47 protein-coding genes (2 of these 47 running past the window's edge) are annotated in these 57,671 nt (G+C 70.8%); 13 read left to right on the forward strand and 34 right to left on the reverse strand.

Annotated features, from left to right (window positions below):
- From ABZ906_RS17315 to leuA, 4 genes are all read right to left on the reverse strand, one after another.
- Positions 1–649, reverse strand: the 5' portion of a protein-coding gene (locus ABZ906_RS17315; RefSeq protein ID WP_361383266.1) for a histidine kinase. The gene continues 551 nt to the left of window position 1, outside the view; only the first 649 of its 1,200 coding nucleotides appear in the window; its start codon is at positions 647–649; its stop codon lies beyond the left edge, outside the window.
- Positions 650–788: 139 nt separating this feature from the next.
- Positions 789–2,876: an MMPL family transporter gene (locus ABZ906_RS17320; RefSeq protein WP_361382856.1), complete on the reverse strand. Its 2,088-nt coding sequence runs from the start codon at positions 2,874–2,876 to the stop codon at positions 789–791.
- A gap of 202 nt (positions 2,877–3,078) precedes the next feature.
- Positions 3,079–3,774: a TerB family tellurite resistance protein gene (locus tag ABZ906_RS17325; RefSeq protein ID WP_361383269.1), complete on the reverse strand. Its 696-nt coding sequence runs from the start codon at positions 3,772–3,774 to the stop codon at positions 3,079–3,081.
- A gap of 235 nt (positions 3,775–4,009) precedes the next feature.
- On the reverse strand, positions 4,010–5,737 hold the full coding sequence (leuA, locus tag ABZ906_RS17330; protein ID WP_361382859.1) for a 2-isopropylmalate synthase: 1,728 nt from the start codon (positions 5,735–5,737) through the stop codon (positions 4,010–4,012).
- A gap of 298 nt (positions 5,738–6,035) precedes the next feature.
- On the opposite strand from leuA, the gene ABZ906_RS17335 reads away from it, so the two are divergent.
- From ABZ906_RS17335 to ABZ906_RS17350, 4 genes are all read left to right on the forward strand, one after another.
- A complete protein-coding gene (locus ABZ906_RS17335; protein ID WP_361382862.1) occupies positions 6,036–7,106 on the forward strand; it encodes a M4 family metallopeptidase in 1,071 nt (356 codons plus the stop codon).
- Between the two features lie 37 nt (positions 7,107–7,143).
- Positions 7,144–7,410, forward strand: coding sequence for a protealysin inhibitor emfourin (locus ABZ906_RS17340; RefSeq protein ID WP_361382865.1), 267 nt, complete (start codon positions 7,144–7,146; stop codon positions 7,408–7,410).
- Positions 7,411–7,520: 110 nt separating this feature from the next.
- Positions 7,521–8,903: a GH1 family beta-glucosidase gene (locus ABZ906_RS17345; RefSeq protein ID WP_361382868.1), complete on the forward strand. Its 1,383-nt coding sequence runs from the start codon at positions 7,521–7,523 to the stop codon at positions 8,901–8,903.
- Positions 8,900–10,147: an MFS transporter gene (locus ABZ906_RS17350; RefSeq protein ID WP_361382870.1), complete on the forward strand. Its 1,248-nt coding sequence runs from the start codon at positions 8,900–8,902 to the stop codon at positions 10,145–10,147. The genes ABZ906_RS17345 and ABZ906_RS17350 overlap by 4 nt, the downstream gene beginning before the upstream one ends.
- A gap of 16 nt (positions 10,148–10,163) precedes the next feature.
- Here ABZ906_RS17350 and era read toward each other — a convergent pair whose 3' ends face one another.
- Complete coding sequence (gene era, locus ABZ906_RS17355) at positions 10,164–11,132, reverse strand: GTPase Era (RefSeq protein WP_361189170.1); 969 nt, start codon at positions 11,130–11,132, stop codon at positions 10,164–10,166.
- Between the two features lie 169 nt (positions 11,133–11,301).
- Here era and ABZ906_RS17360 point away from each other — a divergent pair, with 169 nt between their 5' ends.
- Positions 11,302–12,615 (forward strand): ammonium transporter, encoded by a 1,314-nt coding sequence (locus tag ABZ906_RS17360; protein WP_361382874.1) that lies wholly within the window; start codon positions 11,302–11,304, stop codon positions 12,613–12,615.
- Complete coding sequence (locus ABZ906_RS17365) at positions 12,612–12,950, forward strand: P-II family nitrogen regulator (RefSeq protein ID WP_361189166.1); 339 nt, start codon at positions 12,612–12,614, stop codon at positions 12,948–12,950. Before ABZ906_RS17360 ends, ABZ906_RS17365 begins: the two co-directional genes overlap by 4 nt.
- 136 nt (positions 12,951–13,086) lie before the next feature.
- Here ABZ906_RS17365 and ABZ906_RS17370 read toward each other — a convergent pair whose 3' ends face one another.
- Together ABZ906_RS17370 and ABZ906_RS17375 are read right to left on the reverse strand one after the other, a co-directional pair.
- Complete coding sequence (locus ABZ906_RS17370) at positions 13,087–13,440, reverse strand: cytidine deaminase (RefSeq protein WP_361382877.1); 354 nt, start codon at positions 13,438–13,440, stop codon at positions 13,087–13,089.
- Between the two features lie 26 nt (positions 13,441–13,466).
- The gene (locus ABZ906_RS17375) at positions 13,467–14,375 is read right to left on the reverse strand and encodes a helix-turn-helix transcriptional regulator (protein ID WP_361383272.1); all 909 of its coding nucleotides are present in this window, start codon (positions 14,373–14,375) and stop codon (positions 13,467–13,469) included.
- Positions 14,376–14,470: 95 nt separating this feature from the next.
- On the opposite strand from ABZ906_RS17375, the gene ABZ906_RS17380 reads away from it, so the two are divergent.
- Positions 14,471–15,928, forward strand: coding sequence for an MFS transporter (locus ABZ906_RS17380; protein ID WP_361382880.1), 1,458 nt, complete (start codon positions 14,471–14,473; stop codon positions 15,926–15,928).
- Between the two features lie 16 nt (positions 15,929–15,944).
- Here ABZ906_RS17380 and ABZ906_RS17385 read toward each other — a convergent pair whose 3' ends face one another.
- From ABZ906_RS17385 to hrcA, 16 genes are all read right to left on the reverse strand, one after another.
- Positions 15,945–16,301: an MmcQ/YjbR family DNA-binding protein gene (locus ABZ906_RS17385; RefSeq protein WP_361382883.1), complete on the reverse strand. Its 357-nt coding sequence runs from the start codon at positions 16,299–16,301 to the stop codon at positions 15,945–15,947.
- Positions 16,298–17,599, reverse strand: coding sequence for a hemolysin family protein (locus tag ABZ906_RS17390; RefSeq protein ID WP_361189156.1), 1,302 nt, complete (start codon positions 17,597–17,599; stop codon positions 16,298–16,300). Before ABZ906_RS17390 ends, ABZ906_RS17385 begins: the two co-directional genes overlap by 4 nt.
- A gap of 4 nt (positions 17,600–17,603) precedes the next feature.
- Positions 17,604–18,101 (reverse strand): rRNA maturation RNase YbeY, encoded by a 498-nt coding sequence (gene ybeY, locus ABZ906_RS17395; RefSeq protein ID WP_361189153.1) that lies wholly within the window; start codon positions 18,099–18,101, stop codon positions 17,604–17,606.
- A gap of 13 nt (positions 18,102–18,114) precedes the next feature.
- Positions 18,115–19,149: a PhoH family protein gene (locus ABZ906_RS17400; RefSeq protein ID WP_361189150.1), complete on the reverse strand. Its 1,035-nt coding sequence runs from the start codon at positions 19,147–19,149 to the stop codon at positions 18,115–18,117.
- A 215-nt stretch (positions 19,150–19,364) separates the two neighbouring features.
- Positions 19,365–20,468, reverse strand: coding sequence for a PfkB family carbohydrate kinase (locus ABZ906_RS17405; protein ID WP_361382886.1), 1,104 nt, complete (start codon positions 20,466–20,468; stop codon positions 19,365–19,367).
- Between the two features lie 248 nt (positions 20,469–20,716).
- Positions 20,717–21,916, reverse strand: a complete 1,200-nt coding sequence (locus ABZ906_RS17410) for a macrolide family glycosyltransferase (protein ID WP_361382889.1) — start codon at positions 21,914–21,916, stop codon at positions 20,717–20,719.
- 161 nt (positions 21,917–22,077) lie between these two features.
- Positions 22,078–23,079 carry an adenosine deaminase gene (locus tag ABZ906_RS17415; protein ID WP_361189143.1) on the reverse strand — a complete coding sequence of 334 codons (1,002 nt, stop codon included), beginning with the start codon at positions 23,077–23,079 and terminating at the stop codon, positions 22,078–22,080.
- Positions 23,080–23,091: 12 nt separating this feature from the next.
- Entirely contained in the window at positions 23,092–24,000 is a 909-nt protein-coding gene (locus tag ABZ906_RS17420; protein ID WP_361382892.1) for a ribonuclease Z, read from the reverse strand.
- A 6-nt stretch (positions 24,001–24,006) separates the two neighbouring features.
- Positions 24,007–24,360, reverse strand: coding sequence for a histidine triad nucleotide-binding protein (locus ABZ906_RS17425; protein WP_361189138.1), 354 nt, complete (start codon positions 24,358–24,360; stop codon positions 24,007–24,009).
- A 381-nt stretch (positions 24,361–24,741) separates the two neighbouring features.
- A complete protein-coding gene (locus tag ABZ906_RS17430) occupies positions 24,742–27,993 on the reverse strand; it encodes a S41 family peptidase (protein WP_361382895.1) in 3,252 nt (1,083 codons plus the stop codon).
- Between the two features lie 45 nt (positions 27,994–28,038).
- On the reverse strand, positions 28,039–28,647 hold the full coding sequence (locus ABZ906_RS17435; RefSeq protein ID WP_361382898.1) for a hypothetical protein: 609 nt from the start codon (positions 28,645–28,647) through the stop codon (positions 28,039–28,041).
- A gap of 121 nt (positions 28,648–28,768) precedes the next feature.
- Positions 28,769–29,161, reverse strand: a complete 393-nt coding sequence (locus tag ABZ906_RS17440) for a VOC family protein (protein WP_361382901.1) — start codon at positions 29,159–29,161, stop codon at positions 28,769–28,771.
- A gap of 27 nt (positions 29,162–29,188) precedes the next feature.
- Positions 29,189–29,938: a 16S rRNA (uracil(1498)-N(3))-methyltransferase gene (locus ABZ906_RS17445; RefSeq protein WP_361382904.1), complete on the reverse strand. Its 750-nt coding sequence runs from the start codon at positions 29,936–29,938 to the stop codon at positions 29,189–29,191.
- On the reverse strand, positions 29,935–31,032 hold the full coding sequence (locus ABZ906_RS17450) for a nitronate monooxygenase (RefSeq protein WP_361189125.1): 1,098 nt from the start codon (positions 31,030–31,032) through the stop codon (positions 29,935–29,937). Before ABZ906_RS17450 ends, ABZ906_RS17445 begins: the two co-directional genes overlap by 4 nt.
- A gap of 205 nt (positions 31,033–31,237) precedes the next feature.
- A complete protein-coding gene (dnaJ, locus tag ABZ906_RS17455) occupies positions 31,238–32,377 on the reverse strand; it encodes a molecular chaperone DnaJ (RefSeq protein WP_361189123.1) in 1,140 nt (379 codons plus the stop codon).
- A complete protein-coding gene (hrcA, locus tag ABZ906_RS17460) occupies positions 32,378–33,394 on the reverse strand; it encodes a heat-inducible transcriptional repressor HrcA (RefSeq protein ID WP_351160429.1) in 1,017 nt (338 codons plus the stop codon).
- Between the two features lie 169 nt (positions 33,395–33,563).
- Between hrcA and ABZ906_RS17465 the strand changes: the two genes are divergently transcribed.
- Together ABZ906_RS17465 and ABZ906_RS17470 are read left to right on the forward strand one after the other, a co-directional pair.
- Positions 33,564–34,307 (forward strand): MBL fold metallo-hydrolase, encoded by a 744-nt coding sequence (locus ABZ906_RS17465; RefSeq protein ID WP_361189119.1) that lies wholly within the window; start codon positions 33,564–33,566, stop codon positions 34,305–34,307.
- Between the two features lie 34 nt (positions 34,308–34,341).
- Entirely contained in the window at positions 34,342–35,160 is an 819-nt protein-coding gene (locus ABZ906_RS17470; protein ID WP_361382906.1) for a DUF3097 domain-containing protein, read from the forward strand.
- Positions 35,161–35,396: 236 nt separating this feature from the next.
- Here ABZ906_RS17470 and hemW read toward each other — a convergent pair whose 3' ends face one another.
- Together hemW and ABZ906_RS17480 are read right to left on the reverse strand one after the other, a co-directional pair.
- On the reverse strand, positions 35,397–36,629 hold the full coding sequence (gene hemW, locus ABZ906_RS17475; RefSeq protein WP_361382909.1) for a radical SAM family heme chaperone HemW: 1,233 nt from the start codon (positions 36,627–36,629) through the stop codon (positions 35,397–35,399).
- 75 nt (positions 36,630–36,704) lie between these two features.
- A complete protein-coding gene (locus ABZ906_RS17480; RefSeq protein WP_361383275.1) occupies positions 36,705–38,636 on the reverse strand; it encodes an ATP-binding SpoIIE family protein phosphatase in 1,932 nt (643 codons plus the stop codon).
- A 285-nt stretch (positions 38,637–38,921) separates the two neighbouring features.
- Between ABZ906_RS17480 and ABZ906_RS17485 the strand changes: the two genes are divergently transcribed.
- Together ABZ906_RS17485 and ABZ906_RS17490 are read left to right on the forward strand one after the other, a co-directional pair.
- A complete protein-coding gene (locus tag ABZ906_RS17485; protein WP_361383278.1) occupies positions 38,922–43,019 on the forward strand; it encodes a HAMP domain-containing protein in 4,098 nt (1,365 codons plus the stop codon).
- 12 nt (positions 43,020–43,031) lie between these two features.
- Positions 43,032–43,616 carry a response regulator gene (locus ABZ906_RS17490; RefSeq protein WP_361189112.1) on the forward strand — a complete coding sequence of 195 codons (585 nt, stop codon included), beginning with the start codon at positions 43,032–43,034 and terminating at the stop codon, positions 43,614–43,616.
- 65 nt (positions 43,617–43,681) lie between these two features.
- On the opposite strand, the gene ABZ906_RS17495 is transcribed toward ABZ906_RS17490, so the two are convergent.
- Both ABZ906_RS17495 and lepA read right to left on the reverse strand, forming a co-directional pair.
- Positions 43,682–45,571 carry an AMP-dependent synthetase/ligase gene (locus ABZ906_RS17495; RefSeq protein WP_361382912.1) on the reverse strand — a complete coding sequence of 630 codons (1,890 nt, stop codon included), beginning with the start codon at positions 45,569–45,571 and terminating at the stop codon, positions 43,682–43,684.
- Between the two features lie 230 nt (positions 45,572–45,801).
- A complete protein-coding gene (gene lepA / locus ABZ906_RS17500; protein WP_361189108.1) occupies positions 45,802–47,673 on the reverse strand; it encodes a translation elongation factor 4 in 1,872 nt (623 codons plus the stop codon).
- A 250-nt stretch (positions 47,674–47,923) separates the two neighbouring features.
- Between lepA and rpsT the strand changes: the two genes are divergently transcribed.
- Complete coding sequence (gene rpsT, locus ABZ906_RS17505) at positions 47,924–48,190, forward strand: 30S ribosomal protein S20 (RefSeq protein WP_361189105.1); 267 nt, start codon at positions 47,924–47,926, stop codon at positions 48,188–48,190.
- A gap of 331 nt (positions 48,191–48,521) precedes the next feature.
- Here rpsT and holA read toward each other — a convergent pair whose 3' ends face one another.
- A complete protein-coding gene (gene holA / locus ABZ906_RS17510) occupies positions 48,522–49,505 on the reverse strand; it encodes a DNA polymerase III subunit delta (protein WP_361382914.1) in 984 nt (327 codons plus the stop codon).
- 57 nt (positions 49,506–49,562) lie between these two features.
- Between holA and ABZ906_RS17515 the strand changes: the two genes are divergently transcribed.
- Entirely contained in the window at positions 49,563–49,808 is a 246-nt protein-coding gene (locus ABZ906_RS17515) for a hypothetical protein (RefSeq protein WP_190080480.1), read from the forward strand.
- Positions 49,809–49,847: 39 nt separating this feature from the next.
- On the opposite strand, the gene ABZ906_RS17520 is transcribed toward ABZ906_RS17515, so the two are convergent.
- From ABZ906_RS17520 to leuS, 6 genes are all read right to left on the reverse strand, one after another.
- Positions 49,848–50,786: a YceI family protein gene (locus ABZ906_RS17520; RefSeq protein WP_361383281.1), complete on the reverse strand. Its 939-nt coding sequence runs from the start codon at positions 50,784–50,786 to the stop codon at positions 49,848–49,850.
- Between the two features lie 199 nt (positions 50,787–50,985).
- Positions 50,986–53,343 carry a ComEC/Rec2 family competence protein gene (locus ABZ906_RS17525; protein WP_361382916.1) on the reverse strand — a complete coding sequence of 786 codons (2,358 nt, stop codon included), beginning with the start codon at positions 53,341–53,343 and terminating at the stop codon, positions 50,986–50,988.
- Positions 53,344–53,888: 545 nt separating this feature from the next.
- Positions 53,889–54,614, reverse strand: a complete 726-nt coding sequence (locus tag ABZ906_RS17530) for a ComEA family DNA-binding protein (RefSeq protein WP_361382918.1) — start codon at positions 54,612–54,614, stop codon at positions 53,889–53,891.
- Positions 54,615–55,164: 550 nt separating this feature from the next.
- On the reverse strand, positions 55,165–56,010 hold the full coding sequence (locus ABZ906_RS17535) for a DegV family protein (RefSeq protein ID WP_361382921.1): 846 nt from the start codon (positions 56,008–56,010) through the stop codon (positions 55,165–55,167).
- A 111-nt stretch (positions 56,011–56,121) separates the two neighbouring features.
- Positions 56,122–56,886, reverse strand: coding sequence for a hypothetical protein (locus tag ABZ906_RS17540; RefSeq protein WP_361382924.1), 765 nt, complete (start codon positions 56,884–56,886; stop codon positions 56,122–56,124).
- Between the two features lie 131 nt (positions 56,887–57,017).
- Positions 57,018–57,671, reverse strand: the end of a protein-coding gene (gene leuS / locus ABZ906_RS17545; protein WP_361382927.1) for a leucine--tRNA ligase. The gene runs 2,247 nt beyond the window's last position; only the last 654 of its 2,901 coding nucleotides appear in the window; its start codon lies beyond the right edge, outside the window — the gene reads right to left on this strand; the stop codon is at positions 57,018–57,020.

The following is a 57,671-nucleotide window of genomic DNA, read 5'->3' on the forward strand; positions in this document are numbered from 1 at the left end:
GATCGGCGGCCAGGACGTGCGCCGCGACGGAGGTCTGGACGCCGACCAGGGTGATGCTGTGCGCGAGGAGATCGTGCAGGTCACGGGCGACCCGCAGCCGTTCCTCGGCGACCCGCCGCCGGGCCTCCTCCTCGCGCGTGCGCTCCGCCCGCTCGGCACGCTCCAGTACGGAGGCGACGTACTGCCGGTGGATGCGCACGTACACGCCGAGCAGCAGCACGGAGACGATCCACCCGGAGATCCTGAGCACCTCGGCCACCTGGTGCGGCTCCATGCTCGCGTTGACGCTCAGCGTGACGCCGACGACGAGGAGCCCGGTGATCAGGGCGCGGCGCGGGCGTCCCGTGACGGCCACGGTGTAGAGCGCGACCATGCCCACCGGGACGGCGGCCGTGTGGGTGTAGTCGATGGCGTGGTACGGCGCGATGAAGGCGATCACGGCGAGCAGCACGGTCAGCGGACGGCTGCGCCGCCACACCAGCGGCACGTGCGCGCAGAGCAGCAGGCCCCATCCGAGGAGGTCGGGCCGCCGCCCGTCCTCGAAGAACGTGGCGAGCACGGCGGCGAGCACCGCGAGCCCGGCCGCGAACAGCGCGTCGTCGCGCAGGGCGCGCCTGCTGCCGGGCACGACCCTGGTGAAGGCCGGCAGGCCACGCGGCGCGGACGACCTCTCGTGAACCTGCGGTATGTCCCCCACGACTGCATCCTCCCGTACGCGGGTGTACGAAGGTGCCCCTCCTGCGGAGAAGGGGCACCCCGTGGCGTTTCTCGGGTCGACAGGTCAACGGTCAGGTGGCGGAGACCCGTTGGGGCTCGGTCTCCGGGGTTTCGCGGACCACCGGCGCGGGGCGCGAGAGGGCTCCCGGCCACCACACCTTCCGTCCCAGCGCGACACTCGCGCTCGTCACGAGGTACGTCCGTACCAGGAACGTGTCGAGCAGCACCCCGACCGCGATCACGAAGCCGAGTTCGACCAGTTGCACCAGCGGCATGTTGGTGAGCACCGCGAACGTCGCCGCGAGGACGAGGCCTGCCGATGCGATGACCCCGCCGGTCGTCCGCAGCGCGGTCAGCGCGGCGGCCCCGGGCTCTGCCCCGGCGAGGGATTCCTCCCGCATGCGGTGCATCAGGAAGATGCCGTAGTCGACGCCTAGGGCGACGAGGAAGACGAAGGAGAGGAGGCCGAGTCCGGGGTCCGTGCCCTCGAAGCCGAAGAGCGGTTCGAAGACGAGGCCCGCGATGCCGAGGGAGGCGCCCCACACCGCGACGACCGCCACCAGGAGCAGCACGGGCGCGACGAGGGACCGCAGCAGCGCCACCAGGATCAGCAGGACGGCCGCGAGCACGAGCGGCACGATGACGAGGGTGTCGCGGGAGTTGGTGTCCTTCAGGTCCAGCTGCTGGGCGCTGGCCCCGCCGACGTAGGAGCCGTCGAGGTCGGCCCGCAGCGCCTTGATGGTCACGGTCTCGCCCGCCGACTCGGGTGCGGACGTGGCGATCACTGAGATCTCCGTCCAGCCTTCCGCCGTGCGTCCCTTCTCGGCGCTGTCCACGCCCTTGGTGTCCTTGATGTCGGCGAGGGCGGCGGTGGCGCGGTCCTCGGGGGTCATCACGGAGATGGGCCGGGTGCCGCGTTCGGGGAAGGACTCGGCGAGGGTCTCCATCGCGGTGACGGAGTCGGGCGTCTTGGTGAAGGAGTCCTCCTGCTTCATCGCGCCCGGCAGGTTCAGTGCCCCCAGGGCGAGCGCGCCGAGCAGCACGGCGCCGCCCGCGAGGACGGTGCGGGGCCTGCGGCCCGCCGAGCTGCCCATCATGGAGAAGAGGCTGCGGCGCTGCTTGGGTGCGCTGCCGAACGCCGGGACGAGCGGCCAGAACACGCGCCGCCCGAGCAGGACGAGGAGCGCGGGGAGCAGCGTCAGCATCGCGGCGAGGGCGCACAGGACGCCGACCGTGCCGAGGGGGCCCATGCCGCGGCTGCTGTTGAGGTCGGCGGCGAGGAGGCAGAGCAGCCCGGCCGCGACCGTCCCGGACGAGGCGAGCACGGCGGGTCCGCAGCCCTTGAGCGCGGCGATCATCGCGTCGTAGGGCCGTTCGATCCTGCGCAGTTCCTCGCGGTAGCGGGAGACGATGAGCAGCGCGTAGTCGGTGCCCGCGCCGAACACGAGGATCGTCATCACGCCGCTGCTCTGGCCGGAGACGGATGTCCCGAAGCCTTCGTGGAGGCCGTAGGCGACGCCCATCGCGAGGTAGTCGGCGACGCCCGCGACGGCGAGCGGCACGAGCCACAGGAACGGGCTGCGGTAGATGAGGATCAGGAGCAGCGCGACGACTCCGGCGGTGGTGTAGAGCAGGGGCCCGCCCAGGGCGTTGTAGACCTTGCTCGCGTCGGTGGCGAGCGCTCCCGAGCCGCCCACGTCGACGCTCAGTCCGCCCTCCGATCGGGCCACTTCGCGTACGTCGTCGACGAGCGCGTCCCTGGCCTCCTCGTCCTGGCCGGGCTCGGTGCTCGCCACGGGGTACATGAGCGTGGTGCCGTCCTTGGCCGGTACGGCGCGCGGGGCGGACGTCAGTTTGTGGGCCTGGCCTATCTCGGCGATCTGGCCGGCGGCCGCCTTGCGGTCGGCGGCGGTCAGGCCGCCGTCGCGGTGGTAGACGAGCACCAGTTCGGTGGCTTCGCCGCCGGGCAACTGGTCCTGGATCTTGGCGGCTTGGGTGGAGTCGGCGCCGGCGGGGAGGTAGTCGATGGCGCGGTCCTGCTGGACGTCGGCCAGTTTCGACGCGAAGGGCCCGGCGAGCGCGATGACGCCGATCCACAGGGCGAGGAACACCCAGGGCACGGCTCGTCGCCGTCGTGCGGTGGTCTGTTCGGCCCGCATGACGGGCCTCCTTCCGGCAGGTTGGCAGGTTCAGGGCCAACCCTTCCGGAGAGGGGCGCGCGATCCGTCCGGCGCGAGGGCGAGTTGGGGCGTACGGCGCAGGGAGGCGAGGGGGCTCGATTACTCCCGCGGGAGTACGCGGGCCGCCTCCGCCCGGTGCGCCGCCGGGGTCAGACGTGCGTGGTCCGGTGCGCCGCCAAGGTCAGAAGTGCGTGGTCCGCGCCGCCACCATGAGCCGCGTCACCTCGTCGGCGCCGATGGTCAGCGCGCCGCCCGCGGTGGCGAGCACCTCGCGCTCGGCGGGGGTGTACGGGCCGTCGGCGAGCGCGATCCGCGCGCCCTGGATGAGGAGGGCCTCACGTCCGGCCGGGGCGAGGTGCGGGGCGAGCGGGCCGAGCGCCTCGTGCAGCTCTATGGCGAGTCCGGGCCCGCAGTCGGGCACGGTAGCCCGGCCGGTGTCGGCGGCGAGCGCCTCGACGAGGGCGACGAGCTGTTCCTCGCAGGCGTCGTCGAACCCGGCGGCGCGCAGGGCGCCGACGGCCGCGTCGAGCGTCGTGCGCGACGAGGTGCCGCCCGCGGCGAGGATCGCGAGCACGACGGTGTGCACGGCATCGCGCACCATGGCCGAGAGCCGGGTGGTCGTGGGGTGGTCGAGGACGTCCGTGCCGAAGTGGTCGCCGCAGGCGGCGCACTCGACGATGGGGCCCGCGCCGCCGCGCGGCAGGACCGGGAGACCGAGCAGGACGAAGCGGCGACGGCCGGTCCGGCGCTGGTAGTTGCGGTCACCGCCGCAGCCCGGACAGAAGAACTCGCCGTCCCCGACGGTGGTCCAGGCCGTATGGACGCCGATCACGCGCCTTCGCAGGACTCGCCCGCGGGAAACGGGCGTGGCGAAAATGCGGGATTCCCGGCCGTTTCGTCCACGATCTGGCAGCACCACGCACCTCCGTAACGCCCCGGCGACATTGCCGTGTTGGGCGTGATGTTAGCCACATTGTTGATGTGGCGTCAGCACCCCGGGCGAGAGATGGCCGGTAGACGCCCTGGACACGGTGGCACGCAAAAGCGCCGAACGGGCCCATTCGAGCCCGTCCGGCGCCTGGATATTGCGTAGTGGAGGCGCGAGGCGCTGGTCAGCGAGCCGCTCGGTTGACCGCGGAAACGGCGGCCTTCAGGGACGCACGTGTCGTATTCGCGTCGATACCGATGCCCCACAGAACCTTGTCACCGATCGCGCACTCGATGTACGACGCGGCCTGTGCGGAGGCTCCCTCACTCATCGTGTGCTCCTGGTAGTCCAGGAGGCGGACGTCGATGCCGATGCCCTGCAGGGCGTCGAAGAACGCCGAGATCGGGCCGTTGCCGGTGCCGGACAGGACGGTGTCCTCGCCGTCGACCGTCGCCTCGACGGTCAGCGTGTCCGTGCCGTCCTTGTCGGTGGTGGTCTGGCCGTTCTTGACCTGGATGCGGCCCCACGGGTTGGCGGGGTTGGGCAGGTACTCGTCCTGGAAGATGCCCCAGATCGCGTCGGGCGTGACCTCGCCGCCCTCGCTGTCCGTCTTCGTCTGGATGATCTTTGAGAACTCGACCTGCATGCGGCGCGGCAGGTCCAGGCTGTGGTCGTTCTGCAGGACGTAGGCGATGCCGCCCTTGCCGGACTGCGAGTTGACGCGGATCACGGCCTCGTACGAACGGCCGACGTCCTTCGGGTCGATGGGCAGGTACGGGACGGCCCACTCGATCTCGTCGACCGTCTTGCCCTGCTGCTCGGCCCGGAGACCCATGGCCTCGAAGCCCTTCTTGATGGCGTCCTGGTGGGAGCCGGAGAAGGCGGTGTAGACGAGGTCGCCCGCGTACGGGTGGCGGGGGTGGATCTCCATCTGGTTGCAGTACTCGGCGGTGCGGCGGATCTCGTCGATGTCCGAGAAGTCGATCTGCGGGTCGACGCCCTGCGAGAAGAGGTTCATGCCCAGCGTGACCAGGTCGACGTTGCCGGTGCGCTCGCCCTGGCCGAACAGGCAGCCCTCGATGCGGTCGGCGCCGGCCATGATGGCCAGCTCGGCGGCGGCGACGGCGGTGCCGCGGTCGTTGTGCGGGTGGACGGACAGGCAGACGTGCTCGCGCCGGGTCAGGTTCCGCGACATCCACTCGAAGCGGTCCGCGTGGGTGGAGGGCGTCGAGCGCTCAACCGTGGCGGGCAGGTTCAGGATGATCTCGCGGCCCTCGGCGGGCTGCCATACGTCACAGACGGCCTCGCAGACCTCCAGGGCGAAGTCCAGCTCGGTGTCCGTGAAGATCTCGGGGCTGTACTGGTAGCCGAAGACCGTCTCGGGGCCCAGCAGCTTCTCGGCGTACTCCATGACCAGGCGCGTGCCGTCGACGGCGATCTGCTTGACCGCGTCCTTCGAGCCGCGGAAGACGACCTCGCGCCAGACGGGCGCGGTCGCGTTGTACAGGTGGACGGTGGCGCGCTTGGCGCCGACCAGCGACTCGACGGTGCGGGCGATCAGCTCCTCGCGGGCCTGCGTCAGGACGGAGATCGTGACGTCGTCCGGGATCGCGCCGTCCTCGATGATCGACCGTACGAAATCGAAGTCCGTCTGGCCCGAGGAGGGGAAGCCGACCTCGATCTCCTTGTAGCCCATGCGGACCAGCAGGTCGAACATCTCGCGCTTGCGCGCCGGGGACATCGGGTCGATCAGCGCTTGGTTGCCGTCACGCAGGTCCGTGGAGAGCCAGCGGGGGGCGACCGTGATGCGGTTGTCCGGCCACGTGCGGTCGGGGATGTCGACCTGGTCGTACTGGCCGTACTTGTGGACCGGCATGGAAGTGGCACGCTGCAGATTGGGCTTGATCGCCATGATGCGGGGGCTCCTCGGGAGTGTCCTTAAGGACGGCCGACGGTCGCTTCGCGAGCAACACCGAACTCCGCGGGGAGGGGGTCGGCCTCGACTACAGGCCCTCGCCGCGGCAGCTAAGGAGAAGCAGCCCGTAACGCATGATGCTCCGAAGCCTAGCCGAGCCGCGCTGTACGCGCGGGTCCGTATCAGTATGCGGGATCGCTTTCAGTTAACGGCTAATAGGTGATCAATACCTCTATTTCACAAATCATGGTTGCAGGTAGTGACAGCGGCATGACCCAGTGCCACATTGCCCGCTATGACCGCCAATCCAGGCTTCGAGCCTGTCTTCTGCACCATCATTCCGCCTCACGTGCTCGACACTCTGGCCCAGAGTGACGACGCCACGCTCGCAGGTCCCGCTCGACGCACCCTTGAGCGCGACTCGATCGAGCGCACCCGCCGCCGGCTGACCACGGTCATCGGCGCCCCGCCCGTCTCGCTGCCCAAGGAAGCGGCGGCGGACAAACCGCACCGCACGATCTACGACGCGAAGCACAAGACCGAGCTGCCGGGCCGCAAGGTCCGCGGCGAGGGCGAGCGGCCGGGCAAGGACGCGACCGTCAACCGCGCGTACGCGGGCCTCGGCGCGACCTTCGAGCTGTACCTGAAGACGTACCGGCGCAACTCCATCGACGGCAGCGGCCTGCCGCTGAACGCGACCGTCCACTACGGCGAGAAGTACGGGAACGCCTTCTGGAACGGCGAGCAGATGGTGTTCGGCGACGGTGACGGCGAGATCTTCCTCGACTTCACCATCCCCGTGGACGTCATAGGCCACGAGCTGACGCACGGCGTCACGCAGTACACCGCCAACCTCACGTACTTCGGCCAGCCCGGCGCCCTGAACGAGTCGATGTCGGACGTCTTCGGCTCGCTGATCAAGCAGTACACGCTCGGCCAGACCGCGGCCGACGCCGACTGGCTGATCGGCGCGGGGCTGCTCGCACCGCGCGTCACGGGCAAGGCGCTGCGCTCCATGAAGGCCCCCGGCACGGCCTACGACGACGACGTGCTCGGCAAGGACCCGCAGCCCGCCGACATGGACCACTACGTCCGCACGGGCCGCGACAACGGCGGCGTGCACATCAACTCGGGCATCCCCAACCGCGCCTTCTTCCTGGTCGCCGACGCCCTCGGCGGCAACGCGTGGGAGCGGGCAGGACAGATCTGGTACGCCGTTCTGACCGGCGGCCGGCTGGCGCAGGACGGCTCTTTCGCGGACTTCGCGAAGCTGACGGTGGCCGCCGCGCGCGAGAAGTACGGCGACGGCGACGAGCTGAAGGCCGTCATCGACGCGTGGTCCCAGGTCAAGGTGGACACAAACTGACCTACCCACCGACCTCCCCATGGAGTAGACAGGTTCCATGCGTATCCAGGTGAAGCGCACGGGAGGATTCGCGGGCATCGAGCGGAACGCCGAGATCGACACCTCGGGACTGCCCGATGCCCACGAGTGGCAGGCCCTGGCCGAGGAGGCCGTGGCCGAGGGCCGGACCACGCCGCCGATAGGGGTGCCGGACGGCTTCAACTACCAGCTCACCGTCGACGGACACACGGTGTACTGCTCGGATCCGCGGCTCACCGATCCGCAGCGGAAGCTGATCACGCGCGTACTGAAAGAGGGCGCGTAGCAGGCGCGCGGGCACGGCACGCCTTGCGCACCCGTAGAACTTGAGCGGTGTTCATCTTTTCCGGGCCCGCCCATTGACTTCCGTGCGCGGCCGTACGGAAGATCGCGCCCATGGCAGCGAGCGATGCGCGCGAACCACTACCTCAGTTCCCCCGCGACTTCCTGTGGGGGGTGTCCACCTCCGCTCACCAGATCGAGGGCGCCGTCGACGAGCGCGGGCCTTCGGTCTGGGACGCGTTCACCGCGGTGCCGGGCCGGGTGAAGGACGGCACGACGGCCGCCGTCGCCTGCGACCACTACCACCGGTACCGCGAAGACGTCGCGCTCGTGGGCGAGTTGGGGGCGGGCGCGTACCGCTTCTCGGTGTCGTGGCCGCGGGTGCTGCCCGGCGGGGCGGGCGAGGTGAACACTGCGGGCCTGGACTTCTACGACCGCCTCGTCGACGAGCTGTGCGCGGCCGGGGTGAGCCCCGTCCCCACGCTCTTCCACTGGGACACACCGCTCGCGCTCGACGGCGACGGCGAAGGCGGGGGCGGCTGGCTGCGGCGGGACACGGCCGAACGGTTCGCCGAGTACGCGGCCGTGGTGGCCGGGCGCATCGGTGACCGCGCCAAGAAGTGGATCACCCTCAACGAACCCGCCGAGCACACCCTGCTCGGCCACGCGCTGGGCCAGCACGCGCCGGGCAAGCAGCTCATGTTCGACGCGCTGCCCGTGGCGCACCACCAGCTCCTCGCCCATGGCCTCGCCGTACGGGCGCTGCGGGCGGCCGGCGTCACGGACATCGGCATCGCCAACTCGCACGGCCCCACCTGGCCGGCATCGGCCTCGCCCGAGGACGTACAGGCGGCGGACTTCTACGACGTACTCCTGAACCGGCTGTTCGCGGATCCGCTGATCCTCGGCCGCTACCCCGACTTCATCGGCCAGTTGCTGTCCGCCACCACCGGCGACGTCGAGGCCGACCTGAAGGTCATCACCGAGCCGATCGACTGGTACGGGATCAACTTCTACCAGCCGACGAAGGTGGGCGCACCGCTCCCGGCGGCAGCCGGACCGACGGAGTTCTCCGGCCTCACTCTGCCGCCCGAACTTCCCTTCTCCGTGCGGGAGATCGAGGGTCGCGCGGTGACGGACTTCGGCTGGCCGGTGGTCCCGGAATCGCTCACCGAGCTGCTCACCGGCTTCCGCGACCGGTACGGCGACCGGCTGCCGCCGCTGGTCATCACCGAGAACGGCTGCTCGTACGAGGGGCTCGACGACCAGCGGCGGATCGACTACCTCGACGGTCATGTCCGGGCGGTGCACCGGGCGTTGGCGGAAGGGGTCGACGTGCGCGGCTACTTCGTCTGGTCCCTGATGGACAACTTCGAGTGGGCGGAGGGCTACCGGCAGCGCTTCGGTCTCGTGCACGTCGACTACGAAACTCTCGAACGCACCCCGAAGGCGTCGTACGCGTGGCTGCGCGAGGCGCTGCGGGCGCAACGGGCATGACCGCGGATCCGGACCTGGCGCTGAGAGAGCCCGAGGAGCGGGTCGGGCGGAGCTGGACGGCCGCGCTCTCGCTCGCCAACGGAGCGATCTGGGTCGGCTGGTACGGCCCGCTGCAGATCCTCCTCGCCCTCCAGGCGGAGGACCTCGCCCCGGCCGGTACGTCGAAGGAAACGGTCCTCGCGTGGGTGGCGGGCGCGGGGGCCGTGGTGTCCCTGGCCTCGAACCCGCTCTTCGGCGCGCTCTCCGACCGGACGGTGTCGCGTTTCGGGCGGCGCACGCCGTGGATCGTCGCGGGCGCGGCGGGCGGCGCGGCGGCGCTCCTGCTGCTCTCGGCCGCGGGGTCCGTGTGGTGGATGGCGGCGGGCTGGTGCCTGGTGCAGCTCACGCTGAACGCCGCGTTCGCCGCGGTCACGGCCGCCGTGCCGGACCGGGTGCCGCGGCTACAGCGGGGCGCGGTGGGCGGCTGGCTCGGGGCGGCGCAGATCCTGGGCGTGGTGGTGGGGACGGGCCTCGCGACGGTGGCCGGGGGTGTGGGCGCGGGGTACGCGGCGTGCGCGGTGTTCACGCTGGCGGGGGTGCTGCCGTACGTCCTGCGCCACCGGGATCTGCGCCTCGCGCCGCACGACAGGCCGCCGTTCGCGTGGCGGTCGTTCGCGGGCTCCTTCTGGCTGAGCCCGCGCCGCTACCCGGACCTGGGCTGGGCCTGGCTGACCCGCTTCCTGATCAACCTCAGCAACGCCCTGGTCCTGCTCTATCTCCTCTACTACCTGCGGGACCGCCTGCACTACTCCGACCCGGACGAGGGCGTACTGATCCTCACGGCGGTGAACGGCGTGACGCTGCTCGCGACGGTGGTCGTGGGCGGCGTCTGGTCGGACCGTGTGGGCCGCCGCAAACCGTTCGTGCTCTGGTCCGGCGTCCTGATGGCGGTGGCGACGGCGCTGCTGTCCGGCTGGCAGACGTGGCCGGGCGCGATCGTCGCGGCGGCGGTGCTCGGGGTGGGCTTCGGCGTCTTCACGTCGGTGGACTTCGCCCTGATGACGGACGTCCTGCCGAAGGCCATGGACCGCGGCAAGGACATGGGCGTCATCAACATCGCCAACTCGCTCCCCCAGGTCGCGGCCCCCGCCCTGGCGGCCCCGCTCGTGACGCACTTGGGGGGCTACCGGGTGCTGTACCTGGTGGCAGCAGGGATCGGCCTCGCGGGGGCGCTGCTCGTGACGCGGATCAGGGGCGTGGACTGACAGCGGGCCGGGGCCCTCAGAAGCCCAGCTTGCGCAGCTGCTTGGGGTCGCGCTGCCAGTCCTTGGCGACCTTCACGTGCAGGTCCAGGAAGACCGGCGTACCGAGCAGGGCCTCGATCTGCTGGCGGGACTTGATCCCGACCTCCTTGAGGCGCTTGCCCTTCGGGCCGATGATGATGCCCTTCTGGCTGGGGCGCTCGATGTATACGTTCGCGTGGATGTCGAGCATCGGCTTGTCCGCGGGGCGGTCCTGGCGCGGCAGCATCTCCTCCACCACCACGGCGATGGAGTGCGGCAGCTCGTCCCGTACGCCTTCGAGCGCGGCCTCGCGGATCAGCTCGGCGACCATGACCTGCTCGGGCTCGTCCGTGAGATCGCCCTCGGGGTAGAGCGGCGGGCTCTTGGGGAGCATCGGGATGATCAGGTCCGCGAGCAGCTGGACCTGCTTGTCGCCGACCGCGGACACCGGCACGATCTGCGCCCACTCGAAGCCGAGCTCCTTGCCGAGCTGGTCGATGGCGATGAGCTGCTCGGCGAGGGTCTTGCTGTCGACGAGGTCGGTCTTCGTCACGACCGCGATCTTCGGCGTCTTCTTGATGCCGGCCAGTTCCTTGGCGATGAACCGGTCACCGGGGCCGAGCTTCTCGTTCGCGGGCAGGCAGAACCCGATGACGTCGACCTCGGCCCACGTGGTCCGTACGACGTCGTTGAGCCGCTCGCCGAGCAGCGTGCGCGGCTTGTGGAGCCCCGGGGTGTCCACCAGGATCAGCTGGGCGTCGTCCCGGTGCACGATGCCGCGCACCGTGTGCCGCGTGGTCTGCGGCTGGTTCGCGGTGATCGCCACCTTCTGGCCGACCAGAGCATTCGTGAGGGTGGACTTGCCCGCGTTGGGGCGGCCCACGAAGCAGGCGAAGCCGGCGCGGTGGACGGACCCGGAAGACTCTGACGGCTCGGATGACTCGGTACGAACGCTCATGGCGCCCATTCTCCCTGATCGACGGAGGGCCGCAGCACGCCGAGGCACCGATCGGGCATCGGTGAGCTGCCGGAAACTCTCGCGCAACACGAAACACGACGGAAACGCCGGGGTGCCCGTTCCGAAACGCCGGGCGGTGACGCTCTCACTCTGCCCCCACCCGGAGGAGAGATTCCCCGTGCAGCCCCTGTATTCGTCGGCCTCCCTCACCACCACCCTGGCCGCGGCCGACGGCCCCGACACCGGCGACACCGCCTGGCTGCTCGCGGCCACGGCTCTGGTCCTCCTGATGACACCCGGCCTCGCGCTCTTCTACGGCGGCATGGTCCGCACGAAGAGCGTCCTGAACATGCTGCTCATGAGCTTCGTGTCGATCGCCCTGGTCACGGTGGTGTGGCTGCTCGCCGGCTGCTCGCTCGCGTTCGGCGACGACGCGTTCGCGGGCCTGATCGGCGGCGTCGACCACCTCGGGATGGCGGGCATCGGCCCGGGAACCCTCACCGGGACGGTCCCCACGCTCCTGTTCACCACCTTCCAGCTGACCTTCGCGATCCTCACGACGGCGCTGATCAGCGGCGCGATCGCGGACCGCACGAAGTTCGCGGCGTGGCTGGTGTTCGTGCCCGTCTGGGCGCTGCTCGTATACGTTCCCGTGGCGCACTGGGTCTGGGGCCCGGACGGCTGGATCTCCTCGTCGCTCGGCGCCCTGGACTTCGCGGGCGGCCTGGTCGTCGAGATCGCCTCCGGCGCGTCCGGCCTGGCGCTCGTCCTGGTCATCGGTCCGCGCATCGGCTTCAAGAAGGACGCGATGCGCCCGCACAACCTGCCGATGGTCCTGATGGGCGCGGGTCTGCTCTGGTTCGGCTGGCTCGGCTTCAACGGCGGCTCGGCCCTCGGCGCGAACGGCCTCGCGGCGGCCTCACTCCTGAACACCCTGCTCGCCGGGTGCACGGGCCTGCTCGGCTGGCTCTTCGTGGAGCAGAAGCGCGACGGCCACCCCACGACCTTCGGCGCGGCTTCGGGCGCGGTGGCGGGCCTGGTCGCGATCACCCCGGCGTGCGGGGTCGTCGGGGTGCTCGGCGCCGCGGTGGTCGGTCTCGCGGCGGGCGTGGTCTGCTCGTACGCCGTGGCCTGGAAGTTCCGCTTCGACTACGACGACTCCCTCGACGTCGTGGGCGTCCACCTGGTCGGCGGCATCGTCGGCACGCTCCTGATCGGCCTGTTCGCGACGGCCACGATGACGGAGGGCGCGGAGGGCCTCTTCTACGGGGGCGGGCTTGCCCAGCTGGGCAAGCAGACGGTGGCGGTGCTCGTCGTGGCGGCGTACACGTTCGCCGTGACGTACGGCATCGGCAAGGCGATCGACAAGCTCATGGGCTTCAGGGCGTCCGCGGAGGACGAGCAGACGGGCCTCGACCAGACGCACCACGCGGAGACGGCCTACGATCACGGCGTCCTGGTCAGCCCGATGAAGGGGAGCACCGTCCGATGAAGCTCATCACCGCGGTCATCAAGCCGTTCCGCCTGGACGAGGTGAAGACCGCGCTCCAGGAGCTGGGCGTCCAGGGCCTCACGGTCACCGAGGCGAGCGGGTACGGACGCCAGCGGGGCCACACGGAGGTGTACCGGGGCGCGGAGTACCAGGTGGACCTGGTCCCGAAGGTCCGCATCGAGGTCGTCGTGGACGACGCGGACGCCGACGCGGTCATCGACGGAATCGTCCGCGCGGCGTCCACGGGCAAGATCGGCGACGGAAAGGTGTGGGCGGTCCCGGTGGAGACGGTGGTCCGGGTACGGACGGGGGAACGGGGTCCGGACGCGGTGTAGCGGTCACCTGCTCAAACGCCGGACGGGCTGGATTTCCAGCCCGTCCGGCGTTTGAGGACCGGGGTCTGGGGCGGAGCCCCTGCGCGGCGCAGCCGCCAATGGATACAGCCGGGAAGGGGCGGGGTTGGGGAAAGACTCAGTTCGCTTGAGCCCGCACCCGAACCGCACCATCAGGCCCCGCCAGAAACACCGGCGTCCCCACCCCACCAAGGTCCCGCACAGCGGAAAGATCCTCGACGGAGAGCGCCTCCTCGGAGGAGACAACGGCCGCCGCCTCCAAAGACTCCGCACCGGAAGCAACCGCCATCGCAACGGCGGTACGCAGGGCGGAAAGCTTCAGGGAGTCCAGCGAAACCGTCCCGGCGACATACGTACGCCCCGTCTCGTCCCGCACAGCGGCCCCCTCGGCCACACCGTTCCGCGCCCGCGCCGAACGAGCCAGCGTCACGATCTTCCGGTCCTCAGCGTCAAGCGCAGCACTCTCGGTCATGAGCCGAGCATACGGAGGTCAGAGAGCTACATGGCCATCGGGGCCACCGGGTACATCGACCCCCGCCGCCCCTCGGGCGAGGCGAGCCACTCCAGTTTCGCCGCGGTCTCCGCCTCGGGAAGCGGCGTATGGAGCACGATCGTCAGATCGGGCCGCGCCGGCACCCGCAACGCCGTCGACTCCACGTGCAAGGTCCCCACCAGGGGATGGATGAGCTCCTTGTGCACCTGCCCGGCGGGCCGCACGTCCCGCCGCTCCCACAGTTCGGTGAACTCCTCGCCCGCCGTCTCCCGCAGCTCGGCGAGGACAGCCTGGAAGCCCTCGTCGTCCGGGGTCTCCGAGCACGACGCGCGGAACTGGGCGACGACCGACTCCGCGTTGGTCCGCCAACTCACGCTCCGGGAGCGGTAGATGGGGTCGGTGAAGAAGTCCACGAGGCAGTTCTGGGTGATCTCGGGGCGCATCCCGAAGACCATTCCGGCCGCGTCGTTGTACATGACGCAGTTGTAGTAGCGGTCCATGATGTGCGCGGGGTACGGCATCCATGTGTCGATCAGGCGCTGCATCCCCTCGCACATGTCCCGGTCGGCCTGCTCGACCTCGGGGGCGGGCGGGTTGAGCCCGGCGAGGACGTACAGATGCCGCCGCTCGGTGCTCGACAGCTTCAGGACGCGGCCCACGGAGTCCAGGACCTGCGGCGACACGGAGATGTCGCGGCCCTGCTCCAGCCACTGGTACCAGGACGCGCCGACCCCGGCGAGCACGGCGACCTCCTCGCGGCGCAGACCCGGTGTACGCCGCCGCGCGCCGCCGTCCGGAAGTCCCGCCTCCGCGGGGCTGACCCGGGCGCGGCGGCTCATCAGGAACTCGCGCAGCTCACTGAGCCTGCGCGCCTTCGACGCGTCCTGCGGCACCCCGGCCGCGGCCTCACTCATCCCTGGCATGCGCAAGCTCCCCCTTGCCTGGTGTTACGACCACCAGCATAAGTTCCCGCTCCCCACGGCTATTCCTGACGCCCGAAGCTCGTCTCATGGCGATCGACACCACCACTCCCCCGTCCACGACAACGGCGCCCCCGGCCCCGCAAACCCAGCCCCAGCCCCAGCCCCAGTCCCAGCCCTCGGCTCCCAAGCTCTCCACCCGCGACAAGCTCGTCCTCTTCGTGCTCTGCGCCGCCCAGTTCATGGTCGCGCTCGACTTCTCCGTACTGAACGTGGCGCTGCCCGTGCTCGGCACCGACCTGGGCATGAGCCAGTCCGCGCTCCAGTGGGCGGTGACCGCGTTCGCCCTTCCCTCCGGCGGCTTCCTGCTGCTCTTCGGCCGTACCGGCGACCTGTTCGGGCGGCGCAAGCTGTTCCTCGGCGGTCTCGCCCTGTTCGGCCTTGCCTCGCTGCTCGCGACCTTCGCCTGGGACCCGGCGTCGTTCCTGACCGGACGTGCGCTCCAGGGTGTCGGCGCGGCGGCCATCGTGCCGACCGGCATGTCGCTGCTCACCACCACGTTCCCCGAGGGCCCGCAGCGTGACCGGGCGCTCGGGATATCCGGCACGCTGCTCTCGCTCGGCTTCACGGTCGGCATGGTTCTCGGCGGCGTCCTCACCGACACGCTCGGCTGGCGTTCCACGATGGGCCTGCTGACCCTCTTCGCGCTGATCGTGCTGCCGCTGGCGCCCGGCCTGCTGCCCGAGTCCCGCACCCCTGAGCGCCCCCGCCTGGACATCCCCGGCGCGGTCACCGTCACCGGCGGTCTGCTCGCTCTGATCTACTCGCTCTCCACGGCCGCCGAACGCGGCTTCGGCGGCATGGACGTCATCGTCACGCTCGTCGCGGGCGTGCTGCTGCTCGCGGCCTTCGGGTACATCGAGTCGCGCGCCGCGTCACCGCTGGTCTCGCTGCCGATGCTGCGGCGCAGGACGGTCGCGTGGGGCAACCTGGGCGGTCTCGTCACCTTCTCGATGATGTCGGCGGTCATCTTCGCCCTCACGCTTTACCTCCAGGAAGTCCTGGAGCTCTCCGCCTTCCGGACGGGTCTGGTCTTCGGCGTGCAGGGCGTGGTCTCGGTGGTCGCCGGGATCTTCGCGCCCAAGGTCATCAGCCGCTTCGGAGCGCGCCGCACCCTCGTCGGATCGCTGCTCGGCCAGGGCCTGTTCATCGCGGCGCTGCTCGGCATCGACGAGGGCATCTGGTCGGTATGGCTGGCCACCGCGGGCGTCTCGGTGGCGAGCATGTTCCACCTGGGCGCGATCATCTCGTACGGCGTGACGGTCACGTCGGGTGTGCCGGACGATGAGCAGGGCCTGGCCACCGGCCTGGTGACGTCCACCCAGCAGGTGGGCATCACGATCGGCATCCCGCTCCTGGGAGTCCTCGCCACCACCGGCACGGATCTCCTGGCGGGGACACGGACGGTGCTCCTGATCGACGCGGCCGTGGTGCTCGTGGCGGCGGCCCTGGTCGCGCTGGGCCTGCGCACCCGGCGTAAGGGCTAGGGCGTCGGCGTAAGGGCTAGGGCCGGTCGAGCCGCAGTCGTTCCGCCTTCGGGAGCCCGGCCACCACCAAGTCGTACGAGTCCTCGACGAGCTCCCGGACCTGCTGGTCCGGGAGCTTCGCGTCGACCGTCACGGTGTTCCAGTGCCGCTTGTTCATGTGCCATCCCGGCACGATCTCCGGGTGCGCGGCCCGCAGCTGGGCCGCCATGTCCGGATCGCACTTCAGATTCACCTTCAGCGGCTTCGCGTCCAGGGAGCTCAGCGCGAACATCTTCCCGGCGACCTTGAACACCGAGGCGTCGGGCCCGAACGGGAACTCCTCCACCACGGCGTTGAAGGAAAGACAGAACGCGCGCAGCTCCTGGGGGGTCACCCTGACGTCTCCTTCTCCGCGCCCTCGGGCACGACCGGCTCCACGAGCACCGTCACGATCTTGTTCCGCCGCCCGGCCGCGGACTCCGCGGTGAGCTTCAGCTCGCGCCCGTCCGGCAGCGGCACGAGGGCCGAGGCGTCGGCGATCGGGACGCGGCCGAGCGCCTTGGCGAGGAGGCCGCCGACCGTCTCGACGTCCTCGTCGTCGAACTCGTCGAGCCCGAAGAGCTCGCCGAGGTCACCGATGTCGAGGCGCGCGGTGACGCGGTAGCAGCCGTCGTCGAGCTCCTCGACGGGCGGCAGTTCACGGTCGTACTCGTCGGTGATCTCGCCGACGATCTCTTCGAGGATGTCCTCGATGGTGACGATCCCGGCCGTGCCGCCGTACTCGTCGATAACGACGGCGACGTGGTTGCGCTCCTGCTGCATCTCGCGAAGGAGGTCGCCCGCGTTCTTCGTGTCGGGCACGAACGTCGCCGGGCGCATCGCCGTCGACACCAGGTCCGACTCGCTGTCGCGGTTGATGTGCGTCTTGCGGGCCAGGTCCTTGAGATAGACCATGCCGACGACGTCGTCCTCGCTCTCGCCGGTCACCGGGATGCGGGAGAAACCGGAGCGCAGGGCGAGGGTGAGCGCCTGCCGGATGGTCTTGAAGCGCTCGATGGCGACCAAGTCCGTGCGGGGCACCATGACTTCGCGTACGAGGGTGTCGCCGAGCTCGAAGACGGAGTGCACCATGCGGCGCTCCTCGTCCTCGATGAGCGATTCCTTCTCGGCGAGGTCGACCATCGCGCGCAGCTCGGCCTCGGAGGCGAACGGGCCCCGCCGGAAGCCCTTGCCGGGCGTGAGGGCGTTGCCGATGAGGATCAGGAGCGGCGGGATCGGGCCCATGATGCGGGCCAGCGGCAGCAGGACGTACGCGGCGGCGGTCGCGGTGTTGATCGGGTGCTGGCGGCCGATGGTGCGCGGCGACACACCCACGGCCACGTACGACACGAGGACCATCACCGCGATGGCGACGGCGAGCGCCTCCCACGTCTTCGCGAATTCGTTCAGGCAGGCGTACGTCACCAGGGACGCCGCGGCCATCTCGCACGCGACGCGCACGAGCAGCGCCACGTTGAGATAGCGGGTGGGGTCTGCGGCGACCTGGGCGAGCTTGGCGCTGCCGCGCCGCCCGGAGCGGACCGCCTCGTCCGCGCGGAAGCTGGAGGTGCGGGCGATGCCCGCCTCGGCGCAGGCCGCGAGCCAGGCGACGACGACCAGGGCGACGGCGCCCGCGATCAACTGGAAGCTCATGGGGTTACGAGACGGTGGGCGCCGGAGACGGCCCGGTCAGGCCGTTCTCGGCGCGCCAGCCGTCGACGATGGCCGCCTGGAGGCCGAACATCTCGGCCTTCTCGTCCGGCTCCTCGTGGTCGTACCCGAGCAGGTGGAGGACGCCGTGGACGGTGAGCAGCTGGAGCTCCTCGTCCATGGAGTGCTCCGTCGGCGCTTCCTTGCCCTGCCTGAGCGCGACCTCGGGGCACAGGACGATGTCGCCGAGGAGGCCCTGCGGGGCCTCCTCCTCGTCCTTGGCGGGCGGACGCAGCTCGTCCATCGGGAAGGACATGACGTCCGTCGGTCCCGGCAGGTCCATCCACTGGATGTGGAGCTGCTCCATGGCGTCGGCGTCCACGACGATCACCGAGAGCTCGGAGAGCGGGTGGATGCGCATCCGCGCGAGGGCGTGGCGGGCGATGTCGAGGATCGCCTGCTCGTCGACCTCGGTCCCGGATTCGTTGTTGACGTCGATCGACATGGTGCGGCTTCCGCTACTTCCCGTTTTTCTTGTTCTGCTGACTGTCGTCGTACTTCTCGTACGCGTCGACGATACGGCCGACCAGCTTGTGCCGTACGACATCGTGGGACGTGAGCCGCGAGAAGTGCACGTCGTCGATGCCCTCCAGGATGTCCTGGACCTGCCGCAGACCCGACTTGGTGCCGTTCGGCAGGTCGACCTGGGTGACGTCGCCCGTGATCACGATCTTCGATTCGAAGCCGAGGCGGGTGAGGAACATCTTCATCTGCTCGACGCTGGTGTTCTGCGCCTCGTCCAGGATGATGAACGCGTCGTTGAGCGTGCGGCCGCGCATGTACGCCAGGGGGGCGACCTCGATCGTGCCCGCCGCCATCAGGCGCGGGATCGAGTCGGGGTCGAGCATGTCGTGCAGCGCGTCGTACAGCGGCCGCAGATACGGGTCGATCTTCTCGTAGAGCGTGCCCGGCAGGAAGCCGAGCCGCTCCCCGGCCTCGACGGCGGGGCGGGTCAGGATGATGCGGTTGACCTGCTTGGCCTGGAGCGCCTGCACGGCCTTGGCCATGGCCAGGTACGTCTTGCCGGTGCCCGCGGGGCCGATGCCGAACACGACGGTGTTCTTGTCGATGGCGTCGACATAGCGCTTCTGGTTGAGCGTCTTGGGGCGGATCGTGCGGCCGCGGGACGAGAGGATGTTCTGCGTGAGGACCTCGGCCGGGGTCTCCTGGCCGTCGCCCTCGCCTGCCTCGTCCGCCCTGAGCATGGCGATCGAGCGTTCCACTGCGTCCTCCGTCATCGGCTGACCGGTGCGGAGCACCAGCATCATCTCGTCGAACAGTCGCTGGACGAGAGCCACTTCGTGGGCCTCTCCGACAGCGCTGATCTCATTGCCCCGGACATGGATGTCGGCCGCCGGGAAGGCCTTCTCGATCACGCGCAACAGGGCGTCTCCGGAGCCGAGCACCGTCACCATCGGGTGGTTCGCCGGAACGGTGAAGTGTGCTCGCGACTGGCCCTTGGCAGGGGTACGAGCTGTGGGTGTCTGAGTCATGGGCCGGCACTATGGCCTGCTCATCCCTCCTCTGCGCCTAAACCGGCGCCGCTCTCGCGGACCTGGTCGCCCGCCGTGGTGGTTACTCAATCAGTGGTTGCGGTGCCTTTGGGTACCACAACGCCTGGTAGCCCTCTGCACTGCCAAGAGTACGACGCCCCACTGACACCGCCGTAGGGCTTTTTCACTCCGGTGACGCACAGCTGTACGACCTGTTACGCGGATCTGAAGCCGATCGTCGGCACGGCCCGCCGCAGCGGCCACGGACGGGTGGCCTCCGGGAGCAGGCCCTCCAGGAATCCGTAGCGCCGCAGCGCCACCGGGTCCTGGTCGTCGACCTCCCGCACGGTCCGCCACCACGTGGCGACCTCCGCCCAGCCGGGCGCCGACAGGGACCCGCCGAACTCCTGCACCGAGAGCGCCGCCGTGAGCCCCGCGAAGGCGAGCCGGTCGGCGAGGGGCCAGCCGGCGAGGGTGCCGGTCACGAAGCCCGCCACGAAGACATCACCGGCCCCCGTGGGATCAAGCGCCTCGACCGCGATGGCCGGAACCTCCGCGGTCTCGCCGGTCCGCCCGTCCACCGCGTACGCCCCGTCCGCACCCAGCGTCACCACCGCGAGCGGCACGTATTCGGTCAGCGCCCGCGCGGCGGCTCTGGGGCACTGGGTCCTGGTGTACCGCATGGCCTCCTCCGCGTTCGGCAGGAACGCCTCGCAGTGCTCCAGGTCCGCGAGCCCCGCCAGATCCCAGCGCCCGGTGTCGTCCCAGCCGACGTCAGCGAAGATCCGCGTGCCCGTACGCGCGGCCCCGGCGATCCAGGGCGCCCGTGTGCCGGGCGTCAGGGAGGCCACGGCGGCACGCGCGCGCGGCGGGCACGCCGGGGCGCCGCCGTCCGTGGAGTCGGCGTCCGGCGGCGGCTCGTGCCCATGGCTGACCATGGTCCGCTCGCCCTCGTACGCCATGGAGACGGTCACCGGGGAGTGCCAGCCGGGCACGGTGCGTGACGTCGCGAGATCGATGCCCTCCCCCTGTTCGAGGGCGTCCCAGCAGTACTCCCCGTAGTGGTCGTCCCCGAAGGCCGCCGCGAGGGACGTACGCAGCCCGAGCCGGGAAAGCGCCGTCGCCATATTGGCCACGCCACCGGGACTCGACCCCATCCCGCGCGCCCAGGACTCGGTCCCGCGCACCGGCGCGGAATCGAGCCCGGTGAAGATGATGTCGAGAAAGACCGTGCCGGTGAGGAAGACGTCACAGGACGGATCGCCTGCTCTGCGGGCTGCCTTGAGCGGGTCGATGCTGGGTTTGAGAGGTACGACCATGCAGGCAACGTAACGGAAGAAACCCCGTGGGGCTCGAACGCCGGACGAGCCAGGGTCGAGCCCGCCCGGCGCGGGAGGCCTGTTGTTGTCACCCCGCCCGGCGCGGGAGGCCTGCTGCTATCAGCCCGTCCGGCGTTTGAGGACGAACTCGGCGAAGCCGGTGATGACGGTACGTACAAGGCCCCCGCGCCAGCGGGTTTTCGGGAAGGGGCGGGGTTGGGGAAAGAAGAAGCCCCGCCCCCAACCAGCTACCCCCCGAGCTCCGCCTCAACAAGATCGGCAGCCCGAGCCGTACCCCCCTCAGCCCGCACCTCCGCCTTGAGCTCAGCAGCCCGAAGCACGACATCGGGAGAGGACGTCAGCTCAAGGAGCGCGGCCCGCAGCGCCCCCGCCACCGCATCAGCGGTATCAATCCGCCGGGCAACCCCCAACTCAACCAAGCGGTCAGCGTTGAGCGGCTGCTCGGCCCCCTGAGGAACGGCGATCATCGGCACCCCGCAGAACAGCCCCTCACTGCTGCTCCCCATCCCCGCATGGGTCACGAACGCGTCGGCCTGCTCCAGGATCGCCAACTGCGGTACCCACGAGCACACTTCGACGTTCCCCGGCACTTCCCCGAGCTCCGCGGGATCCACGTGCTTGCCGATCTGGAGCACCACGTGCCACCCCTCAAGCCCCCCGAAGGCCCCCACGCACTGCCGGTAGAACTCGGGCTGCTGCGTGTAGGAGGACCCGAGCGAAACGAGCAACACCTTCTCGGCACCCTCCGGCCGCCGCCACTCCCCCTGCCCCGCGCGGTCCGCCCGGTCCCCGAAGCAGGGCCCCACAAAGTCGACCCGCTTCGGATCGACCCGGTCGGCGGAGAGCTGCATGACCCGCGGGATCATCGCGATCGCACGGTCGGGCGTGCCCGAGAAGGCGGCGACGTCCAGGGTCGTGGCCCCGCACTCCGCGAGCCACTCCCCGAACCGCGCCTCCAACTCGGCGGCCCCCGGAAGCTGCCGGAGGTGCGCACCGACCTCCTCCTGATAGCCCTCCCAGGCCACGAAGGTCGGCGACAGCTGCATGAACGGCCGCCGCTGCCCCTCGGCAAGGGCACGGGCGACGTACGCGCCGATGTCGTACAGATACAGATCGGCGGGGTCCTCGTCGTAGAACGAGCGCAATTGCGGAAGCACCGACATCGCGTCGTCCAGGAACAGGCCGCTCGCGGCGATCGGGTCCTCGGGCCAGACGTTGTCCTTGAACGGCAACCCCGATGTGCACGGGACGAGTTCGGCGCCGGTGGGCTCGATGAGGCCGCGGGTCGCGGGGTCGTTCGCGTACGTCACCCGGTGGCCGCGCGCCACCAGCTCACGGATGATCTCCAGAGAGGGCAGCACATGGCTGACCATCGGGACGCCGACCATGGCGATGTGGGCACGGCGACGGGAAGTTCGACGATGCATGGATGAGATTCCTTCACGTGTTCTCACTGCTACGGATCAGGACACGGCGGCCCGGCGCCACAGCCGCTGACCAGCGGGGGCGCTCGGGCCTATGAGGGCCGTGTCAGCCGTAGAGCTGAATGAAGGAGTCCATGGGCGGACCATAACTCCGCCCTCGGCGATCAGTCGAACGAATATTGCGCGACCTCGGCGAGATACCGGGCCCGCAGCTCCTCGTCCCGCGCGCTCCCGTCGAGGAAGGACGCCTCGAACGAGTTCCGCGCGAGCTCCCGCAGCCGCTCCTGGTCGAGCCCGAGGGCTTCCCGTACGGCGTGGAAGGTGTCGTCGACATAGCCGCCGAAGTACGCCGGGTCGTCGGAGTTGACCGTGCACAGCAGCCCGGCGTCCATCATCCGCGCGAGGGGATGCTCTTCGAGTACGTCGATGGCGCGCAGCCGGACGTTGGACAGCGGGCAGAGGGTGAGCGGCACGCGCTCGCTCACGAGCCGCTCCACAAGGCGCGGGTCCTCCATGCAGCGCAGGCCGTGGTCGATGCGCTCGACGCCGAGTACGTCGAGGGCCTCCGTGATGTACGCGGGCGGCCCCTCCTCACCGGCGTGCGCGACCCGGCGCAGGCCGAGCGCGGCGGCCGCCTCGTACACCTCGCGGAACTTGGCGGGCGGGTGGCCGACCTCGGCGGAGTCGAGTCCGACGCCGATGATCCGGTGCAGATGGGGCTTCGCGGCCTCCAGCGTCTCCAGGGCCGATTCGGCGGACTGGTCCCGCAGGAAGCACATGATGAGCCGGGTCGAGATCCCGTGCCGCTCCTCGCTGCGGTCCAGGGCGCGCCCGAGCCCTTCGACGACGGTGTCGATGCCGACGCCGCGCGCCATGTGGGCCTGCGGGTCGAAGAAGATCTCGGCGTGCCGTACTCCCTGCTCGGCGGCGCGCGCCAGATAGGCGTCGGCGAGCTCCTCGAAGTCCTCCTCGGTGAGCAGCACGGCCATCAGGCCGTAGTACAGGTCGAGGAAGGACTGAAGGTCGTCGAAGAGATAGGCCTTGCGGAGCTCTTCGGTGTCCGCGTAGGGCAGGGTGACGCCGTTGCGGGCGGCGAGGGCGAAGGCCAGCTCGGGTTCGAGCGTGCCCTCGATGTGGAGGTGGAGTTCGGCTTTGGGGAGGGGCATGGCGCGGCTCATTCAGGTGGTTCGTTTGGGCAGAGGTACACGCAACAGGTCTTGGGCGACGGTGAGTTCACCGTCGAATCCCGCGTCCCGGGCCTGCTGCTCGAATACGCCGGGGTCGGGGTAGCGCTGGCTGAAGTGGGTCAGCACGAGATGCCGGACGCCGGATTCGACGGCGACACGGGCGGCCTGGCCCACGGTCAAGTGACCGTGATCAAGCGCTAGTTGCTCGTCCTCGTTCAGGAAGGTGGACTCGATGACGAGCATGTCGCAGCCCTCGGCGAGGGCGTGGACGCCGTCGCAGAGCCGGGTGTCCATCACGAAGGCGAACCGCTGCCCGCGCCGCACCGCGCTGACCTCGTCGAGCGTGACGCCCCGCAACTCGCCCTCGCGTTGCAGGCGCCCCACGTCGGGCCCCGTGATGCCGCGCGCGGCGAGCAGGTCCGGGAGTATGCGACGACCATCGGGCTCGGTGATGCGGTAGCCGAAGGATTCGACGGGGTGGGACAGCTTGACGGCGTCGAGCGCGAAGGGAGGCCCGGCGGCCAGCCGGCCATCGGCCTCGACGGGTTCGACCACGAGCTGAACGGTCTCGCGGTAAGCGGTGGCGTATCGCAGCCGGTCGAAGAAGTGCCGCCCGGAGTGCGGGAAGTGCACGGTCACGTCGTGCGGGACGCGGTCCAGGTTGATGCGCTGGATGACGCCGGGCAGCCCCAGCGAGTGATCGCCGTGGAAGTGCGTGACGCAGATCCGGTGCAGGTCGTGTGCGGCGACCCCGGCACGCAGCATCTGGCGCTGCGTGCCCTCGCCGGGGTCGAAGAGGATGCCCTGCCCGTCCCAGAGCAGGACGTAGCCGTTGTGGTTGCGGTGCCGGGTCGGTACCTGGCTCGCGGTGCCGAGGACAACCAATTCACGTACGGACAAGGCGGTTTATCCGGGAGGCCACTGCAGGCCGCGTCCGCCCAGGACGTGGGCGTGCGCGTGGAAGACGGTCTGGCCCGCGCCGGCGCCGGTGTTGAAGACGATGCGGTAGCTCTCCGCCTTCTCCTCGGCGGCGACCTCTCCGGCTTCGCGCAGGACGTCGGCGGCGATGGCCGGTTCGGCGGCGGCGAGGCTGGCCGCGTCCGGGTGGTGCACCTTGGGGATGACCAGGATGTGGGTGGGGGCCTGCGGGTTGATGTCCCGGAAGGCCACGGTCGTGTCCGTCTCCCTGACGACGGTGGCGGGTACGTCACCCGCGACGATCTTGCAGAACAAGCAGTCTGCCTGCGGTTCTCCCGCCATACGGCGCCTCCGTGCCTCGCTGCGTCACTGTCCCCCGCATGCTATCCGGGCTGCGCCCAAGCTCGGCCAGTCCCCTCAGCCCCCGGCGTCCCTTCGCCCCCGAACAAGCCTCTCCCACCCACCCGCCCGTTCACCCCGCATCCACCCCTGACCGAACAAGCTCTCCCGCCCACCCGCCCGATTTCCCGGCAGTAACACGCGAGCACTCGCAGTCGGCGACGCTCGGGAGGGGGTGTGTCGGTATTTCCGCCCGGAGCACGGTTCGCGGCACTCCCCAGCCGGAAGAGAACAGGCGACCACAGGCGGATGGCGAGGACGGACATACCGGCGCGCCCCCGCACCCACAGACGGAGCAGACCCGCACGGCGCAAACCGCCCCGCTCAGTCCCGCGGCAGCTCCGGCGCCGTCTTGGGCGGCGCAGCCTCCAGCGCGGCAAGCGCAAGACGGATCGCCTCGTCCAGCTGCGGATCGCGCCCCGCCGCGTAATCCTCCGGGGTGGTCCAGACCTCCACGTCCGGATCCACCCCGTAGTTCTCGACGCCCCACCCGTACCCCTCCAGCCAGAAGGCGTACTTCGGCTGCGTCACGAGCGTCCCGTCCACCAGGCGGTACCGGCTGTCGATGCCGATGACGCCGCCCCACGTCCGCGTACCCACCACGGGCCCGATCCCCAGCGCCTTGATCGCCGCGTTCACGATGTCTCCGTCGGAGCCGGAGAATTCGTTGGCGACGGCGACGACGGGGCCGCGGGGCGCGTCCGAGGGGTAGCTGAAGGGCTGTGCGCCGCGCGGCAGGTCCCAGCCCACGATCTTGCGCGCGAGCTTCTCCACCACCAGCTGGGACGTGTGACCGCCGCGGTTCTCGCGGACGTCCACCACGAGCCCGTCGCGGGCCACCTCCACCCGCAGATCCCGGTGGATCTGCGCCCAGCCGGGCGCCTGCATGTCCGGCACGTGGAGATAGCCGAGCCGCCCCTCGGACCGCTCATGGACGTAGGCACGCCGGTCGGCGACCCACGCGTGGTACCGCAGCGGCTCCTCGTCGTCGACGGGGATCACTACGGCGTGCCGGGGGTCGCCCCCGCCCGCGGGCGACACCGTCAGCTCCACCGGCTTCCCCGCCGTACCCACCAGCAAGGGGCCGGGCCCCGTCACCGGATCCACCGGCCGCCCCGCGATCGCCAGCAACGCGTCCCCGGCACGGACGGCCACACCCGGCGCGGCAAGGGGCGAGCGGGCAGACGGGTCCGACGTCTCGGAGGGCAGGATCCGGTCGATGCGCCACGCCCCGTCCTCGCCCCGCGAGACATCCGCGCCGAGCAGCCCCTGCCGTACGGACGAACTCCCCCAGGCCCCGCCCCCCATGACGTACGCGTGCGAGGTGCCGAGCTCCCCGGCGACCTCCCACAGCAGGTCCACGAGATCGTCGTGCGTGGCCACCCGGTCGAGCACGGGACGGTAGCGGTCCAGTACGCCGTCCCAGTCGACGCCGCCCAGGTCGGGCCGCCAGAAGTTGTCCCGCATCAACCGCCCGGCCTCGTCGTACATCTGGCGCCACTCGGCGGCCGGATCGACCGTCTGCCTGACCCGCGAGAGGTCGACGTTGATGTTCGAGTCGGAGCCCTCCTCGCCGGAGGCACGCCGATCGCTCGGCACGACCTTCAGCTTGCCGTCGGCCCACAGCAGCACCCGCTTGCCGTCCCCGCTGACGGAGAAGTGGTCGGCGTCGGATGCCAGCTCGTCGATGTGCTGCTGCGCCAGGTCGTACCGTTCGAGTTCGGTGCGCGGGTCGGGGTCCGACGGGGTGGCCCTGGACGCGCCGAGGACGCCCCGCACGGGATGCCGCAGCCACAGGACGCCGTCCTTGGCGGCCCGCAGGGTGGAGTAGCGGGCGGCCTCGACCGGGAACGGCACGATGCGGTCGGCGAGCCCGTCGAGGTCGATGCGCGTGACGGGCGAGCCCTCGCTGTCCGGGGTCTCGTCCTTGTCGGGCGCCTCGAAGGGCCGCCCGTGCCGCTGCGGCCCGAACGGCGAGGGCGTGGTGGCGGCCAGCGTGATGAGGTAGGGCCGCGATCCGCCGACGAAGGCGAGGTCGAAGACGTGCTCGTCGTAGACGGGGTCGAAGGCCCGCGCCGACAGGAACGCCAGGTGCTTGCCGTCGAGGGTGAACGCGGGCGCGTAGTCGCGGAAGCGCAGCGGCGTCGCTTCGGACACCGAGAGGTCGGCGGTGTTCGCCAGCTTCAGCTGGCGCAGCGGCCGTGGCCCCGGATGCGACCACGCGAGCCAGGCCGAGTCCGGCGAGAAGACGAGACCCCCTGCGTCCCCGTGCTCTCCGCGGTCGACCTCGCGCACCTCCCCGCTCTCCCGCTCCACGAGCAGCACACGCCCGTCGTGCGAGGCGACGGCGGCCCGGCTGCCGTCGGGCGCCATGGCGAGCCCGAGCACCCGGCCCAGCTGCCCGGCGGCGATCCTGCGCGGCGTCGCGCCCGGCGCGAGGCCGGTGGCGGGCGCGAACTGGAGGGCGTCGTCGCCCTCGGCGTCCGTGACCCAGACGACGTGTTCCTCGCCGTCGACGCGGAAGGTGCGCGGTAGCCGTGCGCGCACCCCGTGCTCGACGGCGAGCGCACGGGCGGGCCCCTCGCGGTGGGTCACCCAGTGCACGCCGCCGCGCACGGAGACGGCGCTGCCCCGCCCCGTGTGGTCGGGGGCGGCGGCGCCGAACCAGCGGGACGCGCTCACGGGGAACGGCTGGAGGTCGGTGCGCTGACCGCCGAGGCGGACGTCGATGCGGCGCGGCTCGGCGTCCGACAGGTCGTCAAGGAGCCAGAGTTCACCCGCCGACGCGTATACGACGCGGGTGCCGTCGGTGGCGGCGTGCCGGGCGTAGAAGCCGTCGATTCCGGTGTGCCTGCGCAGATCGGAGCCGTCGGCGAGCGAGGAGTAGAGGGCGCCGACGCCTTCGTGATCGGAGAGGAAGGCGATGCGCTCGCCCACCCACAGCGGGTACTCGATGTTCCCGTCGAGCTCTTCATGGACGCGTACGAACCGGTCCTCACCTCCCGAGGTGCCCGCGCCGCCCTTGCCGTCCTCACCGCCCCGCCGGATCCACAGCTTGCCCGCCGTGCCGCCTCGGTACCGCTTCCACCAGGCGGCCTCGCGCCCCATCGGCGCGGAGAGCAGCAGGGCCTGGCCTTCTTCGGGGCCGTGCGCGACGTCGCCCACGAGGCCGTACGGAAGGGTGTCGGCGGGCCCGCCGTCGAGGGGGACGGCCCGCGCCCAGCTGCGGCGCAGCGAGGCCTGGCCGTACGTACTGACCGCGAGGACCTGCCCGTCCGGGGTCCAGCCCCGCACCCCCGTACGGGCGCTGCCCCAGTACGTCAGCCGCGTGGAGGGTCCGCCGTCGACTGGCGCGACATGCACCTCGGGGGCGCCGTCGCGGGTGGAGGTCCAGGCGACGGTCGTGCCGTCCGGGGAGATGCGGGGGTGGTTCACGGGCATGTTGTCGGCGCTGACGCGCCATGCCCGGCCGCCGTCCAGGGGCGCGACCCACACGTCGTCCTCAGCGGTGAAGGCGACCAACTCGCCGCGCAGATGCGGATACCGGAGATACGCAGAGTGCCCAGTCGATGTCACCAAGCCAGCCTAAGCAGCCGCAGCGGCCCCGGACAGCGTTTTGGATCACTTGCCCTTGAAGCACGAGCACGTCGGATCCGGCGTCGGCGGCAGCGTGGCGGTCACCGTGACGGTCGCCGCGGGTGGCTGGTCCGGCTCGTCGGGCTTGTCGCCGCTGTGGTCGTCGCCGTTGTCGTTTCCGTCGTCCCAATTGCCGTCGTCGCTGCCGTCGTTCCCGTCGTCGCCGCCCTCGCAGTCGCCGAGCACGTCCACGTGGAACCACTGCTTGCCGTCGACCTTGGCGGTCAGGCTGCCGCGGACGCAGTGCCCGTCGACGACGGACCAGACCACACCGGTGACGGTGATGTCGCTGGTGTCGTCGGAGCCTTTGCCGTTCCTGGCCTGTCCCTGGCAGTCGACGTCGACGTCGGTCTTCTGCTCCGGATCGCCGCTGGAGGGTGTGACCCTGTCCTTGAAGCGGGCCGTGCAGCTGATCCACAGCACGTCGAGGTGCTGGCGCTCCAGCTCCTTCGTCGCCATCTCGTCGGTGGTGATGGCGATGGCCGCGGTGTTCGTGGACCCGTCGACCGGATCACACGCGGCGACGCCGATCACCGCCGCCCCCGCGAACCCGACGGCGTACAGCACCCGCCCGCGCCGTCCGCCTGCGCTCACCGCACGATCACGTATGCGCCTCAATGCCCCCATAGGCGGCAGAGTGCCACCGCGAGCCGCCTGACGATAGTCCCCTTTGCGTCCACTCCGAACGCCTTCCCGCCTATCTGCGGGTCGGCCGTCAGCCGCGCAGCAGCAGCCACTCCTGCAACTCCACCAAGTTCCCTTCCGGGTCCCTGAGATGGGCGACCCGCATGCGCTCCGTCAGGGGGGCGGGTCCGTGGACGATGACTCCGCCGCGTTCGGCGATCCGCGCGCAGTACGCGTCGAGGTCGTCGACCCGCAGCACCACCAGTGAGCGGTGTCCGGTCGCGGGCTCGTCCAGTTCGTCGAGGAGCCGCGCCATCGCCGAGCGGTCCTGGAGCGCGATCCCCGCGGAGCCGGTCGCCGGGCTGAATTTCTCGTACGGCCCGTCGGTCGCCCCCGACTGGGGCTTGAGGCCCAGGATGTCGGCGTAGAAGCGATAACAGGCCGCGAAGTCCGATACGAGCAGCCGCACTTGGGCGAGTTCCACGGTATCTCCCTTACCCTGCGCGGTGGTTCAGGACCAGCGGCCCGTGCGTCCGAGGAGCAGGGCGGCCGCCGCGGTCCCCGCGGTCGACGTACGCAACACGCTACGCCCCAGGCGGTACGGCTTCGCGCCCGCCTCGGCGAACGCCGCGAGTTCGTCCGGCGATACGCCGCCCTCGGGGCCGACCACCAGGACGATGTGCCCCGTGACCGGAAGCTCCGCCGTGGCCAGCGGCTCGCTGCCCTCCTCGTGCAGGACCGCGGCGAAATCGGCCCCGGCGAGCACCGCCGCCACCTGCTTGGTCGACGCGGCATCGGAGATCTCGGGGAAACGCACCCGGCGGGACTGCTTGCCCGCCTCGCGTGCCGTCGCCCGCCACTTGCCGAGCGCCTTGAGCCCGCGCTCGCCCTTCCACTGTGTGATGCAGCGGGACGCGGACCAGGGCACGATCGCGTCGACGCCGGTCTCCGTCATGGTCTCGACGGCGACTTCACCGCGGTCGCCCTTGGGCAGCGCCTGTACGACGGTGATCCGGGGCTCCTGCGGCGCCTCTTCCCGGACGGAGTCCATCCGTACGAGCAGCCGGTCCTTGCCCTCGGTGCCCGTGACCACGCAGTCGGCCCAGCGCCCCGCGCCGTCGGTCAGGACGACGTCCTCACCGGCGTGCAGCCGCTTCACGGAGACGGCGTGGCGCCCTTCGGGACCGTCGAGGACGTACTGTCCGTCGCCGCCCGCACCGGCGTTCTGGAAGCTCTCGACGACGAAGACGGGCGCGGTCACGCCTCGCCGCCGGGCTGGGTGTCCTGCTGCCCGTCGACCGCCGACGCGGCCTGCGCCTCGGCCAGTTCGGCCGCGAGGACCTCCACCAGCTGCCCGGCCGCGAGATCGCGCGACATGCGGTGTCCCTGCCCCGCCCACAGCGCCATGCCCTGCGCGTCACCGGCCTTGGCGGCGGCCTTGCGCAGGCCGCTGGTCAGGTGGTGGATCTGGGGGTAGGCGGCGGGGGCGTACGGCCCGTGCTCGCGCATGAAGCGGTTGACCAGGCCGCGCGCGGGGCGGCCGGAGAAGGCGCGGGTCAGCTCGGTCCTGGTGAACAGCGGGTTGGTCATGGCCTGCTTGTGCAGGGCATTCGCGCCCGACTCGGGGCAGACCAGGAAGGCCGTGCCGAGCTGCGCGGCGTCGGCGCCGGCCGCGAGCACCGCGGCGATCTGCGAGCCGCGCATCAGACCGCCGGCCGCGACGATCGGGATCTGTACGGTCTCGCGCACCTGCGCGATGAGCGAGAGCAGGCCGAGTCCGGCGCCGTCCGTCTCGGGGTTGTCGCGGTGCGTGCCCTGGTGGCCGCCCGCCTCGATGCCCTGGACGCATACGGCGTCGGCGCCGGACCACTGGGCGGTCTGGGCCTCTTCGGGCGTGGTGACGGTGACGACGGTGATGGTGCCGACGCGTGCGAAGGAGTCGAAGACGTCGCGGGTGGGGCAGCCGAAGGTGAACGACACGAGCGGCACCGGGTCTTCGACGAGGATCGCGAGCTTGGCGTCGTAGCCGTCGTCGCGGCCGCTGTCCGGGTCGCCGAGCTGGGTCTCGTACCAGGCGGCCTCACCGGCGAGCTGGTTGCGGTAGACCTCGACGGCGGCGGCGTCGGCGTACTCGGGCTGCGGCATGAAGAGGTTCACGCCGAACGGCCGGCTCGTGAGCCCGCGCAACTGTTTGATCTCCTGGTACATCCCGTCGGCGGTTTTGTACCCGGCGGCGAGGAAACCGAGCCCTCCGGCCTCGCAGACGGCCGCGGCGAGCTGGGGGCAGGAAGCGCCGCCCGCCATGGGGGCCTGCACGATCGGAAGGCGGCAGAGATCGGTCAGTGCGGAGGACATGAACGCATCGTGCCATGACCTGGCCGGGGGGCCGAATCGCGCCTTGCACGGGGCCCGCGGGGGCCCCGTAAGGGGCGCGGGGCTGTGACATGTGCGGCTCCGCCGCGGGGCGCGGGCAACCACGACGGCCCGCGGGCGAATACGACAAAGTGCCCCCGGCGCGGGTATCCGCCGCCGGGGGCACAAAGAGACACCGCTCTGGGCGCTACCGCCCGTTGAACGCGTCCTTGAGACGCGAGAACAGACCCTGCTGCCCCGGCTGGAACTGCCCCGTGGGCCGCTCCTCGCCGCGCAGCTGCGCAAGCTCCCGCAGGACCCGCTCCTGCTCCGCGTCCAGCTTGGTCGGCGTGAGGACCTCGACGTGCACGATGAGGTCGCCGCGTCCGCCGCCCCGCAGATGCGTGATGCCGCGGCCGTGCAGCGGCACCGACTGGCCGGACTGCGTGCCCGGACGGATGTCGACCTCTTCGAGGCCGTCCAGCGTCTCGAGCGGCACCTTCGTGCCCAGAGCCGCCGCCGTCATCGGGATGGTGACCGTGCAGTGCAGGTCGTCGCCGCGCCGCTGGAACACGGAGTGCGGCAGCTCGTGGATCTCCACGTACAGGTCGCCGGCGGGGCCGCCGCCGGGGCCGACCTCGCCCTCGCCCGCGAGCTGGATCCGCGTGCCGTTGTCGACACCGGCCGGGATCTTCACGGTGAGCGTCCGCCGCGACCGGATGCGGCCGTCGCCGGCGCACTCCGGGCACGGGGTGGGCACGACCGTGCCGAAACCCTGGCACTGCGGGCAGGGCCGCGAGGTCATGACCTGGCCCAGGAAGGACCGCGTGACCTGCGACACCTCACCGCGACCGCGGCACATGTCACATGTCTGGGCGGACGTTCCCGGCGCGGCGCCTTCACCGCTGCAGGTCGTACATACGACCGCCGTGTCGACCTGTATGTCCTTGGTGGTCCCGAAGGCGGCCTCGTCGAGGTCGATCTCGAGCCGGATCATGGCGTCCTGGCCGCGGCGCGTGCGCGACCGGGGGCCACGCTGCGACGCCGTGCCGAAGAACGCGTCCATGATGTCCGAGAAGTTGCCGAAGCCACCGGCTCCGAAACCGCCCGCACCACCGCCGCCGCCCGCCTGGGACAGCGGGTCGCCGCCGAGGTCGTAGACCTGCTTCTTCTGCGGGTCCGACAACACCTCGTACGCGGCGTTGATCTCCTTGAAGCGCTCCTGAGTCTTCGGGTCCGGATTCACGTCCGGGTGAAGCTCTCGCGCAAGCCTCCGGAAGGCCTTCTTGATTTCGTCCTGGGAAGCGTCGCGGCGCACGCCTAGTACGGCGTAGTAGTCCGTGGCCACTTACGACTCCGCCAGGATCTGTCCGACGTAACGTGCCACTGCGCGTACTGCTCCCATCGTTCCCGGATAGTCCATGCGGGTCGGGCCGACCACGCCGAGTTTGGCTACTGCCTCGCTGCCCGAACCGTAGCCGACGGAGACCACGGACGTAGAGCTGAGTCCCTCATGGGCGTTCTCGTGACCGATCCGTACGGTCATGCCCGAATCAGTGGCCTCGCCAAGCAACTTGAGCAGAACGACCTGCTCCTCAAGAGCCTCCAGGACGGGCCTGATGGTGAGGGGAAAGTCATGTCCGAAGCGGGTGAGATTGGCCGTTCCGCCGATCATCAGCCGCTCTTCGGTCTCTTCGACGAGGGTTTCGAGGAGCGTGGAGAGCACCGTGGCCACCGTGCCCCTGTCCTCCGCGTCGAAGGACTCCGTCATGTCCTGCACCAGCTGCGGCACGTCCGCGAAGCGACGGCCCGCGACCCTGCTGTTGAGCCGCGCCCGCAGATCCGCGAGCGAGGTCTCGCCGAACGGGGCGGGACAGTCGATCATGCGCTGCTCGACCCGGCCCGTGTCCGTGATCAGGACGAGCATCAGCCGGGCGGGAGCCAGCGAGAGCAGCTCCACGTGCCGCACCGTCGACCGCGTGAGGGACGGATACTGCACGACCGCGACCTGCCGGGTCAGCTGCGCGAGCAGCCGCACCGTGCGCGCCACGACGTCGTCGAGGTCGACGGCGCCGTCGAGGAAGTTCTGGATGGCCCTGCGCTCCGGCGCCGCCATCGGCTTGACGCCCGCGAGCCGGTCGACGAAGAGGCGGTACCCCTTGTCGGTCGGGATGCGCCCCGCGCTCGTATGAGGCTGGGCGATGAACCCTTCCTCCTCCAGCGCCGCCATGTCGTTGCGGACCGTGGCCGGGGAGACCCCGAGGCTGTGCCGCTCGGTGAGCGCCTTGGAGCCGACGGGCTCCTCGGTGCCGACATAGTCGTGGACGATGGCGCGCAGCACCTCGAGCCTGCGTTCACTGAGCATCCGCGCACACCTCCACCTTTTTGCCCTGAAACCTGTCTGCCCTGCGGCCCCGCCTGGCACTCCCCACAGGTGAGTGCCAGCCCGCGCCGCGCCCAGTGTACGGCCGTGAGGTACGGCCCCGGCAAGGGCAGCGGCTGCCGAGCGACCGCCACGGGGCTAGCGTCGGCGTATGGACGTGGCACTGGCTTGGGACGAGGCGGGCTGGGAGCGGCTCGCGCCGCATGTGGGGCGGCGGCGCCTCCCGGTCTGGGACTGTACGGCGGGTCTGGTCGTCGGCGGCGAATCGGCGCTGATGATCGAGGCGGGGGCGACCCTGCGCGAGGGGGCGGAGCTGCGCACTCAGGCGCGCGGCATTCTCGGCGGGAGGCGGCGGGTCACGCACCTCGCCCTGACGCACCCGCACTTCGACCATGTGCTCGGTGCGGCGGCGTTCGCGGGCGTGGAGGTGTACGGCGCGGTCGGCCTCGACAAGCTTCTCACCGGGGGCCGCGACGAACTGCGTGCGTCGGCGGTCCGGCACGGGGTCGCCCCGGACGCCGCGGCGGAGGCCGCCGATCTGCTCGTGCGGCCGCATCACGCGGTGTGCGGGGAGTGGACGCTTGACCTGGGCGGCGGGGTGCAGGTCCTGCTGGCGAACGTCGGGCCCGGTCACACGGGGCACGACCTGGCGGTGCTCGTCCCGGCGGGTGCGGGCAGCCCGGAGATCGTCTTCTGCGGCGACCTGGTCGAGGAGTCGGGCGAACCGCAGGCGGGCGATGACGCGGTACCGGAGCGGTGGCCCGCGGCGCTCGACCGGCTCCTCGAACTGGGCGGTCCTGACGCGCTGTACGTGCCGGGGCACGGTGCGGTGGTCGATGCGGCTTTTGTCCGTGCGCAGCGCGCCACACTGGCGGCTCGTTTCGGCGTGTCGTAGCCGGTCGTACGCCTCTTCTCTTATCGTCATGCGAATGCGCCAGTACTCCGCAGACCTCACCCCGCCGTGGAAGAAACCGAAGGCCGTGCCCGAGGTCGCCGCGGAGGCGGACCTCGTGGTGGAGGAGCTGAGCACCGGCTTCTGCGGGGCGGTGATCCGCTGCGAGAAGACGGCGGAGGGTCCGACGGTGACCCTGGAGGACCGCTTCGGCAAGCACCGGGTCTTCCCGATGACTCCGGGCGGTTTCGCCCTGGAGGGCCGGACGGTCACCCTCGTCCGCCCCTCCGCGGCCGCTCCTCTCGTACGTCCCACACGCACCGCGTCCGGCTCGGTGGCCGTACCGGGGGCGCGGGCCCGCGTCGCGCGCGCCGGGCGGATCTATGTGGAGGGGCGGCACGACGCGGAGCTCGTCGAGCGGGTGTGGGGCGACGACCTGCGGATCGAGGGCGTGGTCGTCGAGTACCTGGAGGGCATCGACGACCTCCCGGCGATCGTCACGGAGTTCTCCCCCGGCCCCGACGCCCGCCTGGGCGTCCTGGTGGACCACTTGGTGCCCGGCTCGAAGGAGTCGCGGATCGCGGCGGAGGTGAGTTCTTCCTCCGCGCTGGTGGTGGGGCACCCCTATATCGACGTGTGGGAGGCGGTGAAGCCGTCGTCGGTGGGGATCGCGGCGTGGCCCCGCGTGCCGCGCGGCCAGGACTGGAAGACGGGCGTCTGCGAGGCCCTCGGCTGGCCCCTGAACACGGGGGCCGCGTGGCAGCGGATCCTGGGTTCGGTGCACAGTTACAGGGATCTTGAACCGGCGCTGCTCGGCCGCGTGGAGGAACTGATCGACTTCGTCACGGGCGAGTAGGCGGGCCCCTGGGCCCAGGACGGCTCCGATCCGGCTGACCCGCCGCGGGCCCGGCTGACCCGCCGCTTCGCGGCGCAATCTTTCCCGCCCACCCGCCCGATTGCCCCGCGTCTGCCCACCCCGCCCAGGTGCTGCCTCTTCAGCCCCTCCGGCGTTTGAGGAGCGGGGTCTGGGGCGGAGCCCCAGTTTCGGGAAGGGGCGGGATTGGGGAGAGCCCCGCAGGGCCCGCCCGAACCTCAGTCCACCAAGTCCCGCACCACCGCATCCGCCAGCAACCGCCCCCGCAGAGTCAGCACCGCCCGCCCCTCCTCATAAGGCCCCGCCTCAAGAAGACCATCGGCCAGCGCGCGGCCCGCCGCCGCGAGGCCCTGCGGGCGGAGAAGATCCAACGGACACCCCTCAAGCAGCCGCAGCTCCAGCAGAATCCGCTCCACCCGCCGGTCCTCACCGGCAAGAACCTCCCGCCCCGCCCCCGGCGAGCGCCCCGCGGCCAGCGCCCCCGCATAAGCCCCCGGATGCTTGACGTTCCACCACCGCACACCCCCCACATGGCTATGGGCCCCCGGCCCGGCCCCCCACCAGTCGGCCCCCCGCCAGTACAGCTCGTTGTGCAGGCACCGCCCGGCCTCGGAGGTGGCCCAGTTGGACACCTCGTACCAGGAGAAGCCCGCGCCCGCGAGGACCTCGTCGGCGATCAGATACCGGTCCGCGTGGACGTCGTCGTCCGTCATCGGCACTTCCCCGCGCCGAATGCGCCGCGCCAGCTGCGTGCCCTCCTCGACGATCAGGGCGTAGGCGCTGACGTGGTCAGGCCCGGCGCCGATCGCCGCGTCGAGCGTGGCCCGCCAGTCGTCGTCACTCTCCCCCGGCGTGCCGTAGATCAGGTCGAGGTTGACGTGCTCGAAGCCCGCAGCGCGCGCCTCGGCCACGCACGCCTCGGGGCGCCCGGGCGTGTGCGTACGGTCGAGCACCTTCAGTACGTGCTGCTTGGCGCTCTGCATCCCGAAGGAGACGCGGTTGAAGCCGCCGGCCCGCAGCTCGCTCAGGTAGGCCGGGTCGACGGACTCCGGGTTGGCCTCGGTGGTGATCTCCGCGTCGTCCGCGAGCCCGAATTCCTCCCGGACCGCGCCCAGCATCCGTACGAGGTCGGAGGCGGCCAGGAGCGTGGGCGTACCGCCTCCCACGAAGACGGTACGGACGGGGCGCGGGTCGTCCCCGAGCACCTTCCGTGCGAGCCGCACCTCGTCGATCAAGGTGTCCGCGTAGTTGTCGCGGGAGGCGAGGACGCCGCCGGAGCCGCGCAGCTCGGTCGCCGTGTAGGTGTTGAAGTCGCAGTAGCCGCAGCGCGTGGCGCAGTACGGGACGTGGAGGTAGAAGCCGAGCGGACGGGCCGCCGCTCCCTGCAGGGCGGACGCGGGCAGCGCGCCGTCCTCGGGCATGGGCTCACCATCGGGCAGTGCGGAAGGCATGCCTTCCATTGTCCCGCACCGCGGGCCGACCATTGCCCCGCACCTCGGGCCGACCGGACGCCGCGCGCCGGGCCCCTACTGCGCCTGCAGCACCAGCACCGCCAAGTCGTCGTCCGGCGGCCTCTGTGAGAACTCGTGCACGAGCCTCTTGATCCGTTCCGCCACGAGCCCCGCGTCCATGCCCGCGCAGCTCGCGAGCGCTGTCGCGAGGCCGTCGCCGTCGTCGAACATCTGGCGTCCCGAGCGCCGCTCGGTCACGCCGTCCGTGACGCAGAGCAATGTGTCGCCCGCCCACAGTTCGAAGGTCTCGCTGGTGTACGACGCGTCGTCGACCCCGAGGAGAAGCTGTGGCGTGGCCGCTCCCCGGACCGTTCCGTCGGGGGAGAGAAGGAGCGGCAGGGGGTGCCCGGCGCTCGCGACCGTGCAGCGGACGCCGCCGCCGTCCATGGGCACCAGCTCGCCGTAGAGGAGGGAGAGGAAGCGGGAGGTGGCCCCGTCGGGAGGTACGCCCTGGCCGCCCGCGACCGCGACGACCGCGGCGGCCGCGTCCGCCGCCTCCGTCGCGTCGTCCAGGAGGAGCTGGTTGAGGCGGTCGAGGACCTCGGCGACCTCGTACCCCTCGCGGGCGAGCAGCCGCAGCCACGGCCGGGCGAGGCCGATCACGACGGCCGCCTCGACGCCCTTGCCCTGGACGTCGCCGAGCGCGAAGCACCAGCGGCCCTTGCCCGCCTGGAACACGTCGTAGAAGTCGCCGCCGGGGCCGCCCTTGTCCCGCGGCTCGTAGACCACGCCGCTGTGCATGCCGGGGATGTCCGCGACGGAGCTCGGCAGCAGGCCGCGCTGGAGGACCTGGCTGATGGTGGCCTGGCGCTGATAGCGCCGCGCCGCGCTGATGGCGAGCGCCACGCGGCGGCTGAAGTCCTCGATGAGGCCGGTGACTTCGTCGGCGAACCGGATCATCCCGGCGCGCCCGATGACGAGCGTGCCGAGGGCGCCGCCGCCGGCCGAGAGACGGAACGCCAGGGCCGTGCCGGTCTCCTCGCCGGGCGTCGACTCGCCGGGCATCGACCCGCCGGGCGCCGCCTCGCCGGGCCACGGCACGGGGACGGCTCCGGAGCCCGCCGATTCGGGCAGCTGGGGCGGGTTCTTCTCCAGGCTGCGGCGCAGTTCCTCCATGCGCTGCTCGCTGGCGTGCCAGACGCGGGCGAGCCTGCTCGCGGTGCCGTTGCCGTCGTCGCGGGGCGCGGCCTCCGCCTCGTCGTCGAGCCACACCGCGCACCAGTCGGCGAGCCGCGGCACGAGCAGCTGTCCGGCGAGCGCGGCCACCAGTTCCTCGTCGAACTGCCCGGCGAGCAGGTCCGAGGCCTCGGCGAGGAAGGTGAGCGCCCCGCGGTTGACCCACTCGGTGTCGTGCGTGACGCGTCTGGGCAGCGGCGCGAGGATGTCGCTGCCGCGCAGGCCGCGCTGCATCGCCTGTTCGCTCGCGTACGACTCGATCTCCTGAGGGGCCTGCACGCCCTCGACCGGCAGGCGGGCCCAGACGGACTTGGTGCCGGTGCGGTAGGTGATGCCCCAGGACTCGGAGAGGGCCGAGACGAGCTGCAGGCCGCGGCCGAACTCGGGTGTGCCCGGCGGCTGGGGCACGGGCTCGCTGCGGACCGCGCGTGCCGGATGGTGGTCGGATACCTCGATGACCAGGGAGTCGGTGCTCTCGCCGAGGCCCGCCTCGTCGAGCCGGCACAGCAGCTCGACGGTGGTGCCCGCGTGCACGACGGCGTTCGTGACGAGCTCGCTGACCAGCAGCACGGCATCGTCCGTGACACGGTCGGTGACACCGGCCGCGGCGGGCACGGAGAGTTCCCTCCAGTCGGCTAGCGCTGCTCGCACAAACCTTCGTGCGGCAGCCGGCGCCAACGGGTTTCCGGGCAGCGATGTGCACACCACCGCCGGTGGGCCGGGCTGGTGCCCCGGCTGGGCGGACGCACGGAAAGTGGTCTCCCGTTGCATCGGAATGGACCCCACGTTTCGGCTCCTGAGCAGTTCGGTCGAATACGCCTCAGGCGACACCGACAGAGTGACAGACTGGCCACGCCCATAAGCACCGAGTTACTGAAGTGGGCCGCTATGAGTGAGAACAGTGCTATGCCCGCGCTCGGTTACGGTCGGATTCCGGCACCGAAACCAGCTCCGACACCTTCGCCTGCTTCCGGAGTCGATCCGGACACGGCCTCAGACGCCCTCCGGGAGTCAGCTCCGGAAGTGATTTCCGACCTGCGCCCGCTCCTTGCCGCCATGCGCGCGGCGCGGGACGGGGACTTCACCAAGGTAGCGGTGACCGGCCACGGCCTGACGGCCGAGCTGCACACCGTCTTCAACGAAATGCTCGACCGTTCCCTGCACTTCGACGGCGAACTCTCCCGTGTGCGCCGGGAGATCATCCGGCACGGCCACCTCGACGAGCGGTTCTCCGCGAGTCCGGGGCAGGGCAGCTGGGCCACGCGCATCCATGACGTCAACTCCCTCCTCGACTCGCTGGTCGCGCCCGCGGCCAACGCCACCCGCGTCCTGAACGCGGTCGCGGGCGGTGACCTCACGCAGCGCGTGGACCTGCACGACGGCACCCGTGAACTGCGGGGCGACCTGCGGCGCCTGGGCCGCGCGGTGAACACGATGGTCGACCAGCTGTCGCTCTTCACGGGCGAGGTCACCCGCGTCGCGCGCGAGGTCGGCACGGAGGGGCGGCTCGGCGGTCGCGCCAAGGTGCGTGGCCTTTCGGGCAGTTGGCGTGACGTGACGGAGGCCGTGAACACGATGGCGGCCCGGCTCACCGCACAGGTGCGGGACATCGCCCTGGTGACGACAGCGGTTGCGCAGGGCGACCTGACACGGACAGTGACCGTCGAGGCGACGGGCGAGCTGCTCGAACTGAAGCTGACCGTCAACACGATGGTCGACCAGCTCTCCGCGTTCGCGGCCGAGGTGACGCGTGTGGCCCGCGAGGTCGGCACCGAGGGCCAGTTGGGCGGCCGGGCGCAGGCCCGCGGTGTGTCGGGGGTCTGGAAGGACCTCACGGACAACGTCAACTTCATGGCGTCGAACCTGACCTCCCAGGTGCGCAACATCGCCCAGGTCACCACGGCCGTGGCGAACGGCGACCTGAGCCAGAAGATCACCGTCGACGCCCGGGGCGAGATCCTGGAGCTGAAGTCGACGGTGAACACGATGGTCGACCAGCTCTCGGCGTTCGCGGACGAGGTCACCCGGGTCGCCCGCGAGGTCGGCACGGAGGGCAATCTGGGCGGTCGCGCTCAGGTGCGCGGGGTCTCCGGTGTGTGGAAGGACCTCACCGACAACGTCAACTTCATGGCCGACAACCTCACCTCCCAGGTGCGCAACATCGCCCTGGTGTCGACGGCCGTCGCCCAGGGCGACCTGGGCAAGAAGATCACGGTCGAGGCGAAGGGTGAGATCCTCGAACTGAAATCCACCATCAACACGATGGTGGACCAGCTCTCCGCCTTCGCCGACGAGGTCACCCGGGTCGCCCGCGAGGTCGGCACGGAGGGCAACCTCGGCGGTCAGGCCCAGGTGCGCGGGGTCTCCGGCGTCTGGAAGGACCTCACCGACAACGTCAACTTCATGGCGCTGAACCTCACCTCCCAGGTCCGCAACATCGCCCAGGTCACCACGGCCGTCGCCAACGGCGACCTGTCCAAGATGATCACGGTGACGGCGCGCGGCGAGATCCTGGAGCTGAAGGACACCGTCAACACGATGGTGGAGCAGCTGCGCGCCTTCGCGGACGAGGTGACCCGCGTGGCCCGCGAGGTCGGCACGGACGGCCGGCTCGGCGGGCGGGCCCAGGTGCTCGGCGTATCGGGTGTCTGGAAGGACCTCACGGACAACGTCAATTACATGGCGGACAACCTCACGGGCCAGGTCCGCAACATCGCGCAGGTCGCGACGGCGGTGGCCCAGGGCGACCTCTCCAAGAAGATCGACGTGGACGCGCGCGGCGAGATCCTGGAGCTGAAGACCACCATCAACACCATGGTGGACACGCTGTCCTCCTTCTCCTCCGAGGTCACCCGCGTGGCCCGCGAAGTCGGCTCCGAGGGCCAACTGGGCGGCCAGGCACGCGTCGAGGGCGTCTACGGCACGTGGAAGCGCCTGACGACGAACGTGAACGAACTCGCCCTGAACCTCACCACACAGGTCCGCGCGATCGCCGAGGTCGCGTCGGCCGTGGCCCAGGGCGACATGACCCGCTCCATCACCGTCGAGACCCGGGGCGAGGTCTCCGAGCTCAAGAACAACATCAACGTCATGGTCTCCAACCTCCGCGAGACCACCCGTGCCAAGGACTGGCTGGAGTCGAATCTCGCCCGTCTCGCGGGTCTGATGCAGGGCCACCGGGACCTGATGGAGGTCGCGGACCTGATCCTGCGCGAGCTGACCCCGCTGGTGAACGCCCAGTACGGCGCCTTCTTCCTGGCCGACCCGGACTCCGGGGAGGCCGCGACGCTGCAGACTCCGCCCGTCAAGGGGCTCGCCTTCATCGCCGGGTACGGCTCCGCGCAGGGCTCGGTCGTGGACACGGGCGCGATGCCCGCGCACGGGCTGGTGCGCCAGGCGGCCCTGGAGAAGAAGCGGATCCTCGTCGACGAGGTGCCGCCCGACTACATCAAGATCACTTCGGGGCTCGGGGACGCCGCACCGGCCAGCCTGGTGATCATCCCCATCCTCTTCGAGGACAAGCTGCTCGGCGTGATCGAGCTGGCCACGTTCTCCCGCTTCTCGGACGTGCACCTGGCGTTCTTCGACCAGTTCGTCAGCACGATCGGCGTCGCGATCAACACCATCATCGCCAACTCCCGTACGGAATCACTGCTCAGCGAGTCCCAGCGGCTCGCCACGCAGCTCCAGGACCGCTCGGACGAACTCCAGCTTCAGCAGGCCGAGTTGCAGCGCTCGAACGCGGAACTGGAGGAGAAGGCGGCCCTCCTGGCCACGTCGTCGCAGTACAAGTCGGAGTTCCTCGCGAACATGTCGCACGAGCTGCGCACCCCGCTGAACTCCCTGCTCATCCTGGCCCGGCTGCTCTCCGACAACCCCGACAGCCATCTCTCCGACCAGGAGGTGCAGTTCGCGACCACGATCCACCGCTCGGGCTCCGATCTCCTCCAGCTCATCAACGACATCCTCGACCTGTCGAAGATCGAGGCGGGCCGGATGGACGTACGTCCCAAGAAGCTCCCCCTCATCAAGGTCCTCGACTACGTCCACGCGACGTTCCGCCCCCTCACCCTCGACCGCGGGCTCGCCTTCGAGGTGTCGGTCGGCGAGGACGTGCCGCGCGAGATGTTCTCCGACGAACAGCGGCTCCAGCAGATCCTGCGCAACCTCCTGTCGAACGCGGTCAAGTTCACCGCGAGCGGCCGCGTCGAGCTGCGCGTGAGCCGGGTCAAGAACACCGGCGACATGCGGCTGCACGACGGCAGCGACCGGCTCTCCTTCGCCGTCAAGGACACCGGCATCGGCATCCCGGCCGACCAACTCCCGGCCATCTTCGAGGCGTTCCAGCAGGCAGACGGCACCACCAACCGCAAGTACGGGGGCACCGGCCTCGGCCTCTCCATCAGCCGCGAGATCGCCGGGCTCCTCGGCGGCCGCATCACCGCGGAGAGCAAGCCGGGCCAGGGCTCCACCTTCACGCTGTACGTCCCCGTGGTGCACCCCGGACACGGCGCCGCCGCGGCGGCCTACGCGGCGACCAGGCCACCGGCGCCGACCGAGTCGCACGACGAAGGGGTCACCATGGCCCCGCACGTCTTCCACGAACAGAACGACAGCTGGCCCACCCCCACCAAACTGGAGGAGTACCGGGAGGGGCAGGCCGGACGCATACTCCGCGGGCGCCGCGTCCTGATCGTGGACGACGACATCCGCAACGTCTTCGCGCTCACCCATGTGCTGAGCCGCGTCGGCATGCCCGTCCTCTACGCGGAGAACGGCCGCGAAGGCATCGAGACCCTGGAGCGCAACCCCGACACCGACCTCATCCTGATGGACATCATGATGCCGGAGATGGACGGCTACGAAACCATCGCCGCGATCCGCCGCACACCGCGCTGGAGCGGACTACCGATCATCGCGCTGACCGCCAAGGCGATGCCCGGCGACCGCGAGAAGGCCATCGAACAGGGTGCCACCGACTACGTACCCAAGCCCGTGGACGTCGATCAACTGCTCAACGTCGCCTGCACGCTCCTTGCCCCTGAGAGCAGCGCGGCGGACGAGCCCGACACACCCACGACCCAAGAGACACCCGTTGCAGCGGAACAGGACGGCGCTCACGGCGAGGCCGCTGTTCCGCCGACGTCCGAGTGAGGCACTGTCACCATGAGCACAGAGGTCATGACCGACAACCGCGCAAGCATCCTCCTTGTCGATGACATGGAGGACAATCTGATGGCGCTCGAAGCTGTCCTGGGGTCGCTCAACGAACCTCTGGTACGCGCCCGTTCGGGCGAAGAGGCGATGAAGGCCCTACTGCGGCAACGATTCGCCGTGATCCTCCTGGACGTGCGCATGCCGGGGATGGACGGATTCGAGACCGCGTCGAACATCAAGCGGCTCGACCAGACCAAGGACGTGCCCATCATCTTCCTGACGGGCACCGACAACGACGCGGGCTACGCCTTCCGGGGGTACGCGACGGGCGCGGCGGACTACATGACCAAACCGTTCGACCCCTGGGTGCTGCGTGCCAAGGTCACCGTGTTCCTCGAACTGCACCGCAAGAACCAGCAGTTGGAGAAGATCTTGGCGCGTGAGCAGCAGCAGTTCGACGAACTGGCGGCCCGTCTCTCCGCGATCGAGGCGCACATGGCGGCCAGCAGCCTCAAGGACGTGCTCGAACTGCGCCACCACGTCACGCACATGGAGGAGTTGGTGAAGGAGATGCGGCGCGGGCGGGGCGCCTGACCGGTTGTCGTCGTCCGGCCCGGCATCCCGCCCGCGTACGGATTCCCGCGTACGAAGTCGCGGGCTCAGGCCTCGCGCGAGCCCGCGTACATCTCGTCGATCAGGTGCTGGTACTCACGCTCGACGACCGGTCGCTTCAGCTTCAGGCTCGGCGTCAGCTCGCCGTGCTCGATGTCCAGGTCGCGGGGCAGCAGCTTGAACTTCTTGACGGTCTGCCAGCGCTGCAGGCCTTCGTTGAGCTGCTTGACGTAACCCTCGATGAGCGAGACCGTCGCCGGGTCCGCGACCACGTCGGCGTAGCTCTTGCCGTCGAGGCCGTTGTCCTTGGCCCAGGCCAGGATCGCCGGCTCGTCGAGCGCGATCAGGGCGGTGCAGAAGTTCCGGTCGGCGCCGTGCACCAGGATGTTCGAGACGTACGGGCAGACGGCCTTGAACTGGCCCTCGACCTCGGCGGGCGCGATGTACTTGCCGCCGGACGTCTTGATCAGGTCCTTCTTGCGGTCGGTGATCCGCAGGTAGCCGTCCTCGGACAGCTCACCGATGTCACCGGTGTGGAACCACCCGTCGGACTCCAGGACCTCGGCCGTCTTGTCGTCGAGGCCGTGGTAGCCCTCCATGATGCCGGGGCCGCGCAGCAGGATCTCGCCGTCGTCCGCGATCCGCACCTCGGTGCCGGGCAGCGGCTTGCCGACGGTGCCGGTGCGGTAGGCCTCGCCGGGGTTGACGAAGGACGCGGCGGAGGACTCGGTGAGGCCGTAGCCCTCCAGGATGTGGATGCCCGCGCCGGCGAAGAAGTAGCCGATGTCGGGTGCGAGCGCGGCAGAGCCGGAGACGGCGGCACGCAGGCGCCCGCCGAAGGCCTCGCGCAGCTTGGAGTAGACGAGCGCGTCGGCGGCCTTGTGCTTGGCGCCGAGCCCGAAGGGCACGGACGCCGAGCCGGTCCTGCGGAAGTTGTCCTGGCTGACCTTCGCGTACTCGCGGGAGACCTCGGCGGCCCACAGGAAGATCTTGTACTTGGCGCCGCCACCGGCCCGCGCCTTGGCCGCGACCCCGTTGTAGACCTTCTCGAAGATGCGCGGCACGGCGGCCATGTACGTCGGCTGCACCACCGGAAGATTCTCGATGATCTTGTCCACGCGGCCGTCGACGGCGGTGACGTGCCCCAGCTCGATCTGGCCGGAGGTGAGGACCTTGCCGAAGACGTGTGCGAGCGGCAGCCACAGGTATTGCACGTCGTCCTGGCCGAGGAGGCCGGTCGCCGCGATGGCCTTCGCCATGTACGACCAGTTGTCCTGCGGCAGGCGCACGCCCTTGGGCTTCCCGGTGGTGCCGGAGGTGTAGATGATCGTGGCGAGCTGATCCTTGGTGATCGCCGCGATCCGCTCCTTGACGGCCTCGGGGTTCTTCTCCAGGTGGGCGGCGCCGCGGGCCTCCAGGTCGGCGAGCGTGAGCACCCAGCCCTCGGGGTCGCCCTCGGCGGGTCCCGCGCCCTCGGCGTCGATCACCACGACATGCCGCAGTTCGGGCAGCTCGGCGCGCTTCTCGCGCGCCTTGGCGAGCTGCTCGGCGTTCTCCGCGACGAGCACCCGGCTGCCGGAGTCGGACAGGATGTAAGTGGATTCCTCGGCATTGGTCTGCGGATACACCGTGGTGGTGGCCGCGCCCGCGCAGAGGATGCCGAGGTCGGCGAGGATCCACTCGACTCGCGTGGACGAGGCGAGCGCGACACGCTCCTCGGGCGCGAGGCCGAGCTCGATCAGGCCCGCCGCGATGGCGTAGACCCGCTCGGCGGCCTGCGCCCAGCTCAGCGACTTCCATTCGTCGGGGCCCTCGCCCGAGGCGGCCGGCACCGGATAGCGGTAGGCCTCGGCGTCGGGCGTGGCCGCCACGCGCTCAAGGAAGAGATGGGCCACGGAAGGCGGACGGTTCTCGATCAAGGTCTGTGTGTCGCTCACGACATCCTCCGGACCCGCGACAATGCGGCGACTGGCTGGCGGCTGCTGGTCTTGTTTAACTTGCGAGTAACCTACGAGCAGTGATCAGAGTAGAGCGCTGAAGCCCGCCACGTAAGGGGCTTCTGCCTGTCACTTCATACAAGAACGGGTCCGCCGCGCAAGAGCGCGACGGACCCGCTGAGATGCCTGTGTGACCCCCGTGCCGGACGGGACGGCGGTTGAGACGTGGGCTACTTCTTCGCCTTGCCCGGACCGCTGTCGTCACTGGAGAGCACCGCGATGAAGGCTTCCTGCGGCACCTCGACGGAGCCGACCATCTTCATGCGCTTCTTGCCCTCCTTCTGCTTCTCGAGCAGCTTGCGCTTACGGGAGATGTCACCGCCGTAGCACTTGGCGAGCACGTCCTTGCGGATGGCGCGGATGGTCTCGCGGGCGATGACCCGGGAGCCGATCGCGGCCTGGACGGGCACCTCGAAGGCCTGCCGCGGGATGAGCTCGCGCAGCTTGGCGACGAGCCGCACACCGTACGCGTACGCCTGGTCCTTGTGCGTGACGGCGGAGAAGGCGTCGACCTTGTCGCCGTGCAGCAGGATGTCGACCTTGACGAGCTGCGCGGACTGCTCGCCCGTGGGCTCGTAGTCGAGCGAGGCGTAACCGCGCGTCTTGGACTTCAACTGGTCGAAGAAGTCGAAGACGATCTCGGCGAGCGGCAGCGTGTAGCGGATCTCCACGCGGTCCTCGGAGAGGTAGTCCATGCCGAGCAGGGTGCCGCGCCGGTTCTGGCACAGCTCCATGATCGAGCCGATGAACTCGCTCGGGGCGAGGATCGTGGCGCGTACGACGGGCTCGTGGACCTCGTCGATCTTGCCTTCGGGGAACTCGCTCGGGTTCGTGACCGTGTGCTCGGTGCCGTCCTCCATGGTGACGCGGTAGACCACGTTCGGAGCGGTGGCGATGAGGTCGAGCCCGAACTCGCGCTCCAGGCGCTCACGGATCACGTCGAGGTGCAGCAGGCCCAGGAAGCCGACGCGGAAGCCGAAGCCGAGCGCGGCGGAGGTCTCCGGCTCGTAGACGAGCGCGGCGTCGTTGAGCTGCAGCTTGTCCAGGGCCTCGCGCAGGTCGGGGTACTCGGAACCGTCCAGCGGATACAGACCCGAGAAGACCATCGGCTTCGGGTCCTTGTAGCCGCCCAGGGGCTCGGTCGCGCCCTTGTGCAGGGAGGTGATCGTGTCACCGACCTTGGACTGACGGACGTCCTTCACGCCGGTGATGATGTAGCCCACCTCGCCGACGCCGATGCCGTCGGCCGGGGTCATCTCGGGGGACGAGACGCCGATCTCAAGGAGCTCGTGCGTGGCGCCGGTGGACATCATCCGGATGCGCTCGCGCTTGTTGAGCTGGCCGTCGACCACACGGACGTACGTCACGACGCCGCGGTAGGAGTCATAGACCGAGTCGAAGATCATCGCGCGCGCCGGGGCGTCCGCGACGCCGACCGGCGGCGGAACCTCGGCGACGACCTTGTCGAGCAGCGCCTCGACGCCCATGCCGGTCTTCGCCGAGACCTTCAGCACGTCCTCCGGCTCGCAGCCGATGAGATTGGCGAGCTCCTCGGAGAACTTCTCCGGCTGGGCGGCCGGCAGGTCGATCTTGTTGAGCACCGGAACGATCTTGAGGTCGTTCTCCATCGCCAGGTAGAGGTTGGCGAGAGTCTGCGCCTCGATCCCCTGCGCCGCGTCGACCAGGAGGACCGTGCCCTCACAGGCCGCCAGCGAGCGCGACACCTCGTACGTGAAGTCCACGTGACCCGGGGTGTCGATCATGTTGAGGATGTGGGTCTTGCTCTGCTCGGGGCCCTCCGTGGGGGCCCAGGGCAGACGCACCGCCTGGGACTTGATCGTGATGCCGCGCTCGCGCTCGATGTCCATGCGGTCGAGGTACTGAGCACGCATCTGCCGCTGCTCGACCACACCGGTCAGCTGGAGCATCCGGTCGGCGAGCGTGGACTTGCCGTGGTCGATGTGCGCGATGATGCAGAAATTACGGATCAGAGCCGGGTCGGTACGGCTCGGCTCGGGCACATTTTTAGGGATCGCGGGCACGCAGGGTCCTGTCTCTTGAGGCGCCTGTCGCCTCGGGTCGGATCTATACGTAGATTCCATCGTCCCACGGGTGGGGCACTGGGCCCGGTTTGGGCCGGTCGGGGTGGGGAGCCGGGCCCGGATTGGGCCGGTCGGGGCGCGGCTGGTAATCTGAGCAGCTGTGTCTCCTTGCCCTCTCGGCACTGAGGCACATGTCAAAAAAACTCATCTGCAGTACCTCTGCAGTACCTGAACCTGAAAAGGCTCTTTCGTGGCGAACATCAAGTCCCAGATCAAGCGGATCAAGACCAACGAGAAGGCGCGTCAGCGCAACAAGGCGGTCAAGTCTTCGCTGAAGACCGCGATCCGCAAGGCCCGCGAGGCCGTTGCCGCCGGTGACACCCAGAAGGCCGTCGAGGCGACGCGTGCGGCTTCGCGCGAGCTCGACAAGGCCGTCTCCAAGGGCGTCATCCACAAGAACCAGGCCGCCAACAAGAAGTCGGCGCTTGCTTCGAAGGTCGCGACCCTCCAGGGCTGAAGCCCTTGCCCCGGCTCGCCGGGGCGCTGATCAATCCTCCCGCGAGGGTAATTCGAGCCCTCTACCTCGAATCGCGGACAGACCACGCAGTACGCCACGCTGCGACGATGCCCCCGGCCCACTCCGGGGGCATTGCTGTGTCCGGGGGAGGGCCCCGTCAGGGGCGCGGGGAACTGCGCGACCAGCCACGACGGACCCGCAGACGTCACGACCGGCGGGACCTGCCTCAGGGGCGCGGGGAACTGCGCGACCAGCCACGACAGGCCCGCAGACGTCACGACCGGCGGACGACGACGGCGCAACCCCCCGCAGCAACGCCGAGCGGCGAGACTCAGCGGCGAGCCCTCGCGGCGCGGGCAATGGTGACAACGGCCTTCTCCAGCGCGTACTCAGGATCATCCCCGCCCCCCTTGACCCCGGCGTCAGCCTCCGCACAGGCCCGCAGAGCCACCGCCACCCCGTCGGGAGACCACCCCCGCATCTGCTGCCGGACCCGGTCGATCTTCCAGGGCGGCATGCCGAGCTCGCGGGCGAGGTCGGCGGGGCGCCCGCCGCGCGCGGAGGAGAGCTTGCCGATGGCCCGCACGGCCTGGGCAAGGGCGCTGGTGATCAGGACGGGGGCGACGCCGGTCGACAGGGACCAGCGCAACGCTTCGAGGGCCTCGGCGGCCCGGCCCTCCACGGCACGGTCGGCCACGGTGAAGCTGGAGGCCTCGGCGCGGCCCGTGTAATAGCGGCCGACGATCGCCTCGTCGATCGTGCCCTCGATGTCCGCCACCAGCTGGGACACCGCCGAAGCGAGCTCCCGCAGATCGCTGCCGATCGAGTCGACCAAGGCCTGGCACGCCTCGGGCGTGGCCGAACGGCCCAGGGCGCGGAACTCGCTCCGCACGAACGAGAGCCGGTCCGCGGGCTTGGTCATCTTGGGGCAGGCGACCTCACGGGCCCCCGCCTTGCGGGCGGCGTCGAGCAGACCCTTGCCCTTGGCGCCGCCCGCGTGCAGCAGGACGAGGGTGATCTCCTCGACCGGCGACGCGAAATACGCCTTCACGTCCTTGACCGTGTCGGCCGACAGATCCTGCGCGTTGCGGACGACCACGACCTTGCGCTCGGCGAAGAGCGAGGGGCTGGTCAGTTCGGCGAGCGTGCCGGGCTGCAGCTTGTCGGGGGTGAGGTCGCGCACGTCCGTGTCGGCGTCGGCGGCACGGGCCGCGGCGACCACCTGCTGCACGGCGCGGTCGAGAAGGAGGTCCTCCTGGCCCACGGCGAGCGTGAGAGGAGCGAGCGGGTCGGCGGTGTCTGTCTTCCTGGCCATCGCGGTCAAGCATCCCACGCGGCACTGACAGCCCGTCCCGTAGCGGAGAATGGGCGGGTGACCGACGTACGACATGTCCTGGTGCTGCCCGACCGCGATGCCGCGGAGGAAGTGGCGGAAGAGCTCCCCGACCGTTTCGGCGTGCGCGAGCAGCCTCAGCTCGTCCGTGACGCCCTGGCCGGCGAGGACGACGCCGAGGACGCCCAGTGGCTGGTCGTGGTCGAGGACCCCGAGCGGCGTCTCGACCGCGCGGCGCTCGACGAGCTTGCCGAGGAGTACGAGGGCTGGCTTGAGGCACCCTGACGGGGGTCGGCGTCCGGCTGCCCGTGCTGAGCCACGGCGTCAGCTCTTGGGCAGGACCTGGACGTCGAGGTCGATGGTGATGCTCGGGCCGACCGCGGCGATACCGCGGGCCAGCATCGTCTGCCAGTTGATCGTGAAGTCGTCGCGGTGCAGCTCGGTGGAGGCGCGGCACGCGACGCGGGTCTCGCCCTCAAGCCCCTGGCCCACCCCGAGGTACTCCGTCTCCAGCGTGACCGTGCGCGTCACGCCGTGCAGCGTCAGACCGCCCGTGATCGCCCAGCGGCTGCCGCCCCTGTGCACGAAGCGGTCGCTGTAGAACTCCATTGTCGGGAAGCGCTCCACGTCGAGGAAGTCCCCGGACCGCAGATGGTCATCGCGCATCTTCACGGCGGTGTCGATGGAGGCGGCGTCGATGACGACGTGCATCGCGGACTCCTCCATGCGCTCCCCCAGCCTCACGGCGCCCGCGAAGCTGTTGAACCGGCCGTGGATACGGGCGAGCCCGATGTGCCGCGCGGTGAAGGCGACGGACGAGTGCAGCGGATCGATCTCCCAGTCACCGGACTCGGGCAGCGGCAGGGCCGGCGCTATCTGGAGCATGACGTCGCCGAGCGAGGCGTGCGCGCTCTCCCCGACCGTGGCGTTCGCCCGGTACGGGGTGAACCCCTCCGCCGAGACCGCCAGACGGTAGTCCCCGGCCGGAACGGTCGCGACGAACGAGCCGAACGGATCAAGCCCTCCGCCGACGACCTTGCGCCCCATGGCATCACTGACCGTGAACTCCGCATGCCGCACGGGTTCGTTGACGGGGTCGAGCACCCGGCAGCTGAGCACTCCCGCGCTGGGCGGAACCGCCACCGCGGACAACGGCCCTCCGGCCCGCCCTGCCCGGACCGGCCGTGCGGCCGGTCCTGCTCCACCGGCTCGGTCCGACCGACCGGCACGGTCCGTACGGTCCCTCAGCCAACGGCCGAACATATGCGACACACCCCCGCGCACCTTGACAACTCCTGTCCCGAAGGTGCATTCGATCACCGTTGCGGCATTCGATGCAACACGAACCCACTTTGCTGGAATGCAGCGCTAGTGCTTGAAGTGTCGCGAGTAACCGAATTGATGACCGTGCAGGGCGTTTTGGCAGATCGCCGCCCGCGACTGGTCTGGGGCCGCCTGTTTTCTAGGGCGGGCGGGTCGCCACCCGTAGAGGTGGCCGGGTCGCCACCCGCAGGGGCGGCCGGGTAGTCGCGTCCGGCGACCCGGCCGCCGATCCGCCGGGCGGCCCGATGACCGCGATCGAACCGCTCATGTCCGTCCGCAGCACCTCCGCTCCCCCGGCCCGCAACGCCGCGACCGTGCGGGGTGCCGGGTGTCCGTATGAGTTGTCCCTGCCGCAGGAAATGAGGGCGAGGCGTGGCGCGGTCCGCCTCAGGAGGCCGGGGTCCTGGTAGGCCGAGCCGTGGTGGGCGACCTTGAGGACGTCGACGGGCGGCAGCGCGGCCACTGCCGGTGTGCGGGAGAGGGCTCGCTGGGCAGGCGGTTCGAGATCGCCGAGCAACAGCAGGGTCATGCCCCCGGCGCGTACGAGCAGGGTGACGCTGGCGTCGTTCGGTCCTTCGGGAGCCGGCGCCGGGCCCGGTCCCTGTGCCCCCGGCCAGAGCACCTGCCAGTCGAGGACGCCACCGCCCGCGCGGCGCCGCTCCCCCGCCACGGCACGGCTCACCGGAACCCGGTGGGCGGCAGCCTGCTCACGCACGAACCGCGCCTGTTCGGGCGGCTCTTGATACCCGGTCGTCTGGATCGCCCCGACCGAACGCCCCCGCAGCACGCCCGGCAGCCCCGCCACGTGGTCCGCGTGGAAGTGGGTGAGCAGGACGAGCGGTACCCGCGTCACGCCGAGCGAGCGCAGACAGCGGTCCACGAGCACCGGGTCGGGCCCCGCGTCGACGACCACGCCCGCCCCGTCACCGGCGGCGAGCACGGTGGCGTCCCCCTGCCCCACGTCACACATCGCGAACCGCCACCCCGTCGGCGGCCACCCGGCGATCACCCGCGTGAGGGGCGGAGGCTGCACGACCGCGAGGAGGAGCAGCAGCGCAAGGGCCGCGCTGAGCCAGGGGTGCCGGAGGAGCCTGCGGCCGACCAGCACCACGCCGACCGTGGCGAGGGCTAGCAGCAGGCCTCCGCGCCAGCCGCCGGGCCAGTCGACCCCGCTGCCGGGCAGGGCCGCGCCCGTACGGGCGATGTCCGCGATCCACCCGACCGGCCAGCTCGCGCACCAGGCCAGGACCTTGGCCACCGGCATCGCGAGGGGCGCCGTCGCGAGCGTGGCGAAGCCGAGGACCGTGGCGGGCGCGACGGCCACCTCCGCGAGGAGGTTGCAGGGCACCGCCACCAGGCTCACCCGTGCCGCCATGACGGCGACGACGGGCGCGCACACCGCCTGCGCGGCAGCCGCGGCGGCCAACGCCTCGGCCGGACGCGGACGGACCCCGCGTCTTTGCAGGGCGGCGCTCCACCTCGGAGCGAGGGTGAGCAGGGCGCCGGTGGCGAGCACGGAGAGCAGGAAGCCGGGGCTGCGGGCCAGCCACGGGTCGTACAGGACGAGCAGCAGCACGGCCGCGGCCAGAGCCGGAATCAGCGATCGGCGTCTTCCGGTACCGAGGGCGAGCAGGGCGACAAGACCGCAGGCGGCGGCCCGCAGCACGCTCGGATCCGGTCGGCAGACGATGACGAAGCCCAGGGTGAGGGCCCCGCCGACCAGCGCGGTCGCCCGCAGCGGGATTCCGAGGCGCGGTGCGATACCCCGCCGCTCCGCGCGTGGGGCAAGGCCCGGCGGACCGATGAGCAGGGCGAGGACGATCGTGAGATTGGCCCCGCTCACGGCGAGCAGGTGCGTCAGGTCGGTCGCCCTGAAGGCCTCCTCCAGCTCGGGCGGCACGCGGGAGGTGTCCCCGACCACAAGACCGGGCAACAGCGCCCTCGCGTCGAGCGGCAACCCGTCCGTGGCGTCCCGCAGCCCGCCGCGCAACCGTCCCGCCAGGCGCTGCGGCCCTGACGGCCCCTCGATGACCTGCGGCGCCTGCCCTCCGGCCACCCGGGCCACCGCAGCGACGCGGTCACTCTGCGGCAAGGGCGGAGCGAGGTCCGCCCGGACGCGGAGTCTGGTCGAGGGCAGGAGCGCGAGCCAGCGCTCCCTGGACCAGGGACCGGCAGAATCCCTGCCGCCGTCCCCGCTCCTGCCCTTGCGGCGGTGTTCATCCCCGGCGAAGAGAAGTGCCGGGGTGCGGGTCACGGAAGTCTCTCCGCCTGCCGTCGTGACCCGGACGATCTCCACGTCCAGCATCACGGAGGGCGGCACGGCATGCGCCCCCGTGACGCGGGGCCGGGTGAGCCGGGGATCCGAGGTGACCTCTACCTCGACCTCCACTGCGGCAAACTGCCGGGCAAGACCGGGCACCGGCCCCCGATGCAAATCGGCCCCATGCAACCCAGCCGCTCCCCCACCCGCCCCGGCACACAACAAAACAGCCACCACCCCAACCCGCCACCATGACGACCGCTGGCCTGGGCGCGCGGGTCCGGGATTGGCCGGTTCGGAGGGACGCGGATCCGGGAGTGGCGGGTCCAGGAGCGGCGGGCCTGGGAGCCGCCGGTCCGCGAGCCGCCGCCCCGAGCCCCCTCCTGACTCCGGCGCGCCCCGCAGCCGTTCGTTCTCCGAGTCCGCCTGGGCACTCCGCCAGGTATCGCGCCGGTCACTCCCCCGGCCACCCCGCACCCCCTCACCGGTAACCCGCCCCCGCACCGTCCACGTCACCAGCAGGGCGCCGGCCGCTGCCACGCAGGTCGCCACGGCTGCGATCACCCACCGGGGCGGGGCGTCCAGGGACAGTGCCGCTGCTCCCCAGGCCGCGAGAGCGGGCGGTACGAGGCGTAAGTCCGGCGGGCCCTCCTGCCGGGGGTGGGCGTCCCCGAGCCGATGCCCCGACGAGCCGTCAGCGGCGGGGGTGGTGTCCGTGGCGGTGACGGCCTGTGGCGTCGCGTCTTCGGACGACGCCCCCGCAGTCGTCCTGCTCCCCGACCTCATGGCCGCACGAGATTCTGCAGGTCGGCATAGCGCTTGTCGCCGATTCCATTGACCTCGCGGAGTTCGTCCACCGAGCGGAAACCGCCGTGCTCCGTGCGGTAGTCGATGATGTGCTGGGCCAGTACGGGCCCCACGCCCGGCAGTTCGTCGAGCTGCTCGGCGGTGGCCGTATTGAGGCCGACCTGCGCGGCCGGGCTCGCCCCCGGCGGCCCGGCGGCCGACCCCGCGCCGGGCGCCGCCGGAACCGCCGGAGCCGCCGAGGCTGCCGCCGGTTCGCCCACGGCCACCTGTTCGCCGTCGACGAGCAGCCGAGCCCGGTTCAGGCCCGCCGTGTCCGCGCCGGGACGGACTCCGCCCGCCGCCTTCAGCGCGTCGGCCACCCTGGAGCCTGCGGGCAGCCGCAGCATCCCGGGGCTGCGGACCTTCCCGCTGACGTCCACGACGACCTCACCGGCACCTCCACCGGGAGCGCCGCTCGCACCGGGCACACCGCCCGCACCGGCCGCCGACTGCCCACCGCTCCCCGGAGAAGGCGGGGCTCCGGGTGACGCGGACGGCTCCGCGCCCCGCCCGGACGCCGCACCGACCACGTCAGGCGCCCGCACCGACTGCGTCCGCCCCGCCCAGAAATGCTGGGCGGCGAAGACCCCGGCAAGGGCGATGACCACCACGAGGGCGACCAGGCTCCGCCGCTCAAGTCCGCACCGCGTCTGGAGCCACAACGGCAACCGCTCCCGCACCGCAAGCCCCACCCGCCCCATCACCGGCGGCGCCGCCCGCTCACCACCGTCGACGCCGGACCGCACCGGCCGCTGAGCCGGCTCTTCGCTTCGGGGCCGCGACGGCGCACCCCGCACACTACCCCCGGCATCCGGCGGCGCCCCCGATCTCAACTCCCCTCCGCCGTCTACCCGTACAGGCTCGGCGAAGAGCGACTCCGCCCGCTGCCGCAGGGCCAGCGCCCGCTCCCGCGCCTCCCCCGAAGTGTGCCTGCGCCTGGCCGCCCGCCTGCGCGCACGGCGATACCGCTCACGCCCGTCAGAGGCACGACCGTCGGAGGAGCGACCGCCGGAAACGCGGCCGTCGGACGCCGGGCCGCGCCCCGGTCCGCTCGTCGCCGCAGGTGTCCGTGAAAGAGATCGAAGTGTCATGCCGACGACGCTAGACACCGCCGGGAAAAAGTGTTGATCTTGGTCAATTCCCGTGGACTACGGCCCAGTTGTGGATAACTCCGTCACCCGGAAGAGGGCGAAGCCCAGAGAAGAGCACCCCTCACCGGGGCGAAACCACGGCCCCCAGCAGCCCGGGCCCCGTATGCGCCCCGATCACCGCTCCGACCTCGCTGACGTGCAGCTCCGCGAGGCCGGGCACCCGGTCCCTGAGCCGGTCCGCGAGGGTCGAGGCACGTTCGGGCGCCGCCAGATGATGCACCGCGATGTCGACGCGGTCCGCCGCGGCCCGCTCGACCACGATCTCCTCCAGGCGGGCGATCGCCTTGGACGCCGTCCGCACCTTCTCCAGCATCTCGATGCGCCCGCCGTCGAGTTCGAGCAGCGGTTTCACGGCGAGCGCGGAGCCCAACAGCGCCTGTGCGGCGCCGATCCGGCCGCCCCTGCGGAGATAGTCCAGCGTGTCGACGTAGAAGTACGCGGACGTGTTCGCGGCCCGCTTCTCCGCCGCGGTCACCGCCTCGTCCGCCGAGCCGCCCGCCTCGGCCGCCTCCGCGGCGGCGAGCGCGCAGAAGCCCAGGGCCATGGCGACCATCCCGGTGTCCACGACCCGCACCGGCACCGGGGCGTCCTTGGCGGCGAGGACCGCCGCGTCGTACGTGCCCGAGAACTCGGCCGACAGATGCAGCGAGACGATGGCCGTCGCGCCCGACTCGGCGACCTCGCGATAGGTCTGCGCGAAGACTTCCGGGCTCGGCCGCGAGGTGGTCACGGAGCGCCGCTTCTGCAGCGCAAGGGCGAGGGAGCGGGCGGAGATCTCCGTACCCTCTTCGAGCGCCTGGTCACCGAGGACCACGGTCAGGGGTACCGACGTGATGCCGTGCCGTTCCATCGTCCGCTGCGGCAGATAGGCCGTTGAATCCGTGACGATCGCGACATGACGGGACATGCGGTGGAGATTACCTGCCTGGAGCGGACGACGGCAGCCCGGCCCCGTGCCGACCAGTCTGCCAGCCGAGCTCCCTGGCATGCCAGATCACCCGGCGGGCGGCTCGCGCGCTCACGTCGTGCTCTCGGGCCTGGCCTGCTTCTCCCAGGGGTACGAGGGGCGCGACGCCGGCGGCGTGATGGCGGGCCGCGCCTCTTGCGATGCGGACGGCTTCGCCTGCTCCGGCCGTCCCGGCTGCTGCGACGGCTCGGTCCAGGTCTGCTCCGCCTTGCCCGCGTCCGCCGCCGGCTCGGGCTCGGGCCACGCGGCGGGAGTCTGGGTGGGCGCGGGCTCCTTCGTCCAGTGCCGCAGCGCACCGGTCTCCAGGTCGATCTGCGAGCTCAGCGACTCCAGATCGTCGTCCGCGAAACGGTGGGCCCGGTCCCGCACCACCCACCGCAGGGAGTCCGCCGACTTCGTGATCTGCGCCGTGCGCTCCCGCAGTGCGGGCAGCCGCTCGGCCAGGGCCGTCCTGTCGGGGTCCCGCTCTAGGCGCCGGAGTTCCTCGTCCAGCTCGTGCCCGTGCGCGCTGAGCCGCTCGAAGAGGCCCAGGGACTCCTTCAGGGAGGCGTCTTCGACCACGCCCGCCTGCAGGGCGTCCTGTGTGGCCCGCATCGACGTGCGCAACGAGAGCCGCAGCTGGGCCAGTTCGCCGGCCGGGCCGACCTGCGCGAAGCTCTTCGCGCGGAGCGTCGTGTCCTCCACCGACCGGCGGGCCTGCGAGATCGTGCGGTCCACGCTGCGCTTGGCGGCGCCGACCGCCTTCACCGTCATGTACACACCAAGGACCAAAGACAGCACGACGAGCAGCGCCACGATCGCGATCACGGCTTCCATGACGCTCCTCCCAGGTCCTGCGGCGAGTTCCGCACCGGCCCTTCCACGGTAAACGCAAAGGGCAGGCCGAGGGTTCCGACGGAACCCCCAACCTGCCCGTAGGGGACTACCCCCATGCCTCTCGCGTGCCCCTAGGCCGGGACGATGTTCACCAGCTTCGGCGCCCGCACGATGACCTTGCGGATCCCGGCGCCGTCCAGCGCCGCCAGCACCCTCTCGTCACCCAGGGCCACCTTCTCCAGCTCCTCGTCCGAGATCGACGGGGAGACCTCCAGGCGCGCCCTGACCTTGCCCTTGATCTGCACGACGCAGGTCACGGTCTCGTCCACGACGTACGCCGGGTCGGCCGCGGGGAAGTCCTGGTGGACGACCGAGTCGGTGTGGCCCAGCTTGCGCCACAGCTCCTCGCCGACGTGCGGGGCCAGCGGGGCGATCAGCAGCACCAGGCGCTCGGCGACCGAGCGCGGCAGCGTGCCGCCCTCCTTGGTCAGGTAGTTGTTCAGCTCGGTGATCTTGGCGATACCGGTGTTGAACCGCATGCCGTCCAGGTCCTGGCGCACGCCGTCGATCGCCTTGTGCAGGGCGCGCAGCGTGCCCTCGGCGATGTCGGACTCGGCGACGTCGGCGACGGTGACCTCACCGGTCGACTCGTCGACGATCAGCCGCCACATGCGCTGCAGCAGGCGGTACTGGCCGACCACCGCGCGCGTGTCCCACGGGCGCGATACGTCCAGCGGGCCCATCGCCATCTCGTACAGACGCAGGGTGTCGGCGCCGTACTCCTC

The organism is Streptomyces sp. NPDC046925, assembly GCF_040644915.1.
GTDB lineage: Bacteria > Actinomycetota > Actinomycetes > Streptomycetales > Streptomycetaceae > Streptomyces.

What these genes read in the sequence shown, in the direction of transcription:
- ABZ906_RS17320 (WP_361382856.1), bottom strand. Translation starts at nt 2,876, where the DNA reads ATGCGGGCCGAACAGACCACCGCACGACGGCGACGAGCCGTGCCCTGG.
- leuA (WP_361382859.1), bottom strand. Translation starts at nt 5,737, where the DNA reads ATGGCGATCAAGCCCAATCTGCAGCGTGCCACTTCCATGCCGGTCCAC.
- ABZ906_RS17335 (WP_361382862.1), top strand. Translation starts at nt 6,036, where the DNA reads ATGACCGCCAATCCAGGCTTCGAGCCTGTCTTCTGCACCATCATTCCG.
- ABZ906_RS17340 (WP_361382865.1), top strand. Translation starts at nt 7,144, where the DNA reads ATGCGTATCCAGGTGAAGCGCACGGGAGGATTCGCGGGCATCGAGCGG.
- ABZ906_RS17345 (WP_361382868.1), top strand. Translation starts at nt 7,521, where the DNA reads ATGGCAGCGAGCGATGCGCGCGAACCACTACCTCAGTTCCCCCGCGAC.
- ABZ906_RS17350 (WP_361382870.1), top strand. Translation starts at nt 8,900, where the DNA reads ATGACCGCGGATCCGGACCTGGCGCTGAGAGAGCCCGAGGAGCGGGTC.
- era (WP_361189170.1), bottom strand. Translation starts at nt 11,132, where the DNA reads ATGGGCGCCATGAGCGTTCGTACCGAGTCATCCGAGCCGTCAGAGTCT.
- ABZ906_RS17365 (WP_361189166.1), top strand. Translation starts at nt 12,612, where the DNA reads ATGAAGCTCATCACCGCGGTCATCAAGCCGTTCCGCCTGGACGAGGTG.
- ABZ906_RS17370 (WP_361382877.1), bottom strand. Translation starts at nt 13,440, where the DNA reads ATGACCGAGAGTGCTGCGCTTGACGCTGAGGACCGGAAGATCGTGACG.
- ABZ906_RS17375 (WP_361383272.1), bottom strand. Translation starts at nt 14,375, where the DNA reads ATGAGTGAGGCCGCGGCCGGGGTGCCGCAGGACGCGTCGAAGGCGCGC.
- ABZ906_RS17380 (WP_361382880.1), top strand. Translation starts at nt 14,471, where the DNA reads ATGGCGATCGACACCACCACTCCCCCGTCCACGACAACGGCGCCCCCG.
- ABZ906_RS17390 (WP_361189156.1), bottom strand. Translation starts at nt 17,599, where the DNA reads ATGAGCTTCCAGTTGATCGCGGGCGCCGTCGCCCTGGTCGTCGTCGCC.
- ybeY (WP_361189153.1), bottom strand. Translation starts at nt 18,101, where the DNA reads ATGTCGATCGACGTCAACAACGAATCCGGGACCGAGGTCGACGAGCAG.
- ABZ906_RS17400 (WP_361189150.1), bottom strand. Translation starts at nt 19,149, where the DNA reads ATGACTCAGACACCCACAGCTCGTACCCCTGCCAAGGGCCAGTCGCGA.
- ABZ906_RS17405 (WP_361382886.1), bottom strand. Translation starts at nt 20,468, where the DNA reads ATGGTCGTACCTCTCAAACCCAGCATCGACCCGCTCAAGGCAGCCCGC.
- ABZ906_RS17410 (WP_361382889.1), bottom strand. Translation starts at nt 21,916, where the DNA reads ATGCATCGTCGAACTTCCCGTCGCCGTGCCCACATCGCCATGGTCGGC.
- ABZ906_RS17415 (WP_361189143.1), bottom strand. Translation starts at nt 23,079, where the DNA reads ATGCCCCTCCCCAAAGCCGAACTCCACCTCCACATCGAGGGCACGCTC.
- ABZ906_RS17425 (WP_361189138.1), bottom strand. Translation starts at nt 24,360, where the DNA reads ATGGCGGGAGAACCGCAGGCAGACTGCTTGTTCTGCAAGATCGTCGCG.
- ABZ906_RS17450 (WP_361189125.1), bottom strand. Translation starts at nt 31,032, where the DNA reads ATGTCCTCCGCACTGACCGATCTCTGCCGCCTTCCGATCGTGCAGGCC.
- hrcA (WP_351160429.1), bottom strand. Translation starts at nt 33,394, where the DNA reads ATGCTCAGTGAACGCAGGCTCGAGGTGCTGCGCGCCATCGTCCACGAC.
- ABZ906_RS17465 (WP_361189119.1), top strand. Translation starts at nt 33,564, where the DNA reads ATGGACGTGGCACTGGCTTGGGACGAGGCGGGCTGGGAGCGGCTCGCG.
- ABZ906_RS17470 (WP_361382906.1), top strand. Translation starts at nt 34,342, where the DNA reads ATGCGCCAGTACTCCGCAGACCTCACCCCGCCGTGGAAGAAACCGAAG.
- hemW (WP_361382909.1), bottom strand. Translation starts at nt 36,629, where the DNA reads ATGCCTTCCGCACTGCCCGATGGTGAGCCCATGCCCGAGGACGGCGCG.
- ABZ906_RS17480 (WP_361383275.1), bottom strand. Translation starts at nt 38,636, where the DNA reads ATGCAACGGGAGACCACTTTCCGTGCGTCCGCCCAGCCGGGGCACCAG.
- ABZ906_RS17485 (WP_361383278.1), top strand. Translation starts at nt 38,922, where the DNA reads ATGCGCGCGGCGCGGGACGGGGACTTCACCAAGGTAGCGGTGACCGGC.
- ABZ906_RS17490 (WP_361189112.1), top strand. Translation starts at nt 43,032, where the DNA reads ATGAGCACAGAGGTCATGACCGACAACCGCGCAAGCATCCTCCTTGTC.
- holA (WP_361382914.1), bottom strand. Translation starts at nt 49,505, where the DNA reads ATGGCCAGGAAGACAGACACCGCCGACCCGCTCGCTCCTCTCACGCTC.
- ABZ906_RS17520 (WP_361383281.1), bottom strand. Translation starts at nt 50,786, where the DNA reads ATGTTCGGCCGTTGGCTGAGGGACCGTACGGACCGTGCCGGTCGGTCG.
- ABZ906_RS17535 (WP_361382921.1), bottom strand. Translation starts at nt 56,010, where the DNA reads ATGTCCCGTCATGTCGCGATCGTCACGGATTCAACGGCCTATCTGCCG.
- ABZ906_RS17540 (WP_361382924.1), bottom strand. Translation starts at nt 56,886, where the DNA reads ATGGAAGCCGTGATCGCGATCGTGGCGCTGCTCGTCGTGCTGTCTTTG.